The organism is Alistipes sp. DJF_B185 (assembly GCF_964250025.1).
In the GTDB taxonomy this organism is placed as follows: Bacteria; Bacteroidota; Bacteroidia; order Bacteroidales; family Rikenellaceae; genus Alistipes; species Alistipes finegoldii.
Genome location: NZ_CAXUDY010000001.1, coordinates 629099 through 686769, shown reverse-complemented (window position 1 = coordinate 686769; position 57671 = coordinate 629099). Strand labels below are relative to the sequence as shown.

Sequence of the window (57671 nt, the reverse complement as noted above, 5' to 3'; positions counted from 1 at the left end):
CACCTTGGCGCGGGCCGTACCGATCTGCACGCCGTCCACCGACACGGCGAAGGCCGCATAGCCCGGCACGGTCGGCGTTCCCGCAATGTCGAGCGCCACCGTATCGCCGCCGTTGACGAGCGACACCGAAGCGCCGGCCACCGAAAGGCCCTGCGAATCGCCGCCCAGGGCGCAGCTCACGTCGATCGTTTCGTCGCCATAGGCATTGGCGTAGGTGAAGCAGAGGCGCGCTTTGGACGGCTCCTGCTCGATGAGGTTGCCTTCGACATAGGGCGCGCCGTAAACGACGGCGCCGTCGGCCTGCGTGACCGTGATCGGATATTGCCTGCCGCCGCTTTCGAGGTAGATGGTCGCGGTGCGCTCGGCGGAACGGTTGTGCGTGGCCGAAACGGCGATCCACTCGAACGCGCCGCTGCCGACGCCTTCGGAGGGAGAGGTCGAAAGCCATCCGGCGTCTTCGGGAATCACGGTTCGCCAGCTGCCGTTGCAGCGGAGCGTGATCTGCTTGGACGAGGCCAGACAGCTGGCGAAGCGGATCGAATCCGTCTCGCGGACCAGATAGCTGTCATCGTCGTCGCTGCACGCCGTCGTCAGCGCCGCGCACCCGGCGGCCAGCAGCAAAAACTGATATATTCGTTTCATGATTTTCATTTTTCAGGTTCGCAATCGTTTATTTCTTCCAGCCCGGATTCTGGCCCAGCGCGGGATTGTCGTTGAGGGCCGTGGTCGGGATCGGCCGCACGTACTTCTTGTCGTCCCACTTGCGGTTCATGCGGATGTAGCACTCGATATAGCCGCTGTCGCCGTCGGTAAGCGCATAGTCGCCGCCCAGCACCCGGTAGGTCACGCCCGGCTCCGTCACCGGGGGATTTTCACGCACGAAGCAGACGTCGCCCGAACCGTCGCCGTCCATGTCGTAGACCTTGCCCAGCTCGCCTACATAGACCCCGTACCACGGGCGTTCCAGCAGCCGTCCCATACCCCAGCGCATGTCGTCGTCCCAACGGCAGTTTTCGAGCAGCAGTTCGATTCCGCGTTCGCGGCGGATCTCCAAGATGGCCATGTCGGTCGTGGTGTTGAGGAAGTATTCGGCCATGTAGGGATCGTAGGCCGAAGGCATCGCGCCGTCCACCCCGGCGCGTTCGCGCAGGAGTTTGATCGTGGCGTTCCAGACCGTCTCGCTGAATTCGCCCAGTTCGGCCTTGGCCTCGGCGTAGTTGAGCAGCACCTCGGCATAGCGCAGGATCGGAATGCAGGTGGCGCAGGGAGCCGTATTGCTGTCCATCGAAGTGTCGTCGATGACCCACTTGATGGGCTGGTAGCCCGTCACGCAGTAGCCGAAATCGGGGGCGTAGGGCGTATTGACGTTGTTGTTCCTGCGCGTATAGCCCGGATAGCGGATGCTCTGCATCAGGCGGTAGTCGCGGTTTTCGAACTCGTCGGCAAAAAGGGTTTTCTCATACCCCGCCTTGTCGGTGAAACGGCTGCCGTCCCGGTTGAGGTAGGTATTGACGAACTGGCGCGTGAGCGAGTAGCTGCCGTACTGCATATTCACGAAATAGGTATTGAGGATATGCGTGGCGTTGAGCGAAGCGTCGTAGGCGCGCGCCCAGATGACCTCGCCGGAGGCGACGCTCTCGCTGGTGAACAGACTCCGGTATTGCGTGGCGACCTTGGCCGGATCGGAAACCAGCGCATATTTGCCCTCGCCCATCAGCGTTTCGCAGGCGTCGGCGCAGGCCCGGAGGTACATCTCCGACTCGTCGGCCGTCCACGGCTTGCCGGTCGAGGGATCGTTCGCGTGGTATTTGCGGAAAGTGCCCTCGTAGAGACAGCAACGGGCCTTGAAGGCCAGCGCCACGTTGCGGGTGATGCGCACCGAATTGACTTCGAGCTTGGCGTTGGTGATGCAGTGCGTCGAGGCGAAATCGAGGTCTTCGAGCACCTTGCGCATGACGTATTCCCGCGAATCGCGCGGCTTGTAGAGCGCCTCGCGGTCGTTGGCGTCGATCTCCCTGTCATACCACGGCACGGCCCCGAAGGTCTTGACCTTGTTCATGTAGAAATAGGCGCGCCAAAAGCGTGCGACGCCTTCGTAATGGTCGAGAATCGCCTCGCCGGCCGCAGCCCGGCGGAAGTTGCCGAGGAAGTAGTTGATGTTGCGCAGGTCCTCCCAACTGCCCGTAGACCAGCCCGACTGGTCGTCGGCGTCGAAGTTGTCGGTGAGGTACTGCCACTCACCGCGCCAAGCCATGTAGTCGGCGCGGGCGTCGCCCGTGGCCACGGAAATGGCGGTCGGGATCATGGTTTGCAGAAATCCGTTGGCATAGGCCTCCAGATCGCTCTCGTTGCGGAAATAGGAGGGAGCGTCGATCTTATTGGGGTCTCCGGCGGTCAGGAAATCCTCGCAGGAGACAAGCCCCGCGGCGACCGACAGAATCAGAAACAGCTTTTTCATCGTTTGCATGGTTTGAGAATTAGAACGTGAGGTTGAGACCCAGCGTCACGGTGCGCAGCATCGGATAGCTGTAACCGTCGCCCTCGGTCGTACGGAAGTCGGAGTCGCCCGCGTTGATGACTTCGGGGTCGTAGTTGTCGCAGTATTTGAACATCGGCGAGGAGGTCCAGAGGTTCTCGCCCGAAACATAGACCTTCAGCCCCTTGATCCGCATCTTGCGGCAGATATGGGCCGGGAAGGTGTAATCGACGGTCAGGTTTTTCAGGCGGATGTACGACACGTCCTGCATGTAGCGGTCGTTGGGCGTGGTCAGCACGCGGTTCACCGAGCTTTCGTTGGTCTGGTAAGCCGAATAGCGGGGCCAGTAGGCCGTGTCCCAGTTGTCCAGCTCCTCACTGTAGACGTTGCTGCCCGTATGGGCCTTGAGCATGTAGCCGAACGGACGGTTGTACTGCCCCCAGAAGTAACCCGAATCGTAGCGTGGATACCAGTTCTTCTTGGCGACGCCCTGCCAGAAGGTCGAAATGCCGATGCCGTTCCAGTTCAGATTGACGTTGATGCCGTAATGGTAGCGGGCCGAGGTGTTGCCGATGACGGTCAGGTCGCCGTGGTCGGAGAGCGTCTTGGCGCCCTGATCGATCTTGCCGTCCTCGTTCAGGTCGGCGAACTTGACCTGACCGGGGCGCGTCACCTTGTCGGAGGATTGCAGGAAGGACTGCGTGGCGTGGGAGTCGATGTCGTCCTGATCGCGGAAAAGGCCCTCGACGCGGTAACCCCAGATTTCGCCCAGCTCCATGCCTTCGTAATAGTCGTCGAGGTTGCCCGTGGGGTTGATGTATTTGGTCACCCACGTACGCGAATCCCAGACCATCGCCTTGACGCCGTAGCGGAACTCCTTGCCGGCCAGTCTGAAGCTGTCGCGCCAGCCTACGGAGAGCTCCCAGCCATTGGTCTTCAGCGAGGCGTTGTTGCCCTTGGGGGCCGCCGTGCCGTACACGGCGGGCAGGCTCACGCCGACGGTGTACATATCGGTCGTATAGCGGCGGTACCAGTCGAAGCCCATCGTCAGGCGGTTCTTGAAGAGGTCCAGATCGGCGCCGACGTCGTACGTGGTCGAGGTCTCCCACGTGAGCGAGAGCGGAATGGCGCCCGGAGCGACGGTGTAGGTTCCCAGCGCATTGCCGATGACCACGGTCGAGGACTTGAGGGTCATGTAGTCGATATACTTGTAGGGGTCGATGTTGCCGTTGCCCATCGAACCGGCGGAAAGGCGGATCTTGAAGTTGTCGAGCCAGCCCTCGGACCACCCCATGAACTTCTCTTCGGAGAGCCGCCAGCCCACCGAAGCCGAGGGGAAGAAGCCCCACTTCGAATTCTGGGGGAATTTCGACGAGCCGTCGTAGCGGCAGCTGAACTCGGCGAGGTAGCGCCCCTTGTAGCCGTAATTGGCGCGGAAGAAGGCTCCGACGTAGCTCCAGTCGTAACCGCCGACCGTGGGGTCGCTCGTCACGCCGTCCATCAGCCCGAAACTGGGCTTCGAAGGAACGGTCAGCCCCTCGCGCTTGACGGTCAGGGTGCGGTATTTCTTCTTTTCGAGATTCCAGCCGCCCAAAAGTTTGAGCGAGTGGTCGTCGCCCAGTTTGGGGGTGTATTCCGCATAGATGTTGCTCGAAACATAGTTCATGTCGTAACGGACGTTCTGGAGCGTGCTGCCCTGACTTTCATTGACCGTGATGGTCGATTCGGGTCCGGTATAGCCGGTGTACATGTTGGTCACGCGTTCGCGCGTGTTGCGCGAAAAGAGGTAAGACAGGTCGCCGGAGACCTTGAGCACGTCTTTCACGAGGTCGATCTCGACGCCGAGCTTGTCCTTGAGCGTGAATTTATCCTCCTGCTGGTAGCTCGTCCCTTCGGCGAACCCGGCGTAACCGTTCAGCACGGCGGCATAGGTCCACGTGCCGTCGGGATTGGTAATCAGGCTGACGGGCTGGCCGGAGTGTTCGACCATGCGCGGCACGAGCTGGTTGCTGTAGTAGAGCATCGGCTGGTGGTAGTCCACGACCGTGAAGTCCATGTTGTTGTTCAGACGCAGCCACGGGCGGATGCGCACGCTGCCTTTGGCCCGCACGTTATACTGCTTGTAGCGTTCGTCGCCGACGCGGTAGATGCCGTCCTGATCGTAAAAGCGGCCCGAAACGTAATAATCGGCGTTTTTGCCGCCGCCCGAAATGCTCAGGTTGTGCTCGTGCGAATAGTTCACGTCCTTGTAGAAGGCTTTGGTCCAGTCGGTATTGCCGAAATATTCGTATTTGCCGTTGTCGTTGATGCGCACGCGTTCGAGCGAGGGATCCGTACTGCGGCGGGCGAGTTCCCGGTACCACGAATCGGAATAGGGCACGATGTTGTTGATCGTCGAATTGAGCTCCTTCGAACCGTTGTAGTAGCCGTTCCATGCGTTGATATAACCCGTCGTCCACTCGTAACCGTCGGTCACGAGGTTGGGCTTGACGGTGCGCGAGTGGATTGAGAAACTGCCGCTGTAGGTGACGTTCACCTCGCCTTCGGAAGCCGACTTGGTAGTCACGAGAATCACGCCGAAAGCGCCGCGGGCGCCGTAAATGGCGGCCGACGATGCGTCCTTGAGCACCGATACGCTGGCGATGTCCTGCGGATTGACCGTTTCGAGGTCGCCCTCGACACCGTCGATCAGCACCAGCGCTCCGCCGCCCGAACCGATCGAGCCGGTACCGCGAATGTCGATGGTCGCCGCGCGCGAAGGCTTGCCGTCGCGCATCGAGATATTGAGGTTGGGGATGGCGCCCTGCAGCGAACGCGAGACGCTCGGATTGGAGCGTTCGGCGAACTGCCTGCTGTCCACCTGATCCACGGCGCCGATCAGGTCGCGGCGCTTGACCGAACCGTAGCCCACGACGACCACCTCTTCGAGGATCTGCTTGTTCTCGCGCAGCGTCACGTCGAGCGTACTCCGGGCGCCGACCTCCTCTTCGAGGGTCTGGAATCCCAAGTACATGAAGACCAGCACGGCGCCGCTTCCGGAAACGGAGAGCGAGTAGCGGCCATCGGCATCGGTGGAGGTGCCCGTAAGGGTGTTTTTCACCAGCACGCTCACGCCGGCCAGCGGTTCGCCCTGCTCGTCGGTCACACGGCCGGCGACGGTCTGCTTCCGCTGCTGCGCGGCGCTGCGCGCAGCCGGCGCATCGGACTGCGGAGGCGCGGACAGAGCAACCACCTTGTCCTTGATCTTATAGGAAATGCCGGTGCCGGCGAATACCGAAGCCAGCATCTCGTCGAGCGTCGAGCCGTTCAGCGCGACGTCCACATGGGGCAGGGTCCGTTCGCCGAGCGAAGTTTCATAGGAAAAGACCACGCCCGTCTGTTGGGTGAAAGCCGTCACCACCTCGCGCAGGGGAGCGTTGCGCAGCGACAGTTTCAGATCGTGGCGCTGCGCGGCGAAAGCGGCGTCGGCATCGGCCGCCGCGAACGACGGGAGCGTCAGGCCGGCGCATAACAGAGCCGCACACCACCCTTTCAGGAGTGAAGTAATCGATTTTTTCATTATGTTTCAGATTAGAATAAAGGAAGAAGTTTGTTTTAAGGCCGGTCCGAACGGCGGGTTCGGACTAAAGGATAGCAAAAGACTCTTGTTCCATAGGCTGAGCGGATTTGGGGTTGGGTTACTATTTATCGATTCAGCTGAATTATTTCGAAACGACAGCCCGACACGAACTGCAGCAGCTCCACGACGTCTTCGACCGAAGCGTCCTTCTGGAAACTGAAATTGTAGCGTTCGCCGGGTATCTGCTGCGCCCCGATGCGCAGGCTTACGCCGTAGGTCCGTTCGATGCGCGCGACGATTTCGGGCAGCGTGGCATTGTCGAGGGTGACGACCCCGTAACGGATCAGCAGCAGGTCGCCCACGGGCACTTCGTCGACTTCGAGCAGCTCGGCCTCGGCGTCATAGACGGCCTGCTGGCCGGGATGCAGGCAGATCAGGTTGCGGCCGCCGGCGTGCTGCAGGGCCACGGAGCCTTCGGCCAGCGTGGCTTCGGCGACCGGTTCGCCGCTGAAGGAGCGGACGTTGAAGACCGTGCCGAGCACGTGGACCCGGAATGCGGGCGCGGTGACGACGAAGGGTTGTCCGGCATCGTGCGTGACGTCGAAATAGGCCTCGCCGTCGAGTTCGACATTGCGGCCGTCGATGCGGAACGTATCGTCGTAGGAGAGCGTCGTACCGGGGCTGAGCCAGACGTCGGTGCCGTCGGGCATGGCCACGTGCATGGCCACGGTATCGGCGTTGTGGAAACGATGGACGAAAGGTGCGGTGGCGACCCGGTAGGTCATGAAAGCCGCGGCGAGCGCCACGGCGACGATTGCCGCCGCTGCAAAGCGGCGCAGCGGAATACGACGGCTCCTGCGGAGCGGAGCGTCGGCGCCGAGAGCGTCGATCCGCCGGTTGAGGCTGTTGAGCGAACGCACGAAACGGGCCTGCAGCTGCGTATCGGGACGCTGCATGCGGCCGCGCTGCCAGACGGCGCGCAGCTCGGCAAAGGTACGGCGGTTGTCGTCGCTGCTGCGAATCCACGCCAGCAACGCCTGCTCCTCCTCAGCAGTCGCAGTGCCGGAGAAGTAGGCGGTGAGCAGTTGCTCGTCGAAACGGGCGGTCGTGTCGTCTTGTTTCACGGTTCGGAATATTGGGTTTCTACCCTAAATACACCTCGCCGGGGCAAATCACCTATGCAAAAATGAAAAATTATCTGCCAAGAATATACATTGTCAAGAGAATCAGCATCTTATAGTGACTTAATTTTTGTCGGAGCTGCTTCAGGGCATTGTAGATATGGTTTTCGACGGTCGAAAGCGTAATGCCCAGCCGTTCGCTGATCTCACGGTTCGAAAGTCCTTCGATATGGCTCATGCGGAACACCTCGCGGCACTTGGGCGACAACGACTCGACCGCCGCATCGATTTGGCCGGCGATCTCCTGCGAGTAGAGTTTGCGGATCACCTCGCTGTCGTCGGGATCGTAATGGGCGTAACAGCTCTGTTCGATCTGCTGCGCCACCCACGACCGGTAGGCCGTGGCGTTGGCGCCCTTCTTGAGGGCGTTGAGCGAAGCGTGGTAGACCGAGCGGAGCAGGTAGCCCTGCAGCGTGCCGTCGTCGCGCAGGTTGTCGCGGCGGAGCCACACGCGCACGAAGACGTCCTGTACGACATCCTCCGCCCCGTCGTCCCCGACGAACAGACCGGCATAATTGACGAGCGACGCCCAGTAGATGCCGTAAAGTTCGTTGAAAGCGCCGCGGTCGCCGGCTTTCACCCTTGCTATCAATGTCGAATCTTCCACTTCGGTTCCGGTTAGACGTTTACAAAGATAGGGCTTTTTATCGTTTGTCCAAAAATGCCGCATCCCCGGCCGGCACATCCGGCCGCAGGGGCTGAAAGTACGGAAAAATACGTTTTCGCAAGCGTCAGGGCGTGTCAAACATACTTTTTGTGCATGGATGCGGACTGTTTTCCCGGCAAGATGACTTAAATTTGTACTGTTTGAAACGATATATTAACCTGATAATAACCGAAACATGAAGAAAAACATTCTCCTGACCGCCGCGGCCCTGCTGACAACTCTGGCAGGCGCGGCCCAGTGGCAGCCCGCAGGCGACCGCATCGGCACCGAGTGGGGCGAAAAACTCGACCCGCAGAACGTACTGCCCGAATACCCGCGTCCGCAGATGACGCGCACGCAGGTGCAGGACGGCTGGCAGAACCTCAACGGGCTCTGGAATTACGCGATTCTCCCGATGGGAGAGACGCCCGAAAAATACGACGGGCAGATTCTGGTGCCGTTCGCCGTGGAGTCGAGCCTCTCAGGGGTCGGCAAGCGTCTGGGCGACCGGAACGAACTCTGGTACAACCGCACCTTCACGATCTCCCCGAAATGGAACGGCAAACGCGTGCTGCTGCACTTCGGCGCAGTGGACTGGAAAGCCGACGTTTGGGTGAACGGCGTCTGCGTGGGAACGCACACCGGCGGCTTCACGCCGTTCGAATTCGACATCACGGCGGCGCTCAAGAAGGGCGACAACGAGCTGAAGGTACGCGTATGGGACCCCACCGACGCGGGCTGCCAGCCCCGCGGCAAGCAGGTAAACCGTCCCGAAGGCATCTGGTACACCCCCGTGAGCGGCATCTGGCAGACGGTATGGCTCGAAGCCGTGCCGCAGCAGTACATCAGGAACATCCGAACCACGCCCGACCTCGACCGCAAACTGTTTCGCGTGGAGACGGCCGCCTGCGGCGCGCAGCCGGGCGACGTGATCGAAGTGCGTCTTTACGACAACGGCACGAAGGTAGCCGAGGGCCGTGCGCTCAGCGGTGCGCCCGTGGAGCTGAACGTGGCGGAGCCTAAGTTGTGGAGTCCCGCATCGCCGTTCCTCTACGATATGGAAGTGGCGCTGGTGCGCAACGGCAGGAAGGTGGACGAGGTGCAGAGCTACACGGCGATGCGCAAATTCTCGATCGGCCGCGACGAAAACGACATCGTACGTCTGGAGCTGAACAACGAACCGCTGTTCCAGTTCGGTCCGCTGGATCAGGGCTGGTGGCCCGACGGACTCTATACCGCCCCGTCGGACGAAGCGCTGGCGTTCGACGTCGTAAAGACCAAGGAGCTGGGTTACAATATGATCCGCAAGCACGTGAAGGTCGAACCGGCGCGCTGGTACTACCATTGCGACAAGCTGGGCATGATCGTATGGCAGGATATGCCCAACGGCGACCAAGGTCCCCAGTGGCAGATGCACAACTACTTCAACGGCGCGGAGAAACACCGCTCGGCAGAGTCGGAAGCCAACTTCCGCAAAGAGTGGAAAGAGATCATCGACTGCCTCTACTCGGTTCCCTCGATCGGCGTATGGGTGCCCTTCAACGAGGCGTGGGGACAGTTCAAGGCTCCCGAAATCGCCGAATGGACCAAGGCTTACGACCCTTCGCGTCTGGTCAATCCCGCCAGCGGCGGCAACCACTACCTGACGGGCGACATCCTCGACACGCACCACTATCCGCACCCGCGCATGACGCTGCTCGACACCAACCGCGCGACGGTGCTGGGCGAATACGGCGGCATCGGGCTGGTGATGAAAGAGCACCTTTGGGAACCCGACCGCAACTGGGGCTATGTCCGCCTGAACTCGCCCAAGGAGGTGACGGACGAATACGAGAAATACGCCGACATGCTCTACAAGCTGATCGGGCGCGGATTCGCAGCGGCGGTCTACACGCAGACGACCGACGTCGAGGTGGAGGTGAACGGCCTGATGACCTACGACCGCAAGGTGATGAAGGTCGAGCCGGAGCGCATCCGCAGGATCAACGAACGCATCTGCAATGCGTTGAACAAATAGGAGGGGAAACGTCCGAAACGAAAGGAGGAGGTCTTTGCGGGCCTCCTCCTTATTTTATATTACAGGATTCTCCGTATCCGGGACGCCGGGGTCAGACGCATCGTATCGTAGTCGAGTCCCGAAATGACCGTCAGTCCGCAGCGGCGGCCGGGCGCTACTTCGCCCAGCTCGTCATCCATATCCAATGCCAGCGCACCGCCTTCGGCAGCCCACGAAAGCAGTTCGGGCAGCGGCACCTCCGGGAACATGCGCATCTCTTCGAATACCGACAGCCGGTCGTTCGAGGCCAGCGAGTCGGTGCCCAGACAGATGTCGAGCCGGTTGCGGCGCAGCAGTTCGACGGGCGGTTCGAGACGCGAAATATAGCGGTTGGAGCGGGGGCAGAGACACCACCGGACGGGAGCCGTGAAATGGTTCATGACGAGGTCGATGTCGCGCTGCGTAACGCAGCAGTTATGCACCAGTATCACGCGGCGGTCGCGGGGTACGCTTGCGACGAGCCGTTCGGCCGGAGAGCCGTAATGCAGGAAGTCGCAGGTGAAGCCGACCTTCCGGTACCACTCCCAAAGCGGGCCGCGGCGGACGAAAAGCTCGGATTCGGCGGGCGACTCCATGAAATGGACCGACAACGGCGCGGCGCCCTCGGCCGCGATCGCCCGCAGGGGCGCATCCTGTACCGAATAGAGCGAATGGGGCGTCAGCGAGGTATGCGGATGGCGGAGCAGGGGCCGCACGGAGTCGGCCGACGCCAGACGCAAACCGAAAAATTCGATGAATGTATGATAGGCGACGCGGCTGCGCTCTTTGACGGAGAAGGTCGTATCGCCGTTGGAGATGTCGCCGACGGCCTGCACTCCGGCCTGCCACATGGCGGCGTCGGCCGCCGCTACGGCCCGCAGCCGTTCTTCGGGGCCGAACCGCTCCCGGACCTGTCCCATGGCTCCGGCGAAACCCGCAAAACCGCACCCTTCGGGAATCGCGCCGCGCAGGTAGGAGAGTTCGAGGTGGCAGTGGGCATTGACCAGTCCCGGCGCCAAAACACCGGAGTAGAACTCGGTGCCCGGCATACGGTCGGGTGCGGAGCAGGTCCGCACGGAGAGGACACGACCGTCCGCCGCAACTTCGACGAGCGGGTTGCGGACGAGTCCCTGCGGCGTCCAGAGCAGGTTAGAGGCTATCCGTCGGGATGGCTGCGCGGAAGAATTCATCGGCGAAAATACGGATGTCGAGCTGCTGCATGTAGAGACTGTCCACGGCAGCGGAGGTTTCGGGCGTATAGTCGATCTTCAGGTCGCTGACCGTCAGCGAAGGACGCTGGGGCTTCCCGCGGAACTCGATGAAATCGACCCATAGCCGCCGGTGGGTGGTATCGACCGTAAAGCGGCGGGTGAAATTCTCCTGCCGGTCGCGGCGCAGGGTCGTCGTATAGACGTTGGTGCGGGTGCTGTCGCGGCGTTCGAGCCACACCACGCCCCGCAGGCCCTTTTCGTTGCGGTCAAGCGAATCGACGAGGTATTTGAGACTCAGGTTGTACTCGCCGGGCCGCACGTCGACGGAGAACCGCAGGCGGGCCGTATCGCGCAGCGAGCCGACGCGGATCAGCGAGTCGGCATAGACCGTGCGGGTGAAACTCCGGCGGGCGACGTTGTCGATCGTGTCGAGGACGGCGACTTCGCGGTTGTAATATTTGCCCTCGGCTTCGAGCATTTCGATCGCCAGCTCGACCACGTCGCCCAGACGGGCGCTCTTGCGTTTCGAGAAGTTGCCGATGGTGTAGTAGACGTCCTCGGTGGTATAGCCGTAACCGGCGAAGATCGGTTCGTAGATATTCAGCGAGTCGATGTCCACCTGTTCGCTGCCGATATAGGCGTTGGCGAGGAAAGCGTCGTGAAAAATCTGCGCCAGTTTCCTGTCGGGAATGATCTTGTGGCGGGCGCAGGCTCCGGCCAGAACGAGCAGGAACATGCAGAGGGATATGCGGACAATACGTTTCATAGCTTAACGTTGGATTTTATCATGCTGCGCACGGTAATATTCGAAATAACACAGGCAACTGCGCCGAAAGCGGCCAGCACCGCCGCGAGGTCGCCCGGACGGAATTCGACGGGATAACTCTTCGTGAGGAACGTTTCGGCCGGAATCTCGATCAGCCCGAAGCGCTGCTGCAGAAGCGTCGCACCGACGCCCAGCACCACGCCCAGCGCCGCGCCGAGCGCGCAGATAAGCAACCCTTCGCTGCGGAATATCGACCGCACGAGCGTCGTATCGGCGCCCAGCGCGCGCAGCGTCCCGATGTCACGCCGCTTCTCGACGATCAGCATTGCCAGCGACCCGACGACCGAAAACGAAGCGACGACCAGAACCAGCAGCGAGATGAAGAAGATGCCCCACTTCTCGTAGGTCATGATCCGGTAGAACGAAGCCCGCAATTCGTAGCGGGTGCGGACCCGGTAATCGCCGCCCAGCTGCTGCGCCACGGCGTCGCGGACCTGCACGGCATCGGCTCCCTCGCGCAGGCGCAGCACCAGCCCCGAAACCCGGCCGGGACGGCTGAAAAGCTCCTGCGCCATGCGCAGCGAAGCGAGGACATAGGTCCGTTCGGTTTCGAGGTCGAGCGTATAGACCCCGCCGAGGGGGATCGTTCGCCGCGTATAGTTGTCGAACGGCAGCAGCGACGAAAAGCTTCCCCGCCGCACGGCGTAAACGCCGACGTCGGCGTCGGCCAGCGTCCGCACGCCGAGCATGTAGGCCATCGACTGACCGATGACGAGCCGTTCGAGGTCGCCCACCCGCACCCGGTACTCTCCGGCAGCGACGGCGTCGGACAACGGGAAAACCGCTTCGTAGGCGTCATCGACGCCGCGGACCGTCGCGGTGGCCTGACGGTCACCGTGTTCCAGCAGGGCGCTCTCCTCCAGCACGAACGACATGGCCTCCACCCCCGGAATGCGTCTCAGCGCCGCGGTATCGACCGCGTCTGCCGCAAAGGTCTGCCCCTGCCGGGCCGAGACGGTCAGATCGGCGTCGAAGGCCGAACACATGGACTTGACAAGGCTCTCGAAGCCGTTGAAGACCGAGAGCAGGACGATCATCGCCGCAACGGGCATCGCTACGGCCGCAACACTCAGCCCCGAAATCAGATTGACGACCGATCGGGATTTGGGCGAGAAGAGGTAGCGGCGGGCGAAGAATTGCGGCAGCATGGCGTGAGGCCGGAAGGGTTAGTCGTTTTTGAGCGCCTGCTCGATATGGTCGATATACTCCAGCGAATCGTCGAGGAAGAACTGGATTTCGGGCACGTTCTTGACCTGATTGCGGATGCGCTGGCCCAAAGCGTGGCGGATGAACTTGTTGTTGCGGTCGAGCTCCTGCATCAATGCGGCGCTGCGCCCGAAGGGGAAGACGCTGACGTAAATCTTGGCGTAACCGAAATCGGGCGACACGCGCACGGCCGTGACCGTGACGAGCGAACCCCGGACGATGCCCTCGCCCTCCTTCTGGAAGATTTCGGCGACGTCCTTCTGTATCTGTTTAGCGATTTTCTGCTGTCTTGTCGTTTCCATGATGGTGAAATTTTATAATCCGTATTTGAAGACTTCGCGGTTCTTTTCGCGCTTGGGACGCGGTTTCCACGTCGAGAAGCCCTCCTTGTTGAATCGGTAGCTCAACCCGACCGAAACGGTGAGGTTGTCGAGCGGCGAACGCATCGGCGTCGCCCAAAACGGGTTTTCGGAACCGTCGATACCGTTGTCGGCGTATTTGTTGCGGTTGCGCACGATGTCCGAAAGTCCGAAGTAGTAGCGGGCGCGGACATTGATCTCGAAACGCCGGATCAGCAGCGCGATACCGCCGCCGCCCGCAAGTCCGTAGCCCCAGCGGTTGTCGCGCGGCAGTTTGAAGGAGTAGTCGCCCTTCCAGTCGGCCGCTCCCGAAGCTTTCGCCTCCTCGTTCTCATAGGTCGAAGAGAGGTGGTAGGAGAAAGTCGCCGCCGCTTCGAGGTAGACGCGGACATGGTTGCGGAAGAGGTAGAAGTGGGGCTGCCACACGATCGGCAGCACGATCGAATTGACGTTGCGCGTGTAGTAGCGGTAATCCTTCTTCTCCTCGACCATCGAGGCGTTGGTGGCCAGCGAGAATCCCTGCTGCAGGAATTCGAGGTCGATGCCGAAGCCGCCCACGAAACGCTGCTGGCCGTAATAACGCCACGTAAGCCCGGCGGTATAGGAACCCCATATAGCCTTCATCTCCTGCTTGGGGTCGAGCCGCGAGCTGGCCATGCCGTAACCCGCCGTGAAGCCGAGCGTATGCTGCGCCGACGCGCCCTGCCACGCAACGGCGGCAAAGGCGAGAAACAGCAGGGTTTTAAGTTGTCTCTTTATCATAACGCTATCGGTTAAACATGCCTCCGGTAGAGTTCATGCTGTTGTTCATGCCGCCGCCGAAACCGCCGAAGCTTCCGAAACCGTTGGCGTTGTTCTGGTTGTTCTGGTCGTGGCTGTTGCGGTTGGTTTTCGGTTCCTTGGCGCGTTTCTCCGCCTCGCGGCGCAAACGCTGCGCCTCACGCTCGTCGAGCAGGCGCGAAAGCGATTCCATCGTCACCGGAGCGAAGACCCGGTTCATGTCGATCGAAAATTCGACCTCCCAGTTGGTCTTGGTCGCAAAGGTGTCTTCGCCTTCGTCGTTGGCATAGATTTCGGCCCGTTCGGGCTGGAGCCGCTCGACCACGTTGCCCGTATCCCACTTGCCGTTGCCGTTCATGTCCTCGATGATGCGGAATTTGATCTCCCCCGCAGGAACGTAATTGAACTGCCAGTCGCCGGTGGTGACGTCACGTTTCTCCTGCTTGAGCGCATTGCTGCCGTCGAGCAGCTGGAGGATGTATTTGGCCTTGTCGTCCTTGCCCTTGACATGGATTTTCACGGTGGCGAACTTTTCGGGATCGAGCACCGTGTATTTCCTGACGATCGAGTCGTTGGAGAAGCCCGCGACGTCGGTAATGGCGCCCTTGGGAATGGTCAGCGTATATTGTCCGCCGCTCGTCCACGGCGCCTCGATATGCCAGCGGCGCAGCAGGCCCGTGTCGCGCACGAAGCGCACCGGAACGTCCTCGATGCTGTTGTCGGACCGGGTGAGCGTCAGAAGCATGGCCGCCGAATCGAGCCGGGTAAGCGGATAGTCGAAATCGACGGTCAGGTTGTTCTCAGGATTGATTTCGCCCGTGAGCGGAAGCTTATAGGCGAAGGGATTCTCCTTCTTGGGTTCGACCCACTTCTCGCCGGCCGCCTCGGCCTTGCGGCGGTCGCGTTCGAGTTTCTCGCGCTCCTTCTCCTGCTCTTTGGTCTCGATCAGCCGCCAAGAGAGTTTCAGCGGTTCGGTAACCTCCTGCAGGACATTGACCGTATCGTGCTTGAAGTAGGTGATTTCACCCTTGATCGTATCGGGCAACGCCGAAGAGGGCATGTTGAACCACAAGGCGATGGTGTCGCGCCCGACGGTCTGCGGATCGACGATGACGCGGTCTTCGGGAATGCTGTCGAAGCGGATGCGTTCGATGCGCGGATGCGCAGCTCCGAAGTAGAGCATCGCCTTGTGCTGCAGAGGCCGTTCGGTCTGCGAAAGCAGCTGGCGGCGGAACGCCTTGTCGGTGAACATGCGCAGATAGAGCTGCGGCTCGGCCGTGACATATTGGCGGATCGAGTCGTACCACATGGCGAAGTCGGGCATCTCGGCCGGATTGTAGCTCTTTTCGAGGAAGCCGACCTGATCGGAACCGGGTTCGTACATCTGGTTGTCGTTCTTGTCCTGAACGGCGTAAACCCGGTAGGGGATCGGCTTGAGGTTTTGGGCGATGAAGATGCCGTTGTTTTCGGCACGGGCGATTACGGCGGGCTTGTACTTGAAGATCGTCGAGTCGTATTCGGCCACGTTCTCGACCGAATCCGCCGGGAAGAACCAGATGAACGACTTCGACACCGAGTCGGCCTTGTAGCTGTCGGCCGTATAGCCCGAAAAGATCATCGAGTCGATCGTGGGACCGGTCGAAAAGACATAGCGCATCGAATAGAGGGGGTTGCCCTCGTTGTTGTCGCGCACGGCGCTGCCGAAGTTGAGCGCATAGGTCGTATTGGCTTCGAGCGTATCGCGCAGCTGGACGACGATGCCTTTGCCGCGCATCGAAACCAGCGGCTTCTTCTTCATCTGGGGCGAGGTGAAGAACTCCTTCTGCTGGTCCTTGAGCTGCACGAACTCGTCGAATTCGATGTAGATCTTCTCGTGGTGCACGATAGGCCGGTTGACCGAGAAGTTGTCGGGCGTCATGTTCAGAATGACCGGCGGCAGGGTGTCGCGGGGACCGCCCGTGGGGGTCATCATGCTCGCGCAACGGCTCAGGAACGCCGTGGCGAAGAGCAGCAGGACTGCGGCGCGCAGCAGGCGCAGGATATTTCGTTTACGGGTCTGCATCGTTATCTCTTGCTTGCTTTTTCAGGCTCCTTGGGGGCCAGTTTGTCATTGACCACGCGCCAGCCGCCCTCCTCGACATAGAGGTATTCCTGCTTCCACGGGCGGAAAACGACCGGAAGGAAGTTTACGGGCTGGCCGCCCTCGACGATCTCGACCTCCTGCTGCGAGTAGGCGTAGAGCTGGTTGACGGGATCGGTCACGACCACCATCAGCGTCGGACTGCTGACCTTCATGCCGTAAGTGCCCGACTCCTTGGAGTAATAGGCTTCGAAGTCGGGGCTGGTCCGCGTCTGCTTGGGATCGCTCTTCGAGGTAATGATCCGCTGCGCCGCATCGTTGTAGGAGTTGATCTTCCATGCGGTCGTATCGACGGCATAGGCGTAAACCCTGAGGTTGGACGGCACGGTGGGTTCAGCGCCCTCCTCGGCCTGAAGCTGCGCGGTGACATGGCTGTCGATATAGATCGGGGGTGTATAGGAATCGTTGAACATGAGCCACTTGCCGTCTTTGTAGGAGTAACCCTGTTTCCACCGCTTGAAAATCAGCGTGACATAGATTTTAGGGGTGTTTTCCGGCACTTCCTGCTGCGTATAGCCGTAAAGTTCATTCTTCGTGTCCACGGCGACCACCATCACCGAGGACCTGTCGAACGACATCTGGAGCAGCCCCTCGACGCCCTCCTGCTCATAGGGTTCGCCCGCGGCGAGCGGCGTGGAGATCTTTTCGTTGCGGTTGCCCCGCTGCGAAATTACGCCCGCGAGCGCATCCTTGTAGGAAGCGACCTCCCACGAAGAGGTGTCGGCCGCAAAGGCATAGAGCTTCGCGTCGGCAAGAATCTGCGTCGGATCGCCCGATTTCTCCTGCTCCAGCGGCTTGAACACATAGGTCGTCTTGTACGAGACGTCTTTGAAACACCCCGTAAACAGCGCGGCCGCGGCAAGAAACAGTATGATTCGTATTGTCTTCATCTCCGGAATTTACTTGTTACGAAGCTCTTCGAGCATCTCCCCCACGGTCCGCCCCGTAACCGGATGGCGGCGCTGGCGCATGATCTCGCAGAGCGGCACGAGTGCGAATTCCCGCTCGCCCATGAGCGGATGCGGCACGGTAAGGCGTTCGCTGTCGATCACCTCGTCGTCGTAGAAAAGGATGTCGATATCGATCGGCCGCGAGGTATAGTTCACGCCCGTGCGGGCTTTCTCGACAGCTTCGGCGGCGCGGTTGCGGCCCAGCTCCCGTTCGATGGCCTGCACGGCGTCGAGCACTTCCAAAGGCAGCAGGTCGGTCGAGACCTCCAGCGCCTGATTGGAGAAAACCCCGTCGGCGTCGAAGCCCCAAGGCTTGGTTTCGTAGCGGTGCGAACAGCGCAGCACGGCGCCGACCTTCGCGTTGACGAGCTGCTGGGCCGCCTGAAGCGTCCGTTTCACATCACCGGAATTGCCGCCGGTCAAAAGTACTACACGTGCCATAACTCAAAGTCGTTTTATCATTTTGCTCACCGAAAGCGCAAAATGGGTGAATACGATCGTCGGATTTCCGTTCTGCGAAATCTGCGCCAAAGCGCATTCGATCTCGGCAATGAGCGGTTCGATGTTCTGCGATCCGACGAATGGGGCGAATTTGGAACAGAAAGCCAGCTCCTCGCCCCAGAGGTAGCTGATTTCGTTTATGCCCGCATGGAGCATGTAACTCTCGCGCAGCAGGCGCGAAGCGTCGCGCAGGAAGGCCCGCTGCTGCTCGCGCGAAAGCTGCGCGGCCTCCTCGGCCCACGTCACCAGCTCCAGATGCCTGTCATTGTAGCTCAAACGCATCAGCCCGCAGAAGAGTTCGAAGTTCTCTTTGCGCAGGGCGTCGCTTTCACCGGCCACGAGGTGCTGCAGCTCCACCAGATCGCCGCCGGCCAGACGGGCGATGTTCCGGGCCTTGACCGGGTCCGTAACGCCCCGCTCCTGCGCCGCGCGCTCCAGCACGTCGGGCGCGATACGCGGCACGGCGACCTCCTGCGTGCGGGAAATGATGGTCGGCAGCAGCCGTTCGGGCTGTTCGGAGATCAGCAGGAAAAGCGTCTTTTCCCACGGCTCTTCCAAAATCTTGAGAATCTTGTTGGCCGCCTCCTCGTTCATCGCTTCGGGCAGCCAGATCAGCATGGTCTTATAGTCGGCTTCGAAGCTCTTGAACGAAAGTTTGCGAATGATGTCGTCGGCTTCGCGCGCGGCGATCATGCCCTTGAGGGTCTTGCCCAGATCGAGGCGGTCGTACCAGTCCTGCGCCGAGAAATAGCCGCCGCGCTCGGCGAAAAGCCCGCGGAACAGCGGCAGGAACTCGTCGCTGCGCATCACCTCGCCCGACTTCTTACCCTGTTTGTTGACCGGGAAGACCAGATGCAGGTCGGGATGGGCCAGCGCAGCGATCTGCTTGCAGTCGGGACACTCGCCGCACGAATCCCCGCCGCGGCGGTGGCGGCAGCAGAGGTACTGCACATAGGCGACCGCCAGCGCAAGAGCACCCGCCCCGGCCTGCCCCGTGAAGAGCTGGGCGTGGCTGATGCGTCCGGCGTCCACGCTCTGCACCAGATGCCGTTTCAAATCCTCCTGTCCCGTTATATCCGCAAACCGCATGTCTCGTTACTTCTTTTTTCCGTTTTTCAAAACCGTCTGCCGCACGGCGACGGCCAGCAAAGCCAGCACGACGCACGCAAGGACGACCGTACGCCCCGCGCCCCGGTCCATCGAGAGGGCCAGCACCCCGCCGACGAAGAGCGCGAAACTCACCGCCAGCACTACGATCTTCTCTTTTGCACTTTGTCTCATCGCATTGCCAGCCCTTCTATTTTCTTTTCAAGGCCGCCTTCACCAATGCCGCAACGTCGATCCGCTCCCGGCGGACGAGGTAGAGGGCATAGGCCGCAAACAACACTATATTAAACGCATAGGCGATCAATTTATTGCCGCCGCAGGCCGTCACGGCTTCGCACACGGCGAAAACCGCGAGCGCCGCGGCAACATACTCGCCGATACGCCGCCAGTCATAGGGCGTCGGATAGAAACGGCGGTTGAGCCACCAGCTCACGGCGACCATCGTCGATTCGCTCGCCAGCCGCGCCCATGCGGCTCCGTAGTAACCCCAGACGGGGATGCACCAGAAGCCGAAAACCAGCATCGAAACCAGACCCGCGCCCGTAACCACAATAGCCAGCGAGGTCTTCTCCTCGCGTTTGTACCAGAACGACAGGTTCAGCCAGACGCCCGTCAGCACATTGGCACCGAGGACCACCGGGAGAATGAAAATCCCCTCGCGGAAGTCGCGGCCCACGATCAGCGCGAAAACGTCGCGAAACAAGGCGATGCCGAGAAAAATCAGCATCGAAGCCATGACGTAGTATTTCAGCGCCGCGGCGTTCATCTGCACGAAATCCGACTTCTTGAAATTCGACAGGAAGAACGGCTCGGCGGCAAGCCGGTACATCTGGTAAAAGAGCATCATCACCACGGCGATCTTCGTAATGGCGCCGTAGATACCTACCTGCGCCATGGCTCCTTCGGGCACGAGGTATTTGATCAGCTGCCGGTCGATGAATTCGTTGGCCGTGCCCGCCAGTCCGCCGACCAGCAGCGGCAGCGAATAGGCGAAGACCGCGGCCAGCAGCGCCCAGTTGATCTTGGGCACGGTGCGGTCCACGGTGGCGAGGATGACCAGCCACGTCACGACGCTGGCGATCAGGTTGGCGACGAAGACCCAACCGACGCCGAATTCCGTAGCGAAAAGCCCGGCGACGCCGAAAGCGACGACCAGCGCTACGTTCATCACCACGTTCAGCGCCTTGATGCCGACGAACAGCAGCGCCCGTCCCTGCTCGCGCAGCCGCGAGAAGGGGATGCAGGCCCAGACGTCGAAGAGGATGATAAGCCCCACCCAGACCACATATTCGGGATGTGCGGCATAAGCCTCGCCCATCAGTCCTGCGACGCCGTTGCGGAACGAAGCGACAAGCACGAAGAACACCACGGCGGCGAGCGATGTAACGCCCCACGTCGTGGCGAAAAGCCTGCGTTTGGCGGCCCGAACGTCGCCCCCGGCCTCCTCGGCCTTGGCCGAAAAACGGAAGTAGCTCGACTCCATGCCCATCGTCAGCAGCGTAAGCGCCAGCGGAATGAGGGCATAGATGTCCGTGACGATACCATAGGTCTCCTGCCCGAAAATACGGGTATAGTAAGGCGTGAGCAGATAGCTCAGAAACCTCACCACAATGGTGCTGATGCCGTAGACGGCGGTTTGTTTGGCCAATTTTTCGAGCATGGCAGACGATTTGCAGTCGACAAAGATATTGCACGCCGGGCTTTGCGCCCGACAAAGATACAAATTTTAGCCGGAAACCCCGCATAATGCCGTTTCTTTCGGCAAGGCAAGATAAAAACGTCCCGGAAGCCGGACAAAGCCCCTGACAATCGGACCGAACAGCGTATTTTCCGCCCAAAATGATATAAACAAAATTGTGAATCAATATCTTTTATTCTTGCAGAAAAAATACTTTTTTATGAAATTTGCATGAAATTTCCATAATGAGTGTTGTTCAATCCGAAAATTATTTTCTAATTTTGTCCTGTCGCAAACCGACAGACATACGGAAAGTGTTTTTCACTCTGTCCTTACAAAGAAATCTGACAGTTTCAACGTGAATCGGGGCAATGAACAGCACTCATTTTCTTGTTTAGATAGATTCGGCCAAAACAATTTTGCGCCGCAATTTTCGTATCTATTCAAGTGTGGGGTAAAGCATTCGTTTATTCGATTCTGGGTTTTGTCAGAACCTCTTTGTAGATGAACGAAAACAGCTCCACACTTTCTTTTTGTACAACCCACTACATGTAACACCCGCCTTGTGGAGCTACGAGGGGGGGGGAATTTGCCGAATATCAGCCGGATACTCATCTCGAATGAAACGGCATATCGAAGAATTGCCCGATGGAACAACCTTGTATACGCAGTTGTCCGAGTTCCGAAACCCGGCACGTATCCGAAAGAATACGGTCCGGGAGCGTCCGTTTGAGGATGATCCGTATACATGCATGCAGACGAACCTGATCGAAGATACGGCCATGAAATTCAGAATCTTTCTTTTGTTATGCGCATCGCTCTGGGGATGGAACGTCCGGGGGCAGAGCGTAGCTTTGAAAACAAACGTACTGTCCGATGCTTTTATGAATATAAACCTCGGAGTAGAAACCGGTCTGGCCCCGAAATGGACATTGGACATCACGGGCGATTTCAACGCATGGACGCTGTCGCACGGCCGCCGCTGGAAACACTGGCTCGTGCGCCCCGAAGCGCGGTTATGGTTCTGCGACCGTTTTGCAGGACATTTTATAGGTTTCCACGCGCACGGAGGGCAGTACAACATCGGAGGCGTGAAAAACGGAATCTCGTTCTTGGGTTCCGATCTCTCGAAACTTTCGGACTACCGCTATCAGGGCTGGTTCATAGGCGCCGGCGTCGCCTACGGATACGCTTGGATACTCGGCAGGCACTGGAACCTCGAAGCCGAAATAGGCGTGGGATACGTCTACACGCAATATGACAGCTTCCGATGCGTAGGCTGCGGAAAGAGAGTCGAGAAGGACAAACCGCATCATTACGTGGGGCCGACCAAAGCGGCCGTCAATCTGGTTTACGTATTCTAAATGCTCGCTGCAATGAAACGAACGATTTTTTTCCTGTCGCTGCTGCTGGGAACGAGTCCGCTGCCGCACGCCCAAGAGATAGACGGGGTCACGGTCGGAAACCTGAAGATGGATCGGAACGGCGAATATCTGGTCGTGGAGATGGATGTCGAACTCTCCCGGCTGGAGGTAGAGGCGAACCGCGCCGTACTTCTGACTCCCCGGCTCGTGAACGGAGCCGATTCGGCCGACCTGCCCGCCGTCGGCATCTACGGCCGGCGCCGCTACTATTATTATGTAAGAAACGGCGCAAGCATGCTGTCGGGCGACGGCGAGACAAGTTTCAAGGCCGCCGAAAAACCCGAACGGGTAGCCTATCACGTCATCGTGCCATACGACGGATGGATGAACGGCGCCGCACTCCGGCTCTCCCGCTGCGATTACGGCTGCTGCAACACGGTGCTCGCCGCCCGGCAGGGCCTGCTGGGACACTTCGAGGAACCCGTCCCCTACACTCCCCGGCCTGTCTACGTCCGGCCGACGGCCGAGGCCGTCAAAAGCCGCTCGCTGAGCGGGTCCGCGTTCATAGACTTCCCGGTGAACAAGACCGTCATCTATCCCGACTACCGCCGCAACACGGCCGAACTGGGCAAGATAGAGGCCACCATCGATTCGGTGCGGAACGACCGGGACGTGACGATCACATCGGTATGGCTCAAAGGCTACGCATCGCCCGAAAGTCCGTGGACGCACAACCGCATGCTGGCCATAGGCCGTACCGAAGCGCTGAAAAAACATATCAGACAACTCTACCGCTTCGATGAGGGGGTCATCGAAACCGATTACGAACCGGAGGACTGGGCCGGACTGCGCAGCTATGTCGAATGCTCGAACCTGACGCACCGCGCGGAGATACTCGCCCTGATCGACAGTTCGCTCGAACCCGACGCCAAGGAGGCGAAAATCAAACGCTCCTATTCCGAAGAGTACGATTTCCTGCTGAAAAACCGCTATCCCGCGCTGTGCCATACGGACTACCGGATCACGTACACCATCCGCACGTTCAGCGACGCGCAGGAGATCCGGCACATCATGCTCACGCAGCCGCAAAAACTGAGTCTCAACGAATTCTACTTGCCCGCACAAGCCTGCAGCCCCGGTTCGGACGAATTCAACGAAATATTCGAAACGGCCGTACGCATGTATCCCGAAGATACGGCGGCGAACCTCAACGCGGCGAACACGGCCATGCAGAAAGGCGATCTGAAAAACGCGGAACACTATCTGCGAAAAGCCGGGGAGTCGCCCGAAGCCCTCTATGCGCGGGGCGCATACGCCATGCTTACGGAGGAGTACGAAACGGCCGCCGGCTATCTACAGGAAGCCGAGAAGGCCGGCATACGCGAGACCAGAGAGGCTTTGGAACAGTTGCAAAAACGGAACAAAAAATAAAACTTCAATCACATCTCCTATGAAACTGAAAAACATCCTTTGCGGGATACTCGTTTGCGGAGCATTCTGCGCTTGTTCGGACCAAGAGCCCGAAAACAGCAACAAGCCCGGATCATTCGACGGGAAAGCCTATCTGAGAGTCAACATCACCGACGCGAACTCCACGCGCGCGACCGGAGGCGACTTGGAATACGGCGACGCGGCCGAGCACGAAGTGGTCAACGCCGACTTCTTCTTCTACGATACGAACGGCATATTCATCGCCCGTGCAAACGTCTGGGACAGCGGCACGGAGAATGAGGACAACCCCGCGGGCAACATCGAATTCTTCGGAAAATCGGTCATCGTGCTGAAGGGCCTGACCGAAACCAACCACCCGAAACACTTGGTCACGGTGCTCAACACGCCGGAGGATTTCGAGCCGGCAAACACGCTGGACGGGATGAAGACACTGCTTGCAGGCAGCATCTACAACGGGTCGCACTTCACCATGAGCACCACCAGCTACGGCCGCACGGCGGCGGTTCCCTACTTCGTGACGGAGGTGAGCGAATCGGACTTCAAGAAGGAGCTGGACGAGGCGCAGAACGCAACGCCCGTAGACATCTACGTGGAGCGTCTGGCGGCGAAAGTCACCCTGCGCGTGGACAACGATAAGCTCGTTCCGGTCGATGGGAAACCCGGAATCTACAAGGTCAAGGTGACTGTCGCCGGAGACCCCAACCAACAGGAGCAGGGAACGCAGACCGGAGCGGCCGACATCTACGTCCGATCCCTCGGATGGGGGGGGGCTGAACGCCACCGCCAAGGATTCCTACATCGTCAAGAACATCGAAACCGCATGGTCGGATGCGGACCTCGGATTCGTTTGGAACGATGCGGTCTGGTTCCGCAGCTACTGGGGAAAGTCCTACAACTACGGCAAACAGGACGGCAAGTATCCCGACGTTTCGGCAGAAGCCGCAGTCGCCGAATACCTGAATTACATCAACGCCGACAAGCTTACCAAACAATTCGGGCAGTCAGCCTATTGCGCCGAGAACTCCAACACGTCGGAAATCGTATCGGAGTATCTCCATTCGGCCGTGACGAGCATCCTGCTCAAAGCGCAGATCCTCGACGAGAACGAACAGCCGCTGGAGATGATACGCTACAACGGAACGCTCTACAAACGCAACGACTACCTGAACTACGTGCTCAACACGCTTCAGAAAGGCAACAAGCTGAACCTGTACTGTCTGGAAGACGAGGCGACCGGAAAATACGTGCAGATAGATCATGACTGCGTCGAGCTGGCCAACGACCGCGACGGAAAGGTATACCTGAAACTGAAACCGCTCGCCGCAGGCACCTCGCTGTACAGAAAATCGGGCGAGACGTATGCCCCGGCCACTGATACCGAGCTCGGCGAGGTCGAGAAGAACATGAAGGATTTCAACGCCTACAACGAAGCCATCGGCTACAAGGACGGACTGATGTACTACAACATCCCGATCGAGCATCTGAACAACGCCGCGACGACCACCGACGCCGAAAACAAACGGGTGATCCCCGTCGCCAAGTACGGCATCGTCCGCAACCATCACTATGTGGTGACCGTCAACAGTCTCACGAAGATCGGCAAAGGCATCTTCGACCCCGAAGAGGAGATCGTTCCCGGAAAGAATGACGAAAAGGATACCTATTACGTAGGCGCCCGGATCAATATCCTCTCATGGAAGATCGTCAACCAGAACGTAAATCTGTAGTTTCCGGCAGCCTCTTCGCGGAAGGGGCTGCCCCGGTCCGGACCCGATGAACTAAACAGAGTGACAGAGATGGGCACATCGTCTTACATATACGCAATAGGCAAAAGGACGCTCGCGGCGATCGTCTGCGCCCTGACGCTGCTGGGCTGCGACAGCGTGATCTACGACGGCGAGGGCGACTGTTCGGTAAATTACCGGGTGAAGTTCCGCTACGACATGAACCTCAAATTCGCCGACGCATTCGCCCGCGAGGTCGAGTCGGTAACGCTCTATCTGCTCGACGGCGGCGGCAGGGTGGTCTGGCAGCGCACGGAAAGCGGCGAAGCCCTCGGCAAAGAGGGATACGCCATGGAGGTGGACGTCGCTCCGGGAACCTACGACCTGCTGGCATGGTGCGGATCGACGGACAAAGGTTCGTTCAGAATCCCGGAATCGGCATCCGGAAAGGAGCTGACCTGCACGCTGATGCGCGAATCCGGAACCGACGGGACGGGACACGTCCGCGAAGACCTCGACAGGCTCTACCACGGCTATCTGCCGAATCAGACCTTCGGCGACACGGAGGGCACCTATACCTACGTCGTACCGCTCGTGAAGAACACCAACAACGTTCGCGTCGTATTGCAGCAGACGTCGGGAGAGCGGCTCGACGAGAAGCGTTTCTCGTTCCGGATCACCGCCGAAAACGGCCGGATGGACTGGGACAACCAGCTGCTGCCGGACGAACCGGTGACCTATCATGCGTGGCACAAGCAGTCCGCGACGGCCGGAACAGCGCTTCCCGACCTCCCCGACGCCGTGACGTCGGTCAATGCCGTTATCGCAGAGCTGACCACCGCACGGCTAATGGTGCGCGACAAGAGCGCGACGGTCCGGGCGGAAACCGGAACGAATCCGCCGCAACTACAGCCGGAGGAATTGCCGGAGGAGCGCAAGATGAGGCTGACGGTGCGCGACAACGACACCGGAAAGACCGTTCTCAGCATCCCGCTGGTGGACTACGCCCTGCTGGTCAAAGGCGAATACCGCCGGGATATGGACGAGCAGGAATTCCTCGACCGCATGGACGAGTACAACATCGTATGCGTGCTGGGAGAGGGAATGCGCTGGGTCAGCATGAGCATCAACATCCATTCGTGGAAAATGGTTTGGCAAAATACGGGAATCTGACAATTTACGCACATGTCACCGAACGGAATCATACGCATTTTCATCTGTCTCGCGACGCTCGCCGGCGCGACGCTCGTGTCGTGCCGCCGGACCGGACATGAAGAGCCGGTCCCCGGAACCGGCACGGAGCGGCCGGACGACGTGCGGGTAAGTTTCCGCATCGCGCTCGGCAGCACGAACGGCACGCGGGCGGGCGGAACGCCCGAAGGCTCGTACGACGACGGCACGCAGAGCGAATTCGAGAACGGGATCGACCTCGAAAACGGGAATTACAGATTCTTCTTTTTCGATGCGCAGAACCGATACCTCTCCGCGTTCCAGACGGTGGAGCTTATCCCCGACGGAAACGACTCCGACCGGTCGAAAACGTATGAAGTAGTCGGAAAAACGGACAAGATGCCGCCCGCGAATTTCAAGGTCGTCGCACTGGCGAACTGGCCCTCCTACCCCGAAAAAATGACGGCGGGAGAGACGACGATCGAGGAGCTTTGCACGGCGGAAAGCAGCCGTTACACGTTCTCCGCACCGTTCGTACTGTCCCGCGAACGGCTGATTCCGATGTACGGCGTAAAAAGCTGCGAGGAGATGACTTTCACACCGGGGATGCTCACCCATCTGGGGACCGTCCACCTGCTGCGCGCCATGGCCAAGGTAGAGGTGAGCTGCAAGACATCGGGCTGGACGCTCGAAAAGGTCGAACTGCTCCGGTACAATGCGACGGGATGCTGCGCTCCGAGTGGGGTCTACTCGCAGGACGACTATGTCAAGGGAAACTACGCCGGCGACTACACGGACGCCGTGCATCTGCCGGACGGCAGGAACGACGAGGCCCCGAAAACACGCGCATTCGACCGCACGGCGGACGGGCGCTTCATCGCCTACGTCCCCGAATACCGGAACGTCGCGGCAGGGACCGCGAACCGCAAAGCGGCCGACGCCGCCGAAATGCGGGTCCGATTCAAGGAGGCGCCCGGCAAGGAGTATGCCGTAGAATTCAAATACTACAACGCGCCGCCGGAAGGCAGCGCCGTCGGAGATCCGTTCGACATCCGGCGCAACTATTACTACAAATTCTCGATTTCGAAGACATCCGAACCGGATCTCGTCGTAGAGGTATTTCCCTACGAACTGGTCGAACTCGATCCCGGATTCGGACTGTTACCCTAAACAGACGACTGAAACGGATGAAAAGCAAAGCGATATATTACCTGCTGCTGGGCGGCATGCTGTTCGGATTCGGTTCCTGTATGCGCGACGACTTGGAAGCGGACGCGGGACCGATCGGCAAGGGCGAAAGCCGCGTATCGTTCGCCGTGACCTTTCAGGCCCTTTCGAACCTCTCCCTCGGAAAAACCCGCAGCCTCAATGGCGACGAGATCGCCGAAATCGAAGATATCTTCATCGCATGGTACAACGAAGACGGCTCGCTCGCGGGAAACGCCTACCGGACACGGGAGCAGATGAAGATTTCGGACCCCGACCGGGAAGGAAGCCCGTCAGAACAGACCACGCAGCGGGCCGAATTCACGTGCAACATTCCCTACGGACGTTACCGGATCTACGCCGTGGCCAACATGGGCGATCTCGCGGCAAGCACCCGATATGCTGAAAAAATCGCTCTGGAGGAGGATTTCAGGCGGATCGCCCCGGCATGGGAGACCGCCCCCGAACTGACGCGGAACAACGATCAGATGTCCGGCTACTTCACGGCCAACAAACCGGAATCCGGAGCGGTCCGGGGCGAAGCGCCGCTGCTGACGATCAATTCGGCCAAGCCGACGATCCACGCATGGCTGCGCCGTCTGGCATCGAAAGTCACGATATCGTTCGACACGAAGAATCTCTATGACAACGTCTATATCTACATCAAGTCCGCGCGCATACACAACATACCCCGGTCCTGCACGCTGCTGGACGCAAACGACGAACAGCGCATCAAGGACCCCGACAACGACGTATGGTTCGCCGGCGACACGATCGAATACGGTCAGGGAACCGATTTCAACCAGTGGCCGCGCCTGACAAAAGGCTCCAACCCCTTGGGAGGAACCGCCCAATCCAAGGAGCAGCTGCACGCCAACGACGCCCGGTCGCTCTTCTTCTACGAAAACATGCAGGGAAAGGGCAAGCTCAAATGGCAAGATGTGTCGGGCGACAACCAGCACATATCCTTCCTGGACGGCAACGACCCCGACGATCCGGGATACCGCGACGGCAAGCCCTGCGGCACCTATATCGAAGTGGAGGGTTTCTACATCTCGAACACCGCGGAGAACCCCGGAAAGGGCGCGATATTCTACCGGTTCATGCTCGGCAAGAATGCCGACGACGACTACAATGCGGAACGCAATTTCCACTACAAGCTCACGATGCGTTTCCAAGGCAGCGCGAACGACGTGGACTGGCATATCGACTATAATGAGGACCCCGGCATTTACGTCCCCAATCCCTATTACATCTCCTATCTGTACGACCACTCGATGATGCTTCCGGTGAAGATCAAAGGCAAACCCGTCGGAAATCTGAAAGCCGAGATCGTGGAGAACAACTGGGGCCCGTACCAAGCCGGCGACGAGTTCGAATACTACCCCGACGAAGTCTACTCCCTGAGCGGAAACCCGACCGCGGGCAATGTCACTACCGCAGACCCCGATAATCCGAAGATCAAGGACGGCCCGTGGAACGGATTTCTGTCGCTGGCCGCGACCCATATCAACTGGATCGGACGCGACAAATCTTTTTGGTGCGGCTACAACTACTTCTACTGGCTCCAGAAAGACTTCGGAACGGCCCTTTCGGGAGAAAGTCTGGAGGCGTACGGCGAAGCGCTGCTGCTTCCCCAAGAGAAAGGGCAGGCGCCCCGCGGATACCGGGAGTACGAGCTTTCGAAAAGCGGCACGATCGACGGAGGGAACAACGGCGACTACATCGTCACGATCGACGAGGCGAAAGAGAGGACCGTCCTGCAGATTCCGTGCTACACGCGGGCATTGCAGCTGGTGAGTACGACCGGATTTTCGGGCAACAACCCCTATTTTTCATACAGACGCTCGGCGAAGGTGAAACTGACCGTCCAGCTGGAGGGGCATCCCGAACCTACGGTGGACACCGTGACGATATTCCAAGTCCGCCGCATCATCAATCCCAAAGGCATTTACCGCCGTCACGACAACGACACACCGTTCAACGTGGTGCTCACACACCGTAAGAACGAGGCCGCCACACAATACCTTCCGTTCGAATCGGAGGGGCCGTGGGAGGCTGAAATCGAGACCGGCAGCGACTGGATCAGGATCAACGGCGTGCTCGGAGGCCGGGCCAAAGGAGCCACCGGGTCCGAAATCCGGTTCTCCTACCAGCCGGACGGCACCATCGGCGCGGATCAATGCAGGTACGGGATCATTCTGATACGTTACCACAACTACTCCTGCTACCACCGGATCTTCGTCCGTCAGGGCTACGCTCCCGCCCAAATCGCGGGCGATGCCAAATGGCACTGTTTCAATCTTTGCTACAACGACACGGAAGCGAAGTCGCCGTGCGAGGAGGGGTCGCTGTTCCGCTTCGGCAATTTCGACCAGCCCATCGACGCGACCAACAACGTGTTCGACAATTTCAAGGACCATGCGACGACCGAGTTCGATCTGGCTCCCTTGGAGTCGGGAAAAAAGGGGACATGGACCGAGGTCGCGGGAAAAACGCAGATCACGAACAAACCCCGCGCTTCGGCAGGATTCAGCGACCGCAAACAGACCATCAACGGCAATCCCAACTGCCATGTAGCCGAATACGAGGATTTCCACGCCCTGCAACTCAACTGCCAGTTCGCATACGGCGTGCTTTACGACGACGAATCCACCGAAACCTCTTTCGACGTGAAGGACATTTACAGCTACGCCTATTACAACGAAAGCAATAAGAACAAAGGCATGCGCGGATGTTTCGTCTACAACCCCAAAGGGAGTACGAATTCAGGCGGAGAGGGTGCGAACCTCTTCTTTCCAACCGGAGTCGCCGGATACGGCCGGCGTAAGAACTGCACGCAGGAGGGCGGCAAACGCGGCGTGCTGCGCTATGCCAACCGAGGTGCGCTCTACACCTCGTCGGACATTCATTACCGCCCGATGCTCTACACCGTTTACACCAATTTCGGAGCGATCTACTGGCTCAATAAACAGTCGGCTTCAGGAACTTCGGCGTGGGATATAAACGTCTCCACGTTCGACTTCAACAGTTTCAACAACAACGCATTTCTGGTGTCGGACTGGGGCGCCGGCGACGTAAGCGACGCCTGTTTCGTGCGGCTGGTGGAGTAACGGGAAAGAAAGGCCGGAGCGCGCCCGCAGAGCGGGCGTGTCTTCAGAGCCACTTCTTGTACTTGAAGTACCAGATGGTCAGCGCAGAACAGAAGATCATCAGACCGATGGCGAAGATATAGCCCAGCGGAATGTTCCAGCCGTTGGAGAGCGTCAGGGTCCAGTCCAGTTCGGGCATGAATTTGAAGTTCATGCCATAGATCGACGCGATGAGCGTCGCGGGCATGAAGATCACCGCCGCCACGGAGAAGATCTTGACGATCTCGTTCTGCTCAATGTTGATCAGACCCAGCGCGGCGTCCTGAATATAGTCCAGACGCTGGAAGCTGAAGTCGGCATGGTTGATCAGCGAGTTCACGTCCTTGATCATCAGCTGCAAGCGCGGATAGATGTCGTTCGGGAAACGTTCGGAGCGCAGGATACCCGACAGCACGCGCTGGCGGTCGAAGATATTTTCGCGCAGCGACATGGTGCTCTCCTGCAGAGCGCTGATGCGGTGCAGCACGGCCTTGTCGATCGAATCTTCGGAGTTGATGTCCTTCGAGAGCGCCGCGACCTGCTTGGCGATCAGCTCCACGAGGTCGGCGTCGAAGTCGATGCGCACCTCCAAGAGCGAAATGAAAAGGTGATAACCCGTCGAATAGTTGCGGTAGTTCATCTGCAGGCGCTTCTCCGTCTCGCGGAAAGTCCGGAATTCGGCACTGCGCACCGAAACCAGCACACCCTCGTTCGAAATGATGAACGACACGGGTTCCACGATGAACGTGTCGCCCGTCGGCACGAAGAAATTGGAGTTGGAGATGATGGCATTCTCGTCTTCGGAGTATTTCGAAGTCGATTCGATCTCCTCGACCTGCTGTTTGGTCTGAAGGCTGATCTCCATGAAGTTCTCGACGGCCTTCTGCTCCTTGATCGTGGGCAGAAGCATGTCGATCCACAAAATGTCGTCGTAACCCAGCTCGTCGAAGAGCTTCGTGTCGGCATTGCGGATAATCTTGTTGTATTGCTTGAGGTAAATCGTAATCATAAAACGCTCTCCTTCTTAAAGTTCATAATCCTGTTCGGCAGAGAGGCGGACGACCGTCCGCTAAGCTCTTCAGCCGGGATTGGCCCTCGGAGACACCTTGATGCCGGAGTTCCAGAACTTTTGCAGCGCTTTATGCTTCTGATTGTCGAAAATATAGTCGATATTCTGCGTGAGGTAGCCGTACGCATCGTACGGTTTGCGGTCGAAGCCGTATTCGAGGACGGCCTCGTACGTGTGTTCGATGCCGAAAGTCAGCGCATGCTGCAACCCTTCGGTCAGATCGGGATCGACACCCTTGCGGGCGATCCAGACGGCGAAGGCGAAGGGCAGACGCGTGGCTTTTTTCCACTCGGCGGCCAGATCGTACGAATAGGCGAAGCGGCCCTCGTAGTCGAAAACCTTGTCGCCGATCAGCAGGAACGCGTCGCCCGGCAGGGCATGGTCCAGCTGCGCGTAATCCTCCATCGTATAGTATTCGGGAGAGACCTTCCAGTGTTTGGCCAACAGATAGCCGGCCAGCTGCACCGAGGTCAGCGAATGGGCGTCGAGGAAGACCCGGCGCACCGTTTCGATCGGCCCGCCGCTCAGCAGGACGACCGTCCGCACGGGACCGGCGGCGCCGATGCAGTATTCGGTGACGATCTCGGCGTCGGCGAGCGACGGCACGGCGGCGGCAGGTACCAAGGCGATGTCGGCCTTGTGTTCGGCGAAATTCTTTGCGCAGACGGCGGGGGGAGACAACAGCAGTTCGGCACGCAGGTTACCTTCGTGCTCGATACCATAGATGAACGGTATCGTATTGAGATACGACACAGCCGCTATACGTGGAACTATGACCATCATCCATAAGGTATAAAACTGTTGGTTTCGATAAGGCAAAGGTAATCAAAAATCGGGAGTTTTTCCATAAAATTTAGAAAAAGTGCCCCGACCTCTTGACAAGGGGGTATCCGCCGATGTATATTTGCATCACAATTCACACCGCACGGTGCACCGTGCACGGGTTATCAACAACGGGACAAAATTCTTTGTCAGCCCCTTACGAATTGTTATTACCGTTTTTCAACAATCTTTCAAACACTTGTCAACAATGAATCGCACCCATCTCGAAGGTGCGGCGGAAGCGCTTGCGGCGCAGCAGGGTTACGCTTTCCACACGGGGCCCGAAGACGGCATGGCCCACACCGTGCGGAGCTACCCGGCGGCATGGCTCGCGCCCCTCGAACTACACGCCGTCGAAGGACGCAGCCACGGCCGGGCGACGTACGACATGACGCTCCACCTGTTAAGCTCCGGCGCACGGCTCTCCCCCACGGAGCGGCGCGCTGCGCTGGCCCGGATGGAGGAGCAGCTGCTCGAAATCTTCGCGGCGCTTTCACTCGACGAACGGGTTCTCGCCGTCGAAGGGCTTTCGGTCCGCCCCCGCGCCTTCGCACTCACGCCGCACGGCGAAATCTCGCAGACCGCCGCCGCGCGCATCGTAACCTTCTTCTGATTCGGAGCGCCCCGCCTCTTGCGGCGACACCGCCCCGGCCCGGCTCAGGGCACGGCACTGTCCGCACACGAGAAAGCCGCAAAAGGCGGCGGGGCGCGTCTCCGCCGTAACGACATCTCTCAAAACACGATCCAATGACATTCACACAAATTCCGCAACAGTACGCCCCGCTCGGCGGAGAGCTTCGCTACACGGTCACGGCCGCGGCGGCGGGGACGATCGACCTGCGCATCACCGACACCGGAAGTGCAGACCTGATCGGCGCAAGACGTTTCGCAGGAAGCGCGTCGGTCTCGTTCGACGCCGCGCCCTGCCTGCGCCGCGCCATCCGCTTCTCGCCCGTGACCGGGAGCACCGGATTCCACGTCGCCGAGGGCCGCTGCATCGCGGCGGTCGTCGAGGCCGGCATGACTCCGGCCGGAGAAACGGCCCCGTCAAACGGCGAAAAAGCCGTCTCCCCGGAACGCACGTTCCTGCCCCGCCGCAACATCGTCGCGGCCCCCGCCCTGCTGACGGCCATGCCCTCCGTCCGCACGATCTCGCCGGGCGAAAGCGACGAACTGACGCTGCTCTGCGACGAAGCCTGCACGATAACGGTCACGGCGCAGGCCGGGGACTCCGCAACCGCCGAGAGCTACCGCACGAAAAGCGGCGGAGTGCTCGTCTTCCGGCTCGACACCCGCGACTTTCCGGACGCCGAAACGCTGACCGTGGACGCCGGAAAATGCGGTTCGGTCTCCTACACGGTCGTCCCGACCGTTTCCGGCGGCCGCAGGCTCGCATGGCGCAGCAGTGCGGGCAGCATCGAGCATTACACCTTTCCGATCGAAAAATCGGTGACGGCTGAGACCGTAAAGGACCGGGCGTACGGGACCGACGGCCACCTCACGGCGGCGGCCCGCACCGAACGGCGGACCACGCTCGTATCGGCTTACGAGACGCGGGCCGTACTCGAAGCCCTCGGCGAGATCACGGCTTCGCCCGAAGTATGGCTGGCGGAGGGCGGGGGATATACGCCGGTCGACGTAACGACCCCAGCCGTCGTCGTACACCGCCACGCGGCGGTGAACTGTCTCGAAATCGAAATCCGCTCCAAGCGCAAAACCCGCATGCCATGGAACTGAATATCGACGGAAAGCCGTGCGACCTCGGATCGGAGCGGATCGCCGTGCCGGGATACGCCGCCGCGGCCCTCGCCGACGTCGAGGCCGCCCGCGAAGGCCGTTCGCTGACGCTGACCATCCCCGCAACGATGCGCAACGATGCGCTCGCCGGATTCGCCCGCGATCCGCATACCGCAGAACGGTTCAACGCAACGCTGCACACGGCGGAACTTACGGCCGAAGGTTCCGTGATGCTGAGCGGAACGGTGCGGATGTTGAGCGCATCGGACGAAGGATACCGGATAGAAATCCGCGACGGCGGAGCGGGCTGGGCGAAAAACGCCGCACGGCGGATGTTCAACGCCCTCGGCGTCGATTTCCGGGCGGCCCTGACTCCGGAGACGATCCTCGCAGGCTGGACGGACGATTCGCCCGTGAAGTTCTTCCCGATCCGCCGCGACGAATACCCGCAGCGCAACAGCCCGACGGACCTGCTCCCCGCCCAGCGGCTCCTGACGGTGGACGATTACCACCCGTTCCTGCATGTGGCGACGCTCGTCGAAACGATCTTCGGCGAAGCGGGGTACCGCATCGAAAGCAGATTCATGGAGTCGGACCTGTTCCGGTCGCTCTACATGAGCGGCGCATACGCCTCGCGCGACACCGCGGCCCTTGCCGCCCGCATGGGCTTTTTCGCCCGGCGGCTGTCGTCCGCCACGGCGAAGGCCGATTATTCGGGCCGCGTGGCCGCCAACCCGAATACCGCGCTCAACTCCGTGGGGAACATCGTCGAGACGGCCACGCCCCAGACCCCCGACGCCGACGGGGAACCGGTTCCCGGCCTGAGCAACAACGGCGGCTGTTTCGGTTTCGACCGGGGCAATATCGTCTTCACGCCCACGACCGAGGTGAGCGCGGGATTCGAGTATTACCTGAAGTACACCACCGACCACGTGATCCAGAGCCGCCAGCGGCTCAAAGGGTTCGATTCGGTCTATTTCGGCACGGGGGCCGACATGCGTTTCACGCTGGCCAACCGCTACGAAGACCGCCGCGGCGAAATCGCACCCAACCACAGTTACACGGCGATCGTCTTCGACCACGCCGAGGGGCGGCAATACCGCCTGAACTACACGAAGAACGGAACGGCGGACACGCTCTGGGCCGAATTCTCCGCCCGCACGGCGCAGGTCGTCACGCCCGCGGCGGGGAGCGTGGCGAATCCCGTGCTGCAGGTCCGCAGCGGCACCCGCTGGGAGCCGTACGCCGGGGATTGGGCGCTGTACGACGGGTATATCGCCGAGCGGGGAGAGACCACCGTCGAACTGCGGGTGCGCACCGCCGCCGAGCGGCTCTCGCCCTCGTCACCCAAATATTTCAACCGGATTTACTTCCACGGGGCCGAGGAGGGCATGTCGCTCACCCTGCACAAGGAATGTTCGCTCCAGCCGCGTTTCTCGTCGGCGCCCGGATACGGGTCGGCGATCACGTTCGCCGACGTGGCCCGGCACCGGATCCGGCAGTCGGAACTGCTCGAAGCGCTGCAACACCTCTTCAACCTGCGCTTCCACACCGAGCAGGCGACAAGAACCGTCCGGATCGAACCGGCGGACGATTTCTTCGCTGCAGGTCCCGCGGCCGACTGGCGGGCGAAAACCGACTTCTCGCAGCCCGTGGTGCTGGCGGACATCGCCCCCGAAGTCCACGAACGCCGCACATGGCGCTATCTGGCGGGCGACGGAGCCGTGGCCCGTTTCGACGCCGAGGCTGAAAGCCCCTTCGGCCAATGGAGCGTCACGACGGGCTCCCGTGCGGCCAAGGAGGGCGAAAAGACGCTGGCCAATCCGCTGTTCTGCCCCACGATCAGCACCGCGGGAGGTTACTCCGACGCCTCTTCGGCCGTAATCATGCAGGTCGGAGACCGCGACGACGTACAGGAGGACGGCACCAACTTCACGCCGCGCATCGTACGCTTCGCGGGCATGCACCCCCTGCCCGACGGCGAGCGGTGGGGATTTCCGTCGGGGCAGGCGGAATATCCCCTCGCGGCGTTCCATTTCGCGGGGGACGGCGCGGCGGCAGGATTCACGCTCTGCTTCGAGGACCGCGACGGCGTGCGGGGCCTGCACCGTTATTATGACCTGCAAACGGGCCGAGAGTCCGCAGGCCGGCGCATCACCCTCTCGCTGCGGCTCGCGCCCCACGAATTCGAAAGCCTTTTCACGCCCGGAACGGGAGCGCCCGACCTGCGTTCGGCGTTCCTGCTCGACACGGGCGAAGGGACGGTCCGCGCAGCGCTCCGTGCCGTGGAAGATTACGACCCGCAGGCGGCCTCCGTCCGCTGCACCTTCACCCAACTCCCCGACGCATGACGACCCGCCACAAAAAACGACTGGCCGCGATCCTGCTGCGGGAACTCGGCGGGCTGGAGGGCGAACGGGCCGTCGAACGGCTGTTCGAACTGGGACTGGTCAACCTGCGGGTCTGCGAACAGCGGGCCGTACGCAACGAAATCGAACGGCTGGGCGCAGAGGGCGTGCCGCGGTGCGAAGCCATGCACGCCACGGCCGAACTGTTCTGCTGCTCCTACGAAAAAATCCGCAGCTACTATTACAACTCGTACAAATCCTGAAACATGAAATCGGAAATTCAAATCGACAACAACGCCGGCGTCTGCCAAATCGACATCGAGGGCACGATCGGCGTGCCCGAAGAGTGGCAGTTCGACCGGCCCGAAGCGCGCGTGGCGACCTACGAAAAGTTCCGCGACGCCGTGCGCCGCATCGCCGAAATCGACGCGTCCGAAGTGGTGGTCAACATCCGCTCGACGGGCGGTGACGTGAACGACGCGCTGCTGATCCACGATGCGCTCACGGCGCTCGGCGCACACATCACGACCCGCTGCTACGGGTACACAGCCTCGGCGGCGACGATCATCGCGCAGGCCGCGTCGCCCGGCTGCCGCGAAATATCGGCCAACGCCCTCTACCTGATACACACGGCCGTCTGCGCCACCGAAGGCAACGCCGCCGAGCTGAACGGCAAACTCGACCTGCTGCGCCAGACCGACGCGCGCATCGCCGCAGTCTATGCCGCCCGTTCGGGACGCCCGGCGGCCGAGTTCGAAACCCTGATGGCAGAAAACAACGGCAACGGCCGCTGGCTGTCGCCCGAAGAGACCGTCGCGGCCGGTCTGGCCGACGTCGTGACCGATGCGGCGGGACATCCCGTCCCCTCGCTGACGCGAAACATCGCCCGCGGCTGGGAACGCCTGCTCATCCGCATCGGTCTCAGCGCCGGAGAGCAGCTGCCCGCGGACCGGGACCGCAACGTCCTCCACACCGAAGGAGAAGAGCGGGAGCTGCTCCGCCGCTCCGCCGCCGCGGTGCGTCAGGCGCAGCAGCGGGTCGTCCCCACGCAAACCCGGCCCCGCGAGGATCCCTCCTACGGCGACCTCGTGCGGACAGCCAACCAACGCGCCTACTCCGAAGACGCGAAACGTCTGCGCAACATGTAAAACCGGGAGAGTCCCACAGAAAAAGGCTCCCCGACCATTCGAACAACCACCAAAATCATTTCAACCATGAGTTTCTTAGAAAACGCCAAGCAGTACACCGGTTCCGACCTCGAAAACATCTTCTTCCGTCCCATCCTGAGCGGCCCTTCGGCCGGCGAACTGGGCGTGAGGGTCCTCTACAACATGCCCGTCCCGACAACCATCCAGCTCTGGGAAGGGCAGCGCAACGTCCTCCAGAAGTACACCGCCGCAGGGTGGTCCGGAGGCAGCGCCGCCAACAAACTGCAGAAAACCATCGCTCTGAGCCGCGTGAAGGCCGAGCTGGGATTCTCGGCCGCCGACTACTTCTCGCTGGTATACGAGAAAATCGCGGCGCGCGCCGACGTCAATATGGACGACCTGACGGGCAGCGAGCTGGAGCAGGCCGAAACCTCGCTCTTCAAGCAGGCCATCGCCGAGGGAATCCGCGCCACGATGTGGGTCGGCGACACGACGGCCGCTTCGGGCTTCAACACCTTCGACGGCTTCCTCAAAAGCGTCAAGGCAGGCGCCGAGCAGGAGCGGTTCCACAATTCGGTCTACGAAGCCGCCGACTTCACCAATCCCGAAAAGATCGTCGCGATCCTCGACGACCTCTGGCAGAACGCCGACGAACGTATCAAGGACCGCAAAGCCGAAGGCCAGCTCGCCTTCTTCGTCACCTCGGATCTCTACTACGCCTACGAAAAGTACCTCGACAGCAAGGGCGCCGACGCGGCCTACGCCGAAAGCACCAACGGCCGTCAGGGACTGGCCTACCACGGCATCCCGCTCGTCGACGTCCGTCTGGGGGCCTATCTGTCCGACACCTCGCTCCACAAGTCGTTCTGCCTGCTGACCGACCGCCGCAATCTCGTACTGGCCGTCAACACGTCCGACTTTCCGGGCAACGAAGTGCGCATGTGGTACAACCCCGACCTGATGGAGAACCGCCAGCGCGCCGTCTTCATGGCCGGATGCGACGTGATCGACGAGACGATGCTCTCTTACGCATTCCGGGTATAGCGATGACAGCGTCCACACCCCGCAAACCCGCCGGCGGCATCACGGCCGCCGCGATCACCCCCGCAGGAAATCTCCTGCGGGCGGCGCTGGGGGCCGACGGGCGCGCCGAAGCGGTATTCCGCGACGGGACGCTGCTCACGCGGCTGCCGCTCGCCGAACAACGCTCCTCCTATACCGAGCTGAGCGACACCCAAGCCGGACCGCAGCGCGTGCGTCATACGCTGAAGCTCGTCGTCAGCCGCGAAGCGGCCCGCACGCTTTTCGGCCCGGCATTCCGTCGCACGGCCGCGACCGAGGGGCTGATCGCAACCGTCACGGCCGCATCGGGCGAACGGCTGCTGATCGGCTGGTCGGCCCGGCTGGGGAGAGAACAACCCCTGCGGCTCGGCTCGGTGAGCAACGAATCGGGCGTAAAACCCCTCGACGGCACGCCGGTCGTCGTGACCCTCACCTGCGAGGACACCGACCCGGCCCCGGAACTCAAACAACAGGAACCATGAGCAAAAAGCACAAAATCAAACCGGCCGTCGCGGTGAACAACCGCACGGTCGATCCCTACATCACGCTCGGCGCGGGACGTGTCGAAAACGACGCGTTCTGGCGCTGGGGCGACGACAACCTCTTTCCCAACGCGCTGGCGCTGATGGCACGCCGTTCGGTGACCCACCGCCGCATCATCAACGACAAGGCCGACTACATTTCGGGCAAGGGCTTCACGTGCGACGAGGTGCAGCAGCCCCGGCTCGCGGCCTTCCTGCGCCACGTAAACGGCGACGGGGAGAGCCTGCGGCAGGTGCTCAACAAGCTGGCGTTCGACAAGGCGCTCTTCGGCAACGCATTTCTCGAAGCGGTGACCGACGCCGGGCATACGTTCCTTTCGCTGCACCATCAGGACGCCTCGCGCTGCCGGCTGGCCCGCGACTCGGCCCACGTTCTGCTCCACCACGACTGGACGGCATTCAAAGCGGCCGAAGCGCGGACCCTGCCCCTCTACCCGGCATTCGAAGAGCAGTCCGACGGCACGCTGCGCGCCGTGATCCACTACAAGGACTACGAACCGACGTTCGAACATTACGGCGTGCCGCCCTACATCGCGGGGTTCAACGTCTCGGCCATCGCCTACAAGACCGACAAGTGGAATATCTCGCGGCTCGACAACTCGTTCCAGCTCTCCGGCGTGATGATGCTCGACAGTACGGTGGACAGCGAAGCCGAAGCCGAACGCATCGTACGGCTGGCCGAGCAGAAATTCGCGGGCAACCCCGGACAGGTGATGTTCGTCATCCGCGACGGCGGCGAGCAGAACGACAATTCGCGTTTTATTCCGATCGCATCGCAGAACGAGGGCGACTGGCAGGCGCTGCACGAGCAGGCCGTGTCGGACATCGTCGTGGCCCACTCGTGGTTCCGGACCCTGAGCGGACTGGAATATGCTTCGGGATTCAGCGCCGAACGCATCCTACACGAGTACGAAGTGGCCCTCAACACGGTCATCCTCGGCGAGCAGGCCGAACTGACCGAGCCGATCCGCCAGCTCCTGACATCCGTATCGGGATTCGACACGTCGTCGCTGCAAATCGTAAACCGTCCGCCGACACGCTCCAAGCCGATCTACATGAAGGTCTGGGAGGCCCGCAAGGCCGACGGACTGGAGTATGATCCCGACGACGAGCGCCAGCAGGCGTTTCTGTCCGAGATCACGAAGTATAATATCAGGAGCATAGAATAAGACCTGATTCTCCGGGTGCTTTCGAAACTTTCTGTTCGCCGCCTTCGGCGTCGTTTACAAGTCCGACCCGCCCCTGAATCCCCGCCCGGCGGGGAGTTGCCGCACGCGGCCAAGACGACGCAAAGGTTGTCTTGCTTTTCCCGCTCCAGCACGCTGTTGTCGCGTTTGTAGTTATGACGCCCCCGCGGGAACTTCCGCACCGCTTTCAGCGATATTCGAAAATCATTTCAATTACAACAACCATGAACACACTTATCACCCCCGCGCAGGCCGTCGCGCTGGCCTTCGCCGACGGGGAGTATCTCGCACCGGAGAGCGTCACGCAGAGCGACATCGCCGCGGCCGAACAGCGCTACCTCGTCCCGGTCATCGGGCGGCTGCTGTACGAGAAGCTTCTCTCAGGCTCGCACGCCGGCTTCACGACCGAATATCTTGCGGCTCCGGCGGCGCTTTTCACGCGCATCGCCCTCCAGCCGCGGCTCGACGTCCGCACCGGGCAGTGCGGCACCGTCGCGCCCAAATCCGCCGCCTACCAGCCCGCAGGCACGCAGGCCCTGCGCGAGCTGCAACGGAGCCTGCGCCGTCAGGCCCGGACGCTGCTGCGCCGCGCCGCCGAACACCTCGAAACGCACGCCGCCGAATTTCCGGAATACGACCCGCACAAGAACATCCTCAACCGCTGCACGACCGATGGAAACTTTGTACAGACTCGTTAGCGGCGCGGCGGCGGGGATCGCCGCCCTGTTCGCCCCGATCGGGCCGCTCGTGGCCTGCGCCGTGGTCTTCATCGGCATCGACTTCCTGTCAGGCGTCGCCGCCAGCCGCGCGGCGGCCCGCCGCGAAGGCCGCGCATGGTATTTCGAGAGCCGCGAAGCATGGCGCACGGTCCTCAAGCTGGGCCTCACCATTACGGCGATCGCCATGGCGTGGCTGATCGACAGCTGCATCCTCGACTTCATGGAGCTGAACGTCGCACGGCTCTTCACGGGCTTCACGTGCGGCGTGGAGCTGTGGTCGTTCCTCGAAAACGCATCGCAGTTATCCGACGCCCCGCTGTTCCGCTGGCTGCGCCGCTACGTCCGCCGCCGCATCCGGAGGGAGGCGGGCGATGAGTAGGGGGCTGAGCAACCGGAACCCCGGCAATATCCGGCAGTCGGCGGTCCGCTACAAAGGCGAGGTGCGGCCCTCGCGTGATCCGGCGTTCAAGCAGTTCGAATCCATGCCGTGGGGGTATCGGGCGATCTTCGTCCTCTTGGACACCTATCGCATCCGCCACGGTCTGGAGACCATCCGCGACATGATCTCGCGCTGGGCCCCGCCTTCGGAGAACCATACGGAAATCTACATCCGCGCAGTCGCCGACGCCGTGGGCATTGCCGACGACCGTCCGGTCGACACCCGCGACCGGACAACGATGCTCCGCATGGCGGCGGCCATTTCGCGGGTGGAAAACGGCACGGCGGCCGATATGGACGACGTGGAGCGGGGTTGGGAGCTATTTCGCCAATAGCAGCGGAGAGTCCCGCCCGATCCGGCGTCCGCATGAAAACCTTTTGCCTGAACAGCACACAAAACAGCCCTCTTTTGTTATATTTGCAGGTATGAAACCCGAATTCCTGCTTGCCAAACTCGACCGTATGCCGATGCTGAAAGCCGTCGTGCCGTTTGCGGCCGGGATTCTCGCCGCCGACCGTTTCGCACTGCCCCTGTGGTTTCTCGCAGGGGCCTTTTTGCTCTCCGGCGTCTTGGCGCTGCTTCTCCGGTCGCCGCTCTGCACCCTCGCCATGCTCTTCACGGCGGGATTCGGCGCGGCACAGCTCCGCGATACCGGACGCACGGTACCTTACGGGGTATACACGGCCTATGAACTCTCCGTCGAGGGCATCCCCGCCGACCGGGGCCGCTATGCTTCCGCCGAAGCGACCGTCACGGCGTGGCGCGACCCGGCCGACGGCACGTGGCACCCCGCAGGCGACCGGGTGACGCTCCATGCCGACAGCCTAACGGCCCTGCATCCGGGCGAGCGTCTCCGCTGCCGGGGCACGGTCCGGCCGCTGCGCGGCGGCGCGGAGAGTTACCGCCGCCTGATGACGCGGCGGGGATTCGCGGGAACGATATGGCTGTCGGAGCGAACCATACTCGAACGATTGCCCGCCCGCAATACGGCCCTGCATCTGCATGCCGCCGAACGAATGGGCCGTCTGAGAATCCCCGGCGACGCGGGTGCCGTCTGCCGCGCCATGACGGCGGGCGACCGGAGCGGCATCACGCCCGAACTGCGCGCGGCCTATTCGCGCAGCGGACTGTCGCACCTGCTGGCCGTATCGGGACTGCACACGGGCATCGTCTTCGCACTGGTCAATCTGCTGTTGTGGTGGCTGCCGCTGCTGCGCAGGGGCCATCTGCTGCGCAACCTGCTGGCGGCGGCCTGCATCTGGATTTACGTCGCCGCGGCGGGATTTCCGCCCAGCGCCGTGAGGGCGGCGGTGATGTTCACGATGCTCCAGTCCGCCCTCGCCTCCGCGTCGGAATACAACGGACTGAACGCCCTCGCCGCAGCCGCTTTCGGCATGCTGTTGTGGAATCCCGCATGGCTCGGAGACATCAGCTTCCAGCTCTCGTTTGCGGCCGTTGCGGCGATCCTCGCATGGGGCGTACCCCTCTGCCGCCGGCTCCGCACCCGGCGGCGGGCGCTGAACCCGATTACCGACGCGCTGGCGGTCAGCTTGGCGGCGACGCTGGCCACGGCGCCCCTCGTATCGCATACGTTCGGCATCGTGCCGCTGGCGGGAGTCGTCGTCAACCCGGCGGCGATCCTGCTCGGAAGCGTCGTGGTGCTGGCCGGCGCGCTCTGGATGCTGCTGCCGTTCGGATGGGCGGCCCCGGCATTCGAATGCGTGCTATCGCACACGGCCGAAGGACTCAACGCGCTGGCGCGCGTCACGGCGGATCTGTCCTGCGCAGCGGCGGAATACGCCCTCGGCGGAGGGGCGACGGCGGCCGTTTACCTCTTTTTCGCGCTCGCAACGGCTGCCGCATGGTCCGCCGAACCGAAAAAAAGCGTACATTTGCCCGCATGATGACCCCCGAAGAATACGAACTGCTGCTTACGGACGAAGTGCAGCGGGCCATTGCCGTCTCCCGCGGCCGCGATCCGCTGGACGTGGCCCTCGACCGCACCGTGCCCCACGCGCGGCTGGTCGCCACGCAGGTCAAATACCTCGCGCGGGCGGCATCGAAACTGCCGTCGTATGCCGCCGCGCAGTGCATACTCCCGCCGCTGGCCTTCGAGCAGGCGTCGAGCGAGGCGTGTGCGGCGCACAAACGGATCGACGGCGACACGGCGCTGGACCTCACCTGCGGACTGGGCGTCGATGCGCTTTTCCTGAGCCGCCGTTTCCGGCGCGTGGTGACGCTCGAACGCAGCGAAACGCTGGCCCGTATCGCCGCCGAAAACTTCCGGCGGCTCCAAGCCGCCAACATAGAGGTCGTCCACACCTCGGCCGAGGAGTATCTGCAACGGCCCGGACTGCGCTTCGACTGGATTTTCGCCGACCCCGACCGCCGCTCGGCCGACGGCCGCAAGCTGGTGCGGCTCGAAGCGTGCTCGCCCGACGTCACCGCCCTGATGCCGCTTATCGCGCGCGCGTCAGGGCGTCTGTGCATCAAGAACTCGCCGCTGTTCGACGTGGACGAAGCCCTGCGGCTCTTTCCCGACAGCCGCGTGGAGGTCGTCTCGCTCGGCGACGAGTGCAAGGAGGTGCTCGTCTACGCCGACGGCACGGGTCCCGCCCTCACGGCGACGGCGCTCGGCCGCGGCAGTTTCACGGCCACCCCCGGCCAGACGCCGCCGCCCGCACCCGACACCTTCGACCCGTCGCGCTACCGCTGGCTGGTCGTGCCCGACGTCGCGCTGCAGAAGGCGCGGCTGGCGCGGCTCCACCTGCGCGGCAAGGCCGACATCTGGAGCGAAAACGGCTACGGATTCGCCGCCGAAGAGCCGCAGGAGGTAATCGGCAAGGTATTCGCAGTCGAAAGCATCGAACCGTACGACCCGCGGCGGCTGAAACGCAGCCTGAAAGGAGCCGGAGCCGAGCTGATGAAACGCGACTTCCCGTTCGGAGCCGAGGAGCTGGCCCGGCGGCTGGGCGTGCACGCGGGAGCCGACGTGCGGCTGGCCTTCACCAAAATCGGAAACGGATTTTGGGCGGTCCGGTTGAAATAGCTATATTTGCAGCATATCGGAATGCGCCCGGCGGCGTTCGGCGCGCAGTCCGTTTGCAGGAATCGTAACAGCCTATGAAAATCAGCGAGATATTCACCTACTTCACCGACACGATCTTCCGGCGCGACATCAACGAATGGCGCAACCCGGTCATCCGGTGGCTCGTACAGCAGTACCGCCTGCTGTTCTACACGGCGCGGGGCCTGCTGGAACACGGCATGATCGTCCGCAGCGCGGCCCTCACATTCTATACGCTGATGTCGCTGGTGCCGATCGTAGCGGTGGTTTTCGCCGTGGTCAAGGGCTTCGGACTGGCCGACGGACTGATCGACAACCTCTACGCCCTCTTCCCGCAGAACCCCGAAATCATCGACTACGTCGTCGGTTTCGCCGAAAAGGCGCTGGCCCGCACGCAGGGCGGCGTGGTGGCGGCCGTGGCGCTGGTGATGCTCTTCTGGGCCATAATCCGGGTCTTCGGCTCGATCGAAAGCGCCTTCAACAACATCTGGGAGGTCAAGGTCGAACGCAGCGTGACGCGCCAGTACACCGACTATATCGCCGTGGTGATGATCGTTCCGGTGCTGTGGGTCGTGGCCAATGCCGTAGGCAACTACACCCAGCAGCTGCTGGGATTCGACGGCAGCTGGTATTTCGACCTGCTCTCGCGCTTCGCGTCGATGTTCATCATCTGGGTGATGTTCACCATCCTGTATATCATCATCCCCAACACCAAAGTCAAATTCAAGAGCGCGCTGATGGCGGGCATCGTCGCCGGCACGCTCTTCCTGCTCTTTCAGTGGGGCTATATCTACATTCAGCGGTGGATGACCTCCTATAACGCCATCTACGGCAGTTTCGCGGCCCTTCCGCTGCTGCTGATCTGGCTCCAGACCTCGTGGCAGATCCTGCTGTTCGGCGGCGAGCTGTCGTTCGCCTACCAGAATATCGCCCGCTTCGGCGAGGAGCGCGAATCGCTGCTGATAAGCTACGACCAGCGGCGCAAGATCCTGCTGGCCGTGATGCTCTCCGTGGTGCGGCACTTCCGCGAAAAGGGCGGTGCAACGCCCGCCGACGTGATCCGCGCACGGCTCGGACTGCCCACGCGCATCGTCAACGACGTACTCTACCAGCTCGTGCAGGCCGGACAGCTCATCGCCGTGCCTTCGGGCGACGGCGAACGCGAAGTGGCCTTCGCCCCGGCGCACGACACCGGGACGCTGACCGTCTACGGGGTGCTCGAAGCGGTCGAAGCGTCGGGGCAGACGACCGTCGATCTGGCCCGCAACGCCGAACTGACCCGCATCGACCGGGAGTTGGAGAACCTGAAGGAAACGGCCCGCAAATCGCAGGACAACGTGCGGCTGGTGGACCTGCTTTAACGAAACGACAAAGAAACTTATGGAACGCGCAGTAATCATCGGAAGCGGCAACCTCGCGGAAGCATTGGCGCAGGCCGTCGCCCGAAGCGGCCTGAAACTCGTACAGCTCTTCGCCCGCAACGCCCAGCGCGGAAAGACGGTCGCCGCACTCGCCGGCACCCAATGGACCTCGGACCCGGCCGGGCTGGCCGAAGCCGACATCTACCTGATCGCAGTAAGCGACCGGGCCGTAGCGGAAGCGGCCGCTTCGCTGCCCATTCCCGCGGGGGCCGTCGTGGCCCACACCGCCGGAAGCGTGCCGCTCGAAGCCCTGCCCGACCGCCCCACGACGCGCCGGGCCGTCTTCTATCCCCTCCAGACCTTCACCAAGGGCCGCGAAGTGGATTTTTCGCAGATTCCCGTCTTTCTCGAAACCGACGACGAAGCCCTGCGCCCGGAGCTGGAAGCCTTCGCCCGCCGTCTCTCGCGCACGGTGATCTGGGCCGACTCGGCCTGCCGGGCAAAAGCGCATCTCGCGGCGGTTTTCGCCTGCAATTTCGTCAATCACATGTACGCCGTCGCAGAGCGCATCGCCGGCAGTGCGGGACTTCCGTTCGACGTGCTCAAGCCGCTGATCGCCCAGACCGCCGCCAAGGCGCTCGACGCGGCCTCCCCGGCCGACGTGCAGACAGGTCCCGCCGTGCGCAACGACACCGGAACCCGCGCCCGCCACTGCGCCCTGCTCGACGACGACCTGCAACTCAAGAACATCTATTCAATCATAAGCAACAGCATATGGGAAACTTCAAAGAAGATATAGCGCGCACCGAAGCCTTCGTCTTCGACGTGGACGGCGTGATGACCGACGGCGGCATCATCCCCACACTCGACGGCGACTTCATCCGCCGCTACAACGCCAAGGACGGCTATGCGCTGGCCTACGCGATCAAAATGGGCTACAAGGTCTGCATCATCACCGGAGGACGCGGCAAGACCCTCGAAAACCGGCTGAAGATGCTGGGCGTCACGCGGGCCTACATCGACTGCATGGACAAGATCAGCGCCCTGCACGAATACTTCGCCGAGGAGGGCATCGACCCCCGGAACGCAATCTACATGGGCGACGACATCCCCGATCTGGAGTGCATGCGCGAAGTAGGCATCCCGGTCTGCCCGGCCGACGCCGCCGCCGAAGTGATCGAAGCGTCGCGTTACGTCTCCGAATTCAAGGGCGGCGAAGGGGCCGTGCGCGACATCGTCGAGCAAGTGCTCCGCGCCCGTGGCGACTGGGCCAAAAACTCCGAGGGCGTGACTCCCTCGTCGCTGGCCGCCTCGCGGTAAGCTGCCGCCGGGAACGGAGGGACGGACAACCAAGACAAACGGGACAAGACCCGAAAAAGGCAGGCAGCACGCCCGCAAACAAAACAGCCGGTCGCATGACCGGCTGTTTCCATATCCGCAGGAACCACATCCGCAGAAGAGTCTTTACTGCATCCACTCGACGTTCGCCGCGTCGCGGAACAGCAGGTTGAGCGGGCGCACCAGACTCTCGGCATCCGGAGCGAAGATGAACCGCACCTTATCGACGGGCACCGTCAGGAAAACCGTCGAGGGATAACCGCCGATCATATCGACGTGATCCATCAGCGACCAGACGAAAATCTCGAACGGCATCTGACCGGGAAGCAGCGTCAGCCCCGGAAAGTCGGTTTCGTACGACGCCGAAGAGGTGTCGGCGGGATGAGGCTTGAAGAAAATGTCGTACGCTGCGCCGTACTGTTCGACGATCCGCGCCACGTAATCGCGCTGCTGCTGTTCGCTCGCGGCGTTCTGATGGCTCGTTCCGATGATGATCAGGTTGCCTTTGGGAGAAGCGTCGAACAGGGCGGCGAATTTGTCGTAATCGAAGCCCGCCATGTCGTAGAACAGCCTGCGGGCCGATTCGGGCAGTGTCGACAGCATCTCGTAGGGCTGAATATCTTCGATCTGCATTTCACGAAGTTTGTCGGTAATGAACGGGCAGGAACTTTCGAGCAGCGACCCGTTCTGCATCACCAAGCGATAGCCGGGACGGGTCGCGAGGTAGTAAGGCCACGTCCACGATTCGAGCTCGAACTCGGCACGGGTTTCGGGATAACGTCCCCCGTGATTCCAGTCGAGCGCCTCGACCTCCGCGGCATAGGCGTCCCAATTCTGCTGAGCCGTGGCCGGATCGCCGAAATAGTTGTAAAAGTTGTTGTATGTCGCCGTTCCGTCCGAAAGCAGGCTCACCTTCACCCGCGCGGAGTCGATTCCCTGCGCCACGAACCAGTCGTAACCCAGACGGCAGCGCAGGTCGTCCACATAGAGACTGAAGACGGCCGTCGGATCGGCCTTGTTGATCTCCAGAACACGCCGTTTCATTTCGCGGCACATCGCGTCCTTTTCGGCTTCGGTGGCATCCGAGGTCCGGTCGGCCGCCGTCGTGACTTTGACATGCGGCGGGAACTTATCCGGGTCGAACGTTCTCGAACGCGTATAATAGAAATAACTCGGTTTGTCGTGGGACAGCACATGCAATCCGGCATAGAGGGCGGCATCGTGCCGAATCCGGCATAAAAATAGTAATCCGGCGCGCGTCGTAACCGTCCTTCGGCGCGCTCTGCGACATGACGAACGGCACGATCAGGTCCTCGCTGGCAAAAGCCAGCTGCGCACTGCGGGCGGGGCCTTCGTTCCGGTCGAAGGTCACCTCGATCTCGGAATATCCCGCCGGGCCTTCCGTGGCGGAGAGCGTAAACCACTTGTCCCCGGCGGCGGCCGTCACGCGCCACGGCAGCGACGAAGTTACGGAGATCTTGCCGGCGCGGGCCAGTGCGTCGAGCGACAGAAAACTCTCGCCGGCGTTGACAACCAGCACGGGACGGGTCGTTTCGTCGTCGCTGCACGCCGCCGATCCCGCGATCAGGGCCAGACAAAGGAGGGCCGAAAACAATCTTTTCATAGCGAATCAAATTAGCATTACTGCCCTTATAAACGCTGCAAAAGCCCTTTTACTGCATCCCGCGACCGATTTCCGTCTGAAAAATTAAGCCGCACGGAATGCCGTGCGGCTTTTATCCGATGCAGCAGACGTCATTCGCCTTTGCGTTTCTTGATCCGGTCCAAATGCTCGCGCACCCGTTTGCGGAAAAGCTCGCGGCGGTACTGCAGATTGGCCTGCCACCCCAGCCAGCGGGTATAACGCTCCCGTTTTTCGGGATAGATGTCGCGTATCGTGACCAGAATGCCCGTCTCCTCGACACCGCCGAAATCGGGATTCGACACCGTATCGAAAACCCGCATCGTGGGCGAAAGGTTCATGTATGCGTTGATCAGCGGCGGAATGTTCTCGTTGAACTCGCGGATTTTCTGAATCAGAATGCGGTAATTCTCCTGATAGGTCTGCCCCGTGAAGAGCTGCTCATAATAAGGGTCGTCCAAATCGAGCCGGAGCGGATGGATGCCCTCGACGAGGTTGTCCCGGTCGGGGAAGTACCGGCGCAGGAACCAGATCAGGGCGTTGCGGGCCACGGCCTTGTAGGTCGTATACATCGTCACCTTGCCGAAAAGGTATTTGGCGCGGGGGTCCAGCACGATCAGCGCACCGAGCCCGTCCCAGAGGTTGTCCAGCGCATAGATGCTTTTGGCGTTGCCGCGCGCCTGATAGGAGGGCTGCACGAACGAACGGCCCAGTTCGATGGTGCGGGGCAGGTATTTGCGGCGGAACTTGTCGCTGAAGCGGAAATAGTGTTCGGTCGAGAGATGCCGCGGATATTCATCCGTGCAGATGATGAAACGGTAGCCGCCGACGATCTCTTCGGCGGCGGGGTCCCACACGATCAGCTGGTAGTAGCCGTCCTCGGCCAGATCTTCGGCGTCGATGTCCAGCTCCTTGCCCGTGCCGCCACCCGCGCCGCGGAACGCGATTTCGCGCAGGCGGCCGATCTCGCGCATCAGCGACGGACACTCGGCGGCCGAGAAGATATAAATCTCGTTCCCGGCCTTCTTCGTATCGCGGGCCTTGCGCTCCGGCGTCAGTTCGGCGCGGAGCTGTTCCCTTTCAACGGGAGGTATGATGGCTTCCATCTGTCTCTGTTGCATATAACTGGGGCAAAAATACCGATTTTAGCGTTTTTCCGGTTCCGGCGCGAGCATATTTTCCAAAAAATACGCCTTTTTGCGTACGAATTCGGCCTGCTCGCGGAGTCCGCCGTAACGCTGCAGCTCGGAGACGGGAATCGGGTCGCCCACGAAAATGCGGAAGTGCCGGCCCTTTTGGGAAAACATTTCGTCGGGCAGCCAAAGCATCTCGATATTGAGCTTCAGCCCCAGCATCACGCGCAGCCGGGCCACGCGGTAGAAGAAGTTCGACAGCCGTCCTTCGACGAACACCGGCACGATCTCGCGCTGCGAAGCGTAGGCCTTTTTCAGGAAGTTGGTTTTCCACGGCAGGTCGGTCACCTCGCCCCCGATGCAGCGCGAGCAGAGCCCCGCCGGGAAGGTCAGGATCGGCACTTCGCCGACGAACTCCTCGTCGAATTTGCGGGCGTAGGCGCTGTTCTGCGAACCGTGCTTGTTCACCGGAATCCATAGCGGACGCAGCGGTTCGAGGTGCATCAGCAGGTCGTTGACCACCACGCGGGCGTCGCCGAAGCGGTCTATCAGCTTGTCGGCGAGCATCATGCCGTCCATTCCCCCGAAAGGATGGTTCGCGGCGAACAGATAGCGGCCCTTGGGATCGAGCTTTTCGAGCCCCTCGACCGTATAGGTCACCTGCCACTCCCTGAAGCAGGCGCGGATAAACTCCTGCGGGGGCAGGTTCCAGTAGTGTTCGAGGATATAATTGATCTCCGACTCGTGAATCGTGCGGCGGAGCCAGCCGATGACGAAGCCGGGAATCCAGCGGGCCAGCCGCGGGGCTTTGTCGGCAAGTACCGCTCCGATATCTATTCTGGGCATAAAGACGTACAAAAAATTATATCCACAAATATAGGTATTCTTTTTCGAAAAATCCCTAACTTTACACCCAAATCGACCTTGTCAGCAACGAATATGTCTCAGTATCATACACCTGTCCTTCTGAAGGAGTCCGTCGACCTGCTCGCCGTAGACCCTGCGGGCACTTACGTGGACCTCACTTTCGGCGGGGGCGGCCATTCGCGCCGCATCCTCGAAAAGCTGGGTCCCGGCGGGAGACTCTACGCTTTCGATCAGGACCGCGACACGCGCGCGAACTGTCCCGACGACGGGCGGTTCCACTACGTCGAGAGCAACTTCCGCTTTCTGCGCGGGGCGCTGCGGCTGCGGGAGGTGGAGCAGGTGGACGGCATTTTGGCCGATCTGGGCGTCTCGTCGCACCATTTCGACGCCGTAGAGCGGGGTTTCTCGTTCCGGGGCGAAGCGCCGCTGGACATGCGCATGAACCAGCGGGGCGCGCTGACGGCGGCCCGCGTCGTGAACGGCTATCCGGCCGACGCGCTGACGCGCCTGCTGGGAGAGTGGGGCGAGCTGGAGACCCCGTGGAAAATCGCCAACTGCATCGTCCGGGCACGGGAAGCCGCACCGATCGAGACCACGGCGCAGCTGGTCGAGGCCGTGAAGCCCTGCACCCCGAAAAAAGACGAGTCGAAGTTCCTGACCAAGCTTTTTCAGGCGCTGCGCATCGAGGTCAACGGCGAAATGGAGGCGCTCAAAATGGCGCTGGAGCAGAGTCTCAAGGTACTGCGTCCCGGCGGGCGGCTGGTCGTCATCTCGTACCACTCGCTCGAAGACCGACTGGTCAAGAACTTCCTGCGCAGCGGGAATTTCTCAGGCTCGGTGGAGAAAGACTTTTTCGGACGCGCCCTCACGCCGTTCGAGATCATAACGCGCAAGGCCGTGGTCCCCACGGCCGAAGAGTTGGAACGCAACCCCCGGTCGCGCTCGGCCAAGCTGCGCGCGGCCGCAAAACGGGAGAACGAATAACGGAGGGCGGAGGCCGCCGCGAATCATTCAACGACAAAAGCAGCAGAGAAGGATGTTCAAGGACCACGAATTCGACCCGGTAACCCCCGAAGAAGAGGCCCGCCGCAAGCAGGAGGAGGAATTCGCCCGCCGCGTGCGGCGCGAAGTGCTGCGCATCGAGCGGGGTGAAGCCGACGAGGACATCCGCGCCGACATGGAACGCGAAGAGGAGGAGAAGGCCGAAGAGGAGGAGCGCCAGCGCCGGGAGCGCCGCCGCAAGGCCAGCACCTTCTGGCAGCTCTTCTCAGGTACGATCCTCGTCCACGAGGGAGTCTCGAAATACTATCCCTACATGCTCTCGATCGCGGGCATGTTCTTTTTGAGCATCGCCGTGATGTTCACCACCCTGCATCTGGACATGAAATACTCGCGCCTCGAACGCGAAGTGCAGATCCTGCGCGAACGCTCGATCCGCCTACAGGAACAGCGTTACCGCCGCACCACCCACTCGGCCATCGTCGAACGGCTGCGCGAACGCGGCATCGAGCTTACCGACCCGCCGGCGCCGGGCGAAATCATCGAAAACTGACGGACGATGAAAGAGGAACGTTCGAAGATCAAAAGCGACATTCTGCTGCGGGTACGACTGCTTTACGTGCTGTTCATACTCGCCGGGGCCGTCGTGCTCGGACGATTGGTCTGGGTGCAGCTCTTCAGTTCCGAAGTGGCCTACAACGCCGAACGGCTGGCCAGCCGCATCTTCACCGAGGAGACCATTCCGGCGCAGCGCGGCAGCATCCTCTCGCGCAGCGGCGCGCCGCTGGCGACTTCGATCTTCCGCTATCAGGCCGCCTTCGACTTCGCTTCGCCGGGTCTCGATTCGCTGAAAACCTTCCGCGAACAGAGCGACTCGCTGGCCAAACTCCTCGCGGCGTTCTTCCGGGACAAGTCCGCCGCCGAATACAGCCGCAAATTCCGCGAGGAGCACGCCCGCCACTACCGGCTCGTCAACGGACGCGACACGACCTACCTGCGCTCCGAAGGGTGGTTCTCGCGCCTGATGGACCGTCTGCGCGGCGAAGAGTTTGCCACGCGCCGCATCTACGACACCATCCGCGACCACACGCCCGTCAATATCTTCCCCCGCGAAGTGGACTACGCCGAATGGCAGACCCTGCGGCGTTATCCGCTGCTGAACTGGAACATGGGCATGGTCTACCGGCTCGTCGAACGCGACCAGCGGGTCTACCCGCAGGGCGAACTGGCGCGCCGCACGATCGGACTGACGGGCGACAAGGGAAATTACGGCATCGAGGAGGCCTACCGCGAAGAGCTTGCGGGCCGCGACGGCAAAGCCTTGCGGCAACGCATCGCCAGAGGCTTCTACGGCCGCGTCGCGGGCGGCGGCCACGAGGACCCCGAAGACGGCTACGACGTGGTGACCACGCTCGATCTGGACCTGCAGGACGTCGCCGACAAGGCGCTGCGGCGCCAGCTAGAAGCTCAGAACGCCATCTGGGGCACGACGATCGTCATGGAGGTCCATACGGGCGAAATCCTCGCCATGGCCAATCTGGGCCGGGCGGGGACCGAAGGGGCGTTTTACGAACGCGAGAATTACGCGCTGGGGCGCAGCATGGAGCCGGGTTCGACCTTCAAGCTGGCGACGATGCTCACGCTGCTCGACGACGCCGACATGTCTCCCCAGACCGCCTACGACACCCACAACGGCGACCCGGTGACCGTAGGCCCGGCCAAGAATATCCGCGACTCGCACCGCGGCGACCACGTCATCGACTTCCGCCGCGCCGTGGCTTCGTCGTCGAACGTCTACTTTGCCAAGGCGATCTGGGAGCGCTACGGCATCACGGGCAAGAAGCAGGAGTACAGCGACTTCCTCCACGAAAAACTACATCTCGGACAGACCGTCGGACTGGAACGGCTGGGCGAGCGCGCCCCGTCGATCACCACCGACTGGAAAGTTCCCGATCCGGGCGTCATGCTGGTCAAGATGAGCTACGGCTACCGCGTGCGGCTGGCTCCGATCCAGATGATCACCTTCTACAACGCCATCGCCAACGGCGGCAAAATGATCTCGCCCGTGCTGGTGCGCGAACTGCGGCGCGGCGACCGCGTCGAGGAGCGGTTCGAAAGCCGCACCCTCGCCTCGTCGATCTGCTCGCGCTCGACGCTGCGCGAGGTACAGCGGTGTCTCGAACTGGTCTGCACAGAGGGTACCGCCAGCCTCTATTTCAGGGACACCGCCCGGCTGCGCGTGGCCGCCAAGACCGGCACGGCGCAGATCACCGACGCCCGCAGCCGCGAAGGCCGCTACTACCTCGGCTCGATGATCGCCTACTTCCCGGCCGACAATCCCCGCTACACGGTGCTGACGACCATCGAAACCCGTGCGCAGGCCGGCAAGGCCTATTACGGAGGTCCGCTGGCGGGTCCGGTCGTCAAACGCATGGTCGATTACATCTACAACCGCAACCGCGACTGGTACGGCCGCGTCGAGCGGCACGGCCCGCGCCGCCACCCCGACCGGATCAAGGGCGGCGACATCGCCCAGATCCGCCGCGTGGCGGACAAGCTTTCGCCCCGCGCTTCGTTCGACCACCGCACGGGCTGGGGCCGCGTGCAGGTGGACAGCCTTTCGAACGTGGTCATCACGAGCCTTCCGGCCGAAACGGGCACGATGCCCGACGTGCGGGGCATGGGACTCAAGGACGCGCTGTTCGTACTCGAAAGCCGCGGCCTGAAAGTCCGCTTTTCGGGCCGGGGAGCCGTCGTCCGGCAAAGCGTCGCTCCCGGAGCGCGCATCACGCCGGGCGCGACGGTCGCCATAACGCTGAACTAAGATGAAAGAACTGACGATATTCACCCCGGCGCCGCGCCGCAGGGAGACTTTCCCGGCTTCCGGACGCGTTCGCGGAAGCGCCTGCGCTCCGAATTCCGCGGACCGCGGCGACAAAGACGCCCAAGGGGCGAATACGACAAAAGACAACGGTTTATGAAAACACTGAAAGAACTTCTCCGAAATACCCCCGTCACGGCGCTGCACGGCGACGATTCGGCCGCCGTCGCCGGGTTGGTTTACGACTCGCGTGCCGTCGGGCCGGGCGACTGCTTCTTCGCCGTGCGCGGCACGCAGAACGACGGGCACGACTTCATTCCCGCCGCCGTCGCAAAAGGCGCCGCCGCAGTCGTCTGCGAACGCCTGCCCGAACAGACCGCCGCAGACGTCGTCTACGTCGCGGTGCCCGACGCCGCAGGCGCGCTGGCCGACATGGCCGCGGCGTTCTACGACCACCCCAGCCGCGCGCTGAAACTCGTCGGCATCACCGGCACCAACGGCAAGACCACGACCGTGACGCTGCTGTACGACCTCGTACGGGCGTTGGGTCACAAGGCGGGACTGATTTCGACCGTGGTCTACAAGGTCGGCGAACGCACCGTCGGAGCGACGCACACCACGCCCGACCCCGTGCGGCTCAACGCCATGATGCGCGAAATGGCCGACGAGGGGTGCGAGTACTGCTTCATGGAGTGTTCGTCGCACGCCATCGTGCAGGAGCGCACGCGCGGGCTGCACTTCGCGGGCGGCATCTTCTCGAACATCACCCACGACCACCTCGACTACCACAAGACCTTCGCCGAATACATCCGCGCCAAGAAACTCTTCTTCGACTCACTCTCAAAAGAGGCCTTCGCGCTGACCAACGCCGACGACAAAAACGGCCGCGTGATGGTGCAGAACACCGCCGCGGCCATACACACCTACTCGCTGCGCTCGATGGCCGACTTCCGCTGCAAGATCGTCGAAATGCACCCGGACGGCATGCTGCTGCGCATCGACGGACAGGAGGTATGGGTCGGGCTGGTGGGCCGCTTCAACGCCTACAACCTGCTGGCCGTATACGGCGCGGCGGTTCTGCTGGGCTTCGACCGCGGCGAAACGCTGCGCGCGGCGAGCATGCTGCACCCGGTCAGCGGCCGCTTCGAACTGGTCCGGAGCGCAAACGGCGTCACGGCCGTCGTCGATTACGCCCACACGCCCGACGCGCTCGAAAACGTGATCCGCACCATCGAGGAGATCCGCACCCCGGCGCAGAAGCTGATCGTCGTCTGCGGCTGCGGCGGCGACCGCGACCGCACCAAGCGGCCCGAAATGGCGCAGATCGCCGTGCGGTACGCCGACACGGCCGTCTTCACGTCGGACAACCCGCGCCACGAGTCGCCCGAAGCGATTCTCGACCAGATGGCGGCGGGACTCGAACCCGGCGCGCGCTTCCTGCGCATCGCCGACCGCGCCGAAGCCATCCGCACGGCAGTGATGCTCTCGCAGCCGGGCGACATCCTGCTCGTGGCGGGCAAGGGCCACGAAACCTATCAGATCGTCGGCGACGTGAAACACCCCTTCGACGACCGGGAGGAGGTCCGCAAAGCCTTCGATTCATTCGGTAAATAAAACCCAACGAACAATATGCTCTATTACATCTTCAAGTATCTGGACGAAGCCTACAACCTGCCCGGTTCGGGCATGTTCCAGTACATTTCGTTCCGCGCCGCGGCGTCGATCATCCTCGCGCTGCTGATCGTCATCATTTTCGGCCGCAAGATCATCGACTTCCTGCGCCGCAAGCAGATCGGCGAAGAGGTCCGCGACCTCGGTCTGGAGGGACAGCTCCAGAAGCGCGGCACCCCCACCATGGGCGGCGTGATCATCCTGCTTGCGATTCTGGTTCCGATCCTTCTGCTCGGACGGCTCGACAACATCTACATCCAGCTGATGATCGTCTCGACCGTATGGCTGGGGCTGATCGGCGGACTGGACGACTACATCAAGGTTTTCCGCCACAACAAGGAGGGGCTCAAGGGCCGTTTCAAGATCGTGGGACAGGTCGGGCTGGGCATCATCGTCGGCACGACGATGTGCCTGTCGCAGGAGATCGTCGTCCGCGACAAAGTCGTACAGCCCGTACAGACCGTCTACATGAACGAGGACGGCTCCGTGCTCGAAACCGTACACCGCAACGTGGTCCTCAGCTCCGAAAGCCTCAAGACCACCCAGACGACCATTCCCTTCATCAAAGACAACGAATTCGATTACGGCTGGCTCACGGGCGGCAACACCACGATGACATGGCTGCTCTACGTGCTGGTCGCCATCTTCGTGGTGACGGCCGTCTCCAACGGCGCCAACCTCACCGACGGACTCGACGGTCTGGCCACGGGGGTCTCGGTACCGATCGTGGCGGTGCTGGGCGTACTGGCTTATCTCTCAGGACATATCGTATACGCCGACTACCTCAATATCATGTACATCCCTGACAGCGGCGAACTGGTCGTCTTCGCCGCGGCGCTGGTCGGCGCGCTGGTCGGCTTCCTTTGGTACAACTCCTTCCCGGCGCAGATCTTCATGGGCGACACCGGCTCGCTGTCGATCGGCGGCATCATCGCCGTCTTCGCCCTCTGCATCCGCAAGGAGCTGCTGCTGCCGCTGTTGTGCGGCGTCTTTCTGG

Annotated in this window: 51 protein-coding genes (2 of these 51 running past the window's edge); 29 read left to right on the top strand and 22 right to left on the bottom strand. The window is 61.5% G+C overall.

The genetic code is table 11. The features are described from left to right. The 5 genes from ACESTR_RS03080 to ACESTR_RS03060 form a co-directional block, all read right to left on the bottom strand. Positions 1-642: the beginning of a BACON domain-containing protein gene (locus ACESTR_RS03080; protein ID WP_022044072.1), read on the bottom strand. Its footprint begins 669 nt before the window's first position; the window shows 642 of its 1311 coding nt (coding positions 1-642); its start codon is at positions 640-642; its stop codon lies beyond the left edge, outside the window. A 28-nt stretch (positions 643-670) separates the two neighbouring features. After that, on the bottom strand, positions 671-2458 hold the full coding sequence (locus ACESTR_RS03075) for a RagB/SusD family nutrient uptake outer membrane protein (RefSeq protein WP_009599155.1): 1788 nt from the start codon (positions 2456-2458) through the stop codon (positions 671-673). A 19-nt stretch (positions 2459-2477) separates the two neighbouring features. After that, positions 2478-6035, bottom strand: coding sequence for a SusC/RagA family TonB-linked outer membrane protein (locus tag ACESTR_RS03070; protein ID WP_278714362.1), 3558 nt, complete (start codon positions 6033-6035; stop codon positions 2478-2480). Positions 6036-6160: 125 nt separating this feature from the next. Beyond that, positions 6161-7159 (bottom strand): FecR family protein, encoded by a 999-nt coding sequence (locus tag ACESTR_RS03065; protein WP_130063635.1) that lies wholly within the window; start codon positions 7157-7159, stop codon positions 6161-6163. A gap of 70 nt (positions 7160-7229) precedes the next feature. Beyond that, entirely contained in the window at positions 7230-7823 is a 594-nt protein-coding gene (locus ACESTR_RS03060; protein WP_042493394.1) for an RNA polymerase sigma-70 factor, read from the bottom strand. Positions 7824-8058: 235 nt separating this feature from the next. On the opposite strand from ACESTR_RS03060, the gene ACESTR_RS03055 reads away from it, so the two are divergent. After that, positions 8059-9879, top strand: a complete 1821-nt coding sequence (locus ACESTR_RS03055; protein WP_014775284.1) for a glycoside hydrolase family 2 protein — start codon at positions 8059-8061, stop codon at positions 9877-9879. Between the two features lie 59 nt (positions 9880-9938). Here the strand turns inward: ACESTR_RS03055 and ACESTR_RS03050 are convergent, their stop codons facing one another. From ACESTR_RS03050 to ACESTR_RS03000, 11 genes are read right to left on the bottom strand one after another with little or no spacing between them, the layout of a single operon-like run. Beyond that, the gene (locus ACESTR_RS03050; protein WP_014775285.1) at positions 9939-11087 is read right to left on the bottom strand and encodes an amidohydrolase family protein; all 1149 of its coding nucleotides are present in this window, start codon (positions 11085-11087) and stop codon (positions 9939-9941) included. Further along, complete coding sequence (locus tag ACESTR_RS03045) at positions 11047-11874, bottom strand: lipoprotein (RefSeq protein WP_022044075.1); 828 nt, start codon at positions 11872-11874, stop codon at positions 11047-11049. The genes ACESTR_RS03050 and ACESTR_RS03045 overlap by 41 nt, the downstream gene beginning before the upstream one ends. Continuing rightward, a complete protein-coding gene (locus tag ACESTR_RS03040) occupies positions 11871-13082 on the bottom strand; it encodes an ABC transporter permease (protein WP_009599125.1) in 1212 nt (403 codons plus the stop codon). Before ACESTR_RS03040 ends, ACESTR_RS03045 begins: the two co-directional genes overlap by 4 nt. An 18-nt stretch (positions 13083-13100) precedes the next feature. Then, positions 13101-13442 (bottom strand): 30S ribosome-binding factor RbfA, encoded by a 342-nt coding sequence (rbfA, locus tag ACESTR_RS03035; RefSeq protein WP_009599109.1) that lies wholly within the window; start codon positions 13440-13442, stop codon positions 13101-13103. Positions 13443-13454: 12 nt separating this feature from the next. After that, positions 13455-14261: an outer membrane beta-barrel protein gene (locus ACESTR_RS03030; RefSeq protein ID WP_009599122.1), complete on the bottom strand. Its 807-nt coding sequence runs from the start codon at positions 14259-14261 to the stop codon at positions 13455-13457. A 4-nt stretch (positions 14262-14265) separates the two neighbouring features. Continuing rightward, a complete protein-coding gene (locus tag ACESTR_RS03025; protein ID WP_278714373.1) occupies positions 14266-16341 on the bottom strand; it encodes an Ig-like domain-containing protein in 2076 nt (691 codons plus the stop codon). 2 nt (positions 16342-16343) lie between these two features. Beyond that, on the bottom strand, positions 16344-17309 hold the full coding sequence (locus ACESTR_RS03020) for a hypothetical protein (RefSeq protein ID WP_279063658.1): 966 nt from the start codon (positions 17307-17309) through the stop codon (positions 16344-16346). Between the two features lie 9 nt (positions 17310-17318). Next, entirely contained in the window at positions 17319-17810 is a 492-nt protein-coding gene (folK, locus tag ACESTR_RS03015) for a 2-amino-4-hydroxy-6-hydroxymethyldihydropteridine diphosphokinase (protein ID WP_009599135.1), read from the bottom strand. A 3-nt stretch (positions 17811-17813) separates the two neighbouring features. Continuing rightward, positions 17814-18959 carry an ATP-binding protein gene (locus ACESTR_RS03010; RefSeq protein ID WP_237958572.1) on the bottom strand — a complete coding sequence of 382 codons (1146 nt, stop codon included), beginning with the start codon at positions 18957-18959 and terminating at the stop codon, positions 17814-17816. Positions 18960-18965: 6 nt separating this feature from the next. Continuing rightward, positions 18966-19151 carry a hypothetical protein gene (locus tag ACESTR_RS03005; protein ID WP_009599160.1) on the bottom strand — a complete coding sequence of 62 codons (186 nt, stop codon included), beginning with the start codon at positions 19149-19151 and terminating at the stop codon, positions 18966-18968. A 16-nt stretch (positions 19152-19167) separates the two neighbouring features. Next, complete coding sequence (locus ACESTR_RS03000; protein ID WP_373178783.1) at positions 19168-20637, bottom strand: lipopolysaccharide biosynthesis protein; 1470 nt, start codon at positions 20635-20637, stop codon at positions 19168-19170. An 800-nt stretch (positions 20638-21437) separates the two neighbouring features. Here ACESTR_RS03000 and ACESTR_RS02995 point away from each other — a divergent pair. The 7 genes from ACESTR_RS02995 (at position 21438) to ACESTR_RS02965 (ending at position 30684) form a co-directional block, all read left to right on the top strand. Then, positions 21438-22019, top strand: coding sequence for a DUF3575 domain-containing protein (locus ACESTR_RS02995; protein ID WP_279063740.1), 582 nt, complete (start codon positions 21438-21440; stop codon positions 22017-22019). Positions 22020-22031: 12 nt separating this feature from the next. Next, positions 22032-23450: a DUF3868 domain-containing protein gene (locus ACESTR_RS02990; protein ID WP_302575713.1), complete on the top strand. Its 1419-nt coding sequence runs from the start codon at positions 22032-22034 to the stop codon at positions 23448-23450. 19 nt (positions 23451-23469) lie between these two features. Next, positions 23470-24732 carry a hypothetical protein gene (locus ACESTR_RS02985; protein ID WP_302988551.1) on the top strand — a complete coding sequence of 421 codons (1263 nt, stop codon included), beginning with the start codon at positions 23470-23472 and terminating at the stop codon, positions 24730-24732. A 142-nt stretch (positions 24733-24874) separates the two neighbouring features. After that, positions 24875-25198: an Mfa1 fimbrilin C-terminal domain-containing protein gene (locus ACESTR_RS02980; protein ID WP_373178800.1), complete on the top strand. Its 324-nt coding sequence runs from the start codon at positions 24875-24877 to the stop codon at positions 25196-25198. Positions 25199-25267: 69 nt separating this feature from the next. Continuing rightward, positions 25268-26368 (top strand): FimB/Mfa2 family fimbrial subunit, encoded by a 1101-nt coding sequence (locus ACESTR_RS02975; protein ID WP_014775296.1) that lies wholly within the window; start codon positions 25268-25270, stop codon positions 26366-26368. 12 nt (positions 26369-26380) lie between these two features. Next, positions 26381-27535 carry a FimB/Mfa2 family fimbrial subunit gene (locus ACESTR_RS02970; protein WP_014775297.1) on the top strand — a complete coding sequence of 385 codons (1155 nt, stop codon included), beginning with the start codon at positions 26381-26383 and terminating at the stop codon, positions 27533-27535. A gap of 17 nt (positions 27536-27552) precedes the next feature. After that, positions 27553-30684, top strand: coding sequence for a DUF4906 domain-containing protein (locus tag ACESTR_RS02965; protein ID WP_014775298.1), 3132 nt, complete (start codon positions 27553-27555; stop codon positions 30682-30684). Between the two features lie 43 nt (positions 30685-30727). Here ACESTR_RS02965 and ACESTR_RS02960 read toward each other — a convergent pair whose 3' ends face one another. Beyond that, the gene (locus tag ACESTR_RS02960) at positions 30728-31711 is read right to left on the bottom strand and encodes a CorA family divalent cation transporter (protein ID WP_009599088.1); all 984 of its coding nucleotides are present in this window, start codon (positions 31709-31711) and stop codon (positions 30728-30730) included. A gap of 69 nt (positions 31712-31780) precedes the next feature. Next, positions 31781-32554 (bottom strand): menaquinone biosynthetic enzyme MqnA/MqnD family protein, encoded by a 774-nt coding sequence (locus ACESTR_RS02955; protein ID WP_373178780.1) that lies wholly within the window; start codon positions 32552-32554, stop codon positions 31781-31783. Between the two features lie 247 nt (positions 32555-32801). Here ACESTR_RS02955 and ACESTR_RS02950 point away from each other — a divergent pair, with 247 nt between their 5' ends. The 16 genes from ACESTR_RS02950 (at position 32802) to ACESTR_RS02875 (ending at position 47523) form a co-directional block, all read left to right on the top strand. Continuing rightward, the gene (locus ACESTR_RS02950; protein ID WP_270390813.1) at positions 32802-33206 is read left to right on the top strand and encodes a hypothetical protein; all 405 of its coding nucleotides are present in this window, start codon (positions 32802-32804) and stop codon (positions 33204-33206) included. Between the two features lie 134 nt (positions 33207-33340). Continuing rightward, entirely contained in the window at positions 33341-34330 is a 990-nt protein-coding gene (locus ACESTR_RS02945) for a hypothetical protein (RefSeq protein ID WP_373178778.1), read from the top strand. Continuing rightward, on the top strand, positions 34321-36681 hold the full coding sequence (locus ACESTR_RS02940; protein ID WP_373178776.1) for a hypothetical protein: 2361 nt from the start codon (positions 34321-34323) through the stop codon (positions 36679-36681). The genes ACESTR_RS02945 and ACESTR_RS02940 overlap by 10 nt, the downstream gene beginning before the upstream one ends. Next, entirely contained in the window at positions 36678-36941 is a 264-nt protein-coding gene (locus tag ACESTR_RS02935) for a hypothetical protein (RefSeq protein ID WP_014775303.1), read from the top strand. The genes ACESTR_RS02940 and ACESTR_RS02935 overlap by 4 nt, the downstream gene beginning before the upstream one ends. A gap of 3 nt (positions 36942-36944) precedes the next feature. Beyond that, entirely contained in the window at positions 36945-37826 is an 882-nt protein-coding gene (locus ACESTR_RS02930; protein WP_022044475.1) for a Clp protease ClpP, read from the top strand. 66 nt (positions 37827-37892) lie between these two features. Beyond that, positions 37893-38870 carry a hypothetical protein gene (locus ACESTR_RS02925; protein ID WP_014775305.1) on the top strand — a complete coding sequence of 326 codons (978 nt, stop codon included), beginning with the start codon at positions 37893-37895 and terminating at the stop codon, positions 38868-38870. Between the two features lie 2 nt (positions 38871-38872). Further along, entirely contained in the window at positions 38873-39370 is a 498-nt protein-coding gene (locus tag ACESTR_RS02920; RefSeq protein WP_014775306.1) for a hypothetical protein, read from the top strand. Continuing rightward, positions 39367-40599, top strand: coding sequence for a phage portal protein (locus ACESTR_RS02915; RefSeq protein ID WP_014775307.1), 1233 nt, complete (start codon positions 39367-39369; stop codon positions 40597-40599). The genes ACESTR_RS02920 and ACESTR_RS02915 overlap by 4 nt, the downstream gene beginning before the upstream one ends. 242 nt (positions 40600-40841) lie before the next feature. After that, a complete protein-coding gene (locus tag ACESTR_RS02910) occupies positions 40842-41315 on the top strand; it encodes a hypothetical protein (protein ID WP_014775308.1) in 474 nt (157 codons plus the stop codon). Then, the gene (locus ACESTR_RS02905; RefSeq protein ID WP_195559061.1) at positions 41290-41715 is read left to right on the top strand and encodes a phage holin family protein; all 426 of its coding nucleotides are present in this window, start codon (positions 41290-41292) and stop codon (positions 41713-41715) included. Before ACESTR_RS02910 ends, ACESTR_RS02905 begins: the two co-directional genes overlap by 26 nt. Further along, the gene (locus ACESTR_RS02900) at positions 41708-42109 is read left to right on the top strand and encodes a structural protein P5 (protein WP_373178774.1); all 402 of its coding nucleotides are present in this window, start codon (positions 41708-41710) and stop codon (positions 42107-42109) included. Before ACESTR_RS02905 ends, ACESTR_RS02900 begins: the two co-directional genes overlap by 8 nt. A gap of 91 nt (positions 42110-42200) precedes the next feature. Continuing rightward, on the top strand, positions 42201-43679 hold the full coding sequence (locus tag ACESTR_RS02895) for a ComEC/Rec2 family competence protein (protein ID WP_373178773.1): 1479 nt from the start codon (positions 42201-42203) through the stop codon (positions 43677-43679). Continuing rightward, entirely contained in the window at positions 43676-44824 is a 1149-nt protein-coding gene (locus ACESTR_RS02890; RefSeq protein WP_009599133.1) for a THUMP-like domain-containing protein, read from the top strand. The genes ACESTR_RS02895 and ACESTR_RS02890 overlap by 4 nt, the downstream gene beginning before the upstream one ends. A 74-nt stretch (positions 44825-44898) precedes the next feature. Next, positions 44899-46203, top strand: coding sequence for a YhjD/YihY/BrkB family envelope integrity protein (locus ACESTR_RS02885; protein WP_009599129.1), 1305 nt, complete (start codon positions 44899-44901; stop codon positions 46201-46203). Positions 46204-46222: 19 nt separating this feature from the next. Then, positions 46223-47002, top strand: coding sequence for a Rossmann-like and DUF2520 domain-containing protein (locus tag ACESTR_RS02880; protein ID WP_009599140.1), 780 nt, complete (start codon positions 46223-46225; stop codon positions 47000-47002). Then, positions 46978-47523 (top strand): KdsC family phosphatase, encoded by a 546-nt coding sequence (locus tag ACESTR_RS02875; RefSeq protein WP_009599161.1) that lies wholly within the window; start codon positions 46978-46980, stop codon positions 47521-47523. The genes ACESTR_RS02880 and ACESTR_RS02875 overlap by 25 nt, the downstream gene beginning before the upstream one ends. A gap of 144 nt (positions 47524-47667) precedes the next feature. Here the strand turns inward: ACESTR_RS02875 and ACESTR_RS02870 are convergent, their stop codons facing one another. The 4 genes from ACESTR_RS02870 to ACESTR_RS02855 all read right to left on the bottom strand — a co-directional run bounded on the left by ACESTR_RS02870 (position 47668) and on the right by ACESTR_RS02855 (position 51162). After that, on the bottom strand, positions 47668-48735 hold the full coding sequence (locus ACESTR_RS02870) for a hypothetical protein (protein ID WP_022044470.1): 1068 nt from the start codon (positions 48733-48735) through the stop codon (positions 47668-47670). After that, positions 48671-49165, bottom strand: a complete 495-nt coding sequence (locus tag ACESTR_RS02865) for a BACON domain-containing protein (protein ID WP_009599138.1) — start codon at positions 49163-49165, stop codon at positions 48671-48673. The genes ACESTR_RS02870 and ACESTR_RS02865 overlap by 65 nt, the downstream gene beginning before the upstream one ends. A gap of 131 nt (positions 49166-49296) precedes the next feature. After that, positions 49297-50304 carry a GNAT family N-acetyltransferase gene (locus tag ACESTR_RS02860; RefSeq protein ID WP_009599151.1) on the bottom strand — a complete coding sequence of 336 codons (1008 nt, stop codon included), beginning with the start codon at positions 50302-50304 and terminating at the stop codon, positions 49297-49299. A 24-nt stretch (positions 50305-50328) separates the two neighbouring features. Beyond that, positions 50329-51162, bottom strand: a complete 834-nt coding sequence (locus ACESTR_RS02855; RefSeq protein WP_009599104.1) for a 1-acyl-sn-glycerol-3-phosphate acyltransferase — start codon at positions 51160-51162, stop codon at positions 50329-50331. A gap of 93 nt (positions 51163-51255) precedes the next feature. Here ACESTR_RS02855 and rsmH point away from each other — a divergent pair, with 93 nt between their 5' ends. From rsmH to mraY, 5 genes are all read left to right on the top strand, one after another. Beyond that, a complete protein-coding gene (gene rsmH, locus ACESTR_RS02850; protein ID WP_039940886.1) occupies positions 51256-52167 on the top strand; it encodes a 16S rRNA (cytosine(1402)-N(4))-methyltransferase RsmH in 912 nt (303 codons plus the stop codon). Positions 52168-52219: 52 nt separating this feature from the next. Then, complete coding sequence (locus ACESTR_RS02845; protein ID WP_022044466.1) at positions 52220-52735, top strand: FtsL-like putative cell division protein; 516 nt, start codon at positions 52220-52222, stop codon at positions 52733-52735. A 6-nt stretch (positions 52736-52741) separates the two neighbouring features. Further along, entirely contained in the window at positions 52742-55006 is a 2265-nt protein-coding gene (locus ACESTR_RS02840) for a penicillin-binding protein (RefSeq protein WP_278973065.1), read from the top strand. A 153-nt stretch (positions 55007-55159) separates the two neighbouring features. Continuing rightward, the gene (locus ACESTR_RS02835) at positions 55160-56617 is read left to right on the top strand and encodes a UDP-N-acetylmuramoyl-L-alanyl-D-glutamate--2,6-diaminopimelate ligase (protein ID WP_009599120.1); all 1458 of its coding nucleotides are present in this window, start codon (positions 55160-55162) and stop codon (positions 56615-56617) included. Between the two features lie 15 nt (positions 56618-56632). Further along, on the top strand, positions 56633-57671 hold the 5' portion of the coding sequence (mraY, locus tag ACESTR_RS02830; protein ID WP_279063688.1) for a phospho-N-acetylmuramoyl-pentapeptide-transferase. The gene runs 206 nt beyond the window's last position; the window shows 1039 of its 1245 coding nt (coding positions 1-1039); it begins with the start codon at positions 56633-56635; its stop codon lies beyond the right edge, outside the window.

Excerpts from the sequence above, each read along its gene's own strand:
- ACESTR_RS02890 (WP_009599133.1), top strand. The coding sequence starts at position 43,676 with ATGATGACCCCCGAAGAATACGAACTGCTGCTTACGGACGAAGTGCAG.
- ACESTR_RS03020 (WP_279063658.1), bottom strand. The coding sequence starts at position 17,309 with ATGAAGACAATACGAATCATACTGTTTCTTGCCGCGGCCGCGCTGTTT.
- ACESTR_RS03050 (WP_014775285.1), bottom strand. The coding sequence starts at position 11,087 with ATGAATTCTTCCGCGCAGCCATCCCGACGGATAGCCTCTAACCTGCTC.
- rbfA (WP_009599109.1), bottom strand. The coding sequence starts at position 13,442 with ATGGAAACGACAAGACAGCAGAAAATCGCTAAACAGATACAGAAGGAC.
- ACESTR_RS02840 (WP_278973065.1), top strand. The coding sequence starts at position 52,742 with ATGAAAGAGGAACGTTCGAAGATCAAAAGCGACATTCTGCTGCGGGTA.
- ACESTR_RS02920 (WP_014775306.1), top strand. The coding sequence starts at position 38,873 with ATGACAGCGTCCACACCCCGCAAACCCGCCGGCGGCATCACGGCCGCC.
- ACESTR_RS02845 (WP_022044466.1), top strand. The coding sequence starts at position 52,220 with ATGTTCAAGGACCACGAATTCGACCCGGTAACCCCCGAAGAAGAGGCC.
- ACESTR_RS02925 (WP_014775305.1), top strand. The coding sequence starts at position 37,893 with ATGAGTTTCTTAGAAAACGCCAAGCAGTACACCGGTTCCGACCTCGAA.
- ACESTR_RS03030 (WP_009599122.1), bottom strand. The coding sequence starts at position 14,261 with ATGATAAAGAGACAACTTAAAACCCTGCTGTTTCTCGCCTTTGCCGCC.
- ACESTR_RS02930 (WP_022044475.1), top strand. The coding sequence starts at position 36,945 with ATGAAATCGGAAATTCAAATCGACAACAACGCCGGCGTCTGCCAAATC.
- ACESTR_RS03000 (WP_373178783.1), bottom strand. The coding sequence starts at position 20,637 with ATGCTCGAAAAATTGGCCAAACAAACCGCCGTCTACGGCATCAGCACC.
- ACESTR_RS02910 (WP_014775308.1), top strand. The coding sequence starts at position 40,842 with ATGAACACACTTATCACCCCCGCGCAGGCCGTCGCGCTGGCCTTCGCC.
- ACESTR_RS03005 (WP_009599160.1), bottom strand. The coding sequence starts at position 19,151 with ATGAGACAAAGTGCAAAAGAGAAGATCGTAGTGCTGGCGGTGAGTTTC.
- ACESTR_RS02895 (WP_373178773.1), top strand. The coding sequence starts at position 42,201 with ATGAAACCCGAATTCCTGCTTGCCAAACTCGACCGTATGCCGATGCTG.
- ACESTR_RS02860 (WP_009599151.1), bottom strand. The coding sequence starts at position 50,304 with ATGCAACAGAGACAGATGGAAGCCATCATACCTCCCGTTGAAAGGGAA.
- ACESTR_RS03055 (WP_014775284.1), top strand. The coding sequence starts at position 8,059 with ATGAAGAAAAACATTCTCCTGACCGCCGCGGCCCTGCTGACAACTCTG.
- ACESTR_RS03025 (WP_278714373.1), bottom strand. The coding sequence starts at position 16,341 with ATGCAGACCCGTAAACGAAATATCCTGCGCCTGCTGCGCGCCGCAGTC.
- ACESTR_RS02995 (WP_279063740.1), top strand. The coding sequence starts at position 21,438 with ATGAAATTCAGAATCTTTCTTTTGTTATGCGCATCGCTCTGGGGATGG.
- ACESTR_RS03040 (WP_009599125.1), bottom strand. The coding sequence starts at position 13,082 with ATGCTGCCGCAATTCTTCGCCCGCCGCTACCTCTTCTCGCCCAAATCC.
- ACESTR_RS02985 (WP_302988551.1), top strand. The coding sequence starts at position 23,470 with ATGAAACTGAAAAACATCCTTTGCGGGATACTCGTTTGCGGAGCATTC.
- ACESTR_RS02940 (WP_373178776.1), top strand. The coding sequence starts at position 34,321 with ATGGAACTGAATATCGACGGAAAGCCGTGCGACCTCGGATCGGAGCGG.
- ACESTR_RS02955 (WP_373178780.1), bottom strand. The coding sequence starts at position 32,554 with ATGATGGTCATAGTTCCACGTATAGCGGCTGTGTCGTATCTCAATACG.
- ACESTR_RS02990 (WP_302575713.1), top strand. The coding sequence starts at position 22,032 with ATGAAACGAACGATTTTTTTCCTGTCGCTGCTGCTGGGAACGAGTCCG.
- ACESTR_RS03045 (WP_022044075.1), bottom strand. The coding sequence starts at position 11,874 with ATGAAACGTATTGTCCGCATATCCCTCTGCATGTTCCTGCTCGTTCTG.
- ACESTR_RS02905 (WP_195559061.1), top strand. The coding sequence starts at position 41,290 with ATGGAAACTTTGTACAGACTCGTTAGCGGCGCGGCGGCGGGGATCGCC.
- ACESTR_RS02880 (WP_009599140.1), top strand. The coding sequence starts at position 46,223 with ATGGAACGCGCAGTAATCATCGGAAGCGGCAACCTCGCGGAAGCATTG.
- ACESTR_RS02835 (WP_009599120.1), top strand. The coding sequence starts at position 55,160 with ATGAAAACACTGAAAGAACTTCTCCGAAATACCCCCGTCACGGCGCTG.
- ACESTR_RS03075 (WP_009599155.1), bottom strand. The coding sequence starts at position 2,458 with ATGAAAAAGCTGTTTCTGATTCTGTCGGTCGCCGCGGGGCTTGTCTCC.
- ACESTR_RS02960 (WP_009599088.1), bottom strand. The coding sequence starts at position 31,711 with ATGATTACGATTTACCTCAAGCAATACAACAAGATTATCCGCAATGCC.
- ACESTR_RS02875 (WP_009599161.1), top strand. The coding sequence starts at position 46,978 with ATGGGAAACTTCAAAGAAGATATAGCGCGCACCGAAGCCTTCGTCTTC.
- ACESTR_RS02915 (WP_014775307.1), top strand. The coding sequence starts at position 39,367 with ATGAGCAAAAAGCACAAAATCAAACCGGCCGTCGCGGTGAACAACCGC.
- rsmH (WP_039940886.1), top strand. The coding sequence starts at position 51,256 with ATGTCTCAGTATCATACACCTGTCCTTCTGAAGGAGTCCGTCGACCTG.
- ACESTR_RS02900 (WP_373178774.1), top strand. The coding sequence starts at position 41,708 with ATGAGTAGGGGGCTGAGCAACCGGAACCCCGGCAATATCCGGCAGTCG.
- ACESTR_RS02975 (WP_014775296.1), top strand. The coding sequence starts at position 25,268 with ATGGGCACATCGTCTTACATATACGCAATAGGCAAAAGGACGCTCGCG.
- ACESTR_RS02970 (WP_014775297.1), top strand. The coding sequence starts at position 26,381 with ATGTCACCGAACGGAATCATACGCATTTTCATCTGTCTCGCGACGCTC.
- ACESTR_RS02965 (WP_014775298.1), top strand. The coding sequence starts at position 27,553 with ATGAAAAGCAAAGCGATATATTACCTGCTGCTGGGCGGCATGCTGTTC.
- ACESTR_RS02885 (WP_009599129.1), top strand. The coding sequence starts at position 44,899 with ATGAAAATCAGCGAGATATTCACCTACTTCACCGACACGATCTTCCGG.
- ACESTR_RS02950 (WP_270390813.1), top strand. The coding sequence starts at position 32,802 with ATGAATCGCACCCATCTCGAAGGTGCGGCGGAAGCGCTTGCGGCGCAG.
- ACESTR_RS02945 (WP_373178778.1), top strand. The coding sequence starts at position 33,341 with ATGACATTCACACAAATTCCGCAACAGTACGCCCCGCTCGGCGGAGAG.
- ACESTR_RS02855 (WP_009599104.1), bottom strand. The coding sequence starts at position 51,162 with ATGCCCAGAATAGATATCGGAGCGGTACTTGCCGACAAAGCCCCGCGG.
- folK (WP_009599135.1), bottom strand. The coding sequence starts at position 17,810 with ATGGCACGTGTAGTACTTTTGACCGGCGGCAATTCCGGTGATGTGAAA.
- ACESTR_RS02980 (WP_373178800.1), top strand. The coding sequence starts at position 24,875 with ATGAAGGATTTCAACGCCTACAACGAAGCCATCGGCTACAAGGACGGA.
- ACESTR_RS02935 (WP_014775303.1), top strand. The coding sequence starts at position 36,678 with ATGACGACCCGCCACAAAAAACGACTGGCCGCGATCCTGCTGCGGGAA.
- ACESTR_RS03010 (WP_237958572.1), bottom strand. The coding sequence starts at position 18,959 with ATGCGGTTTGCGGATATAACGGGACAGGAGGATTTGAAACGGCATCTG.
- ACESTR_RS03070 (WP_278714362.1), bottom strand. The coding sequence starts at position 6,035 with ATGAAAAAATCGATTACTTCACTCCTGAAAGGGTGGTGTGCGGCTCTG.
- ACESTR_RS02865 (WP_009599138.1), bottom strand. The coding sequence starts at position 49,165 with ATGAAAAGATTGTTTTCGGCCCTCCTTTGTCTGGCCCTGATCGCGGGA.